The 56,314-nt window shown below is 55.6% G+C and carries 58 protein-coding genes and 6 pseudogenes (2 of these 64 cut by a window edge); 36 read left to right on the top strand and 28 right to left on the bottom strand.

Going from position 1 to position 56,314, the window contains the following annotated elements; translation table 11 throughout:
• The 8 genes from Har1131_RS18580 to Har1131_RS18550 form a co-directional block, all read left to right on the top strand.
• Window positions 1-536, top strand: partial view of a hypothetical protein gene (locus Har1131_RS18580; RefSeq protein ID WP_151148079.1) — the 3' portion only. 1,174 nt of this gene lie to the left of the window's left edge; the window shows 536 of its 1,710 coding nt (coding positions 1,175-1,710); its start codon lies off the left edge, out of view; its stop codon occupies window positions 534-536.
• Window positions 537-669: 133 nt separating this feature from the next.
• Entirely contained in the window at window positions 670-1,476 is an 807-nt protein-coding gene (locus tag Har1131_RS22300; protein WP_225308181.1) for a hypothetical protein, read from the top strand.
• Window positions 1,473-3,788: a VirB4 family type IV secretion system protein gene (locus tag Har1131_RS18575; RefSeq protein ID WP_225308180.1), complete on the top strand. Its 2,316-nt coding sequence runs from the start codon at window positions 1,473-1,475 to the stop codon at window positions 3,786-3,788. The genes Har1131_RS22300 and Har1131_RS18575 overlap by 4 nt, the downstream gene beginning before the upstream one ends.
• A 5-nt stretch (window positions 3,789-3,793) precedes the next feature.
• Complete coding sequence (locus Har1131_RS18570; protein ID WP_151147886.1) at window positions 3,794-4,165, top strand: hypothetical protein; 372 nt, start codon at window positions 3,794-3,796, stop codon at window positions 4,163-4,165.
• The gene (locus Har1131_RS18565; protein WP_151147884.1) at window positions 4,165-4,644 is read left to right on the top strand and encodes a hypothetical protein; all 480 of its coding nucleotides are present in this window, start codon (window positions 4,165-4,167) and stop codon (window positions 4,642-4,644) included. Before Har1131_RS18570 ends, Har1131_RS18565 begins: the two co-directional genes overlap by 1 nt.
• Window positions 4,641-5,393 (top strand): relaxase/mobilization nuclease domain-containing protein, encoded by a 753-nt coding sequence (locus tag Har1131_RS18560; protein WP_151147882.1) that lies wholly within the window; start codon window positions 4,641-4,643, stop codon window positions 5,391-5,393. Before Har1131_RS18565 ends, Har1131_RS18560 begins: the two co-directional genes overlap by 4 nt.
• Window positions 5,390-7,594 (top strand): type IV secretory system conjugative DNA transfer family protein, encoded by a 2,205-nt coding sequence (locus tag Har1131_RS18555; RefSeq protein WP_151147880.1) that lies wholly within the window; start codon window positions 5,390-5,392, stop codon window positions 7,592-7,594. Before Har1131_RS18560 ends, Har1131_RS18555 begins: the two co-directional genes overlap by 4 nt.
• A gap of 1,156 nt (window positions 7,595-8,750) precedes the next feature.
• The gene (locus tag Har1131_RS18550; protein ID WP_064287844.1) at window positions 8,751-9,056 is read left to right on the top strand and encodes a hypothetical protein; all 306 of its coding nucleotides are present in this window, start codon (window positions 8,751-8,753) and stop codon (window positions 9,054-9,056) included.
• A gap of 9 nt (window positions 9,057-9,065) precedes the next feature.
• Here Har1131_RS18550 and Har1131_RS21960 read toward each other — a convergent pair whose 3' ends face one another.
• The 8 genes from Har1131_RS21960 to Har1131_RS21950 all read right to left on the bottom strand — a co-directional run bounded on the left by Har1131_RS21960 (window position 9,066) and on the right by Har1131_RS21950 (window position 14,046).
• Window positions 9,066-9,218, bottom strand: coding sequence for a hypothetical protein (locus Har1131_RS21960; protein ID WP_023842963.1), 153 nt, complete (start codon window positions 9,216-9,218; stop codon window positions 9,066-9,068).
• An 847-nt stretch (window positions 9,219-10,065) separates the two neighbouring features.
• Window positions 10,066-11,292: an SOSS complex subunit B family protein gene (locus Har1131_RS18535; protein ID WP_151147876.1), complete on the bottom strand. Its 1,227-nt coding sequence runs from the start codon at window positions 11,290-11,292 to the stop codon at window positions 10,066-10,068.
• A 599-nt stretch (window positions 11,293-11,891) separates the two neighbouring features.
• On the bottom strand, window positions 11,892-12,164 hold the full coding sequence (locus Har1131_RS18530) for a hypothetical protein (RefSeq protein ID WP_151147874.1): 273 nt from the start codon (window positions 12,162-12,164) through the stop codon (window positions 11,892-11,894).
• Complete coding sequence (locus tag Har1131_RS22795) at window positions 12,121-12,228, bottom strand: hypothetical protein (RefSeq protein WP_370455101.1); 108 nt, start codon at window positions 12,226-12,228, stop codon at window positions 12,121-12,123. The genes Har1131_RS18530 and Har1131_RS22795 overlap by 44 nt, the downstream gene beginning before the upstream one ends.
• A 473-nt stretch (window positions 12,229-12,701) precedes the next feature.
• Window positions 12,702-13,190, bottom strand: coding sequence for a hypothetical protein (locus tag Har1131_RS18525; RefSeq protein ID WP_151147872.1), 489 nt, complete (start codon window positions 13,188-13,190; stop codon window positions 12,702-12,704).
• Between the two features lie 132 nt (window positions 13,191-13,322).
• Entirely contained in the window at window positions 13,323-13,688 is a 366-nt protein-coding gene (locus Har1131_RS18520) for a hypothetical protein (protein WP_151147870.1), read from the bottom strand.
• The gene (locus tag Har1131_RS21955; protein ID WP_004966779.1) at window positions 13,689-13,826 is read right to left on the bottom strand and encodes a hypothetical protein; all 138 of its coding nucleotides are present in this window, start codon (window positions 13,824-13,826) and stop codon (window positions 13,689-13,691) included.
• A gap of 64 nt (window positions 13,827-13,890) precedes the next feature.
• The gene (locus tag Har1131_RS21950; RefSeq protein WP_191907508.1) at window positions 13,891-14,046 is read right to left on the bottom strand and encodes a hypothetical protein; all 156 of its coding nucleotides are present in this window, start codon (window positions 14,044-14,046) and stop codon (window positions 13,891-13,893) included.
• Window positions 14,047-14,562: 516 nt separating this feature from the next.
• On the opposite strand from Har1131_RS21950, the gene Har1131_RS18515 reads away from it, so the two are divergent.
• Window positions 14,563-14,952, top strand: coding sequence for a response regulator (locus tag Har1131_RS18515; protein WP_004966322.1), 390 nt, complete (start codon window positions 14,563-14,565; stop codon window positions 14,950-14,952).
• Between the two features lie 108 nt (window positions 14,953-15,060).
• Here the strand turns inward: Har1131_RS18515 and Har1131_RS18510 are convergent, their stop codons facing one another.
• Window positions 15,061-15,318, bottom strand: coding sequence for a hypothetical protein (locus Har1131_RS18510; protein ID WP_225308170.1), 258 nt, complete (start codon window positions 15,316-15,318; stop codon window positions 15,061-15,063).
• Window positions 15,319-15,513: 195 nt separating this feature from the next.
• Between Har1131_RS18510 and Har1131_RS18505 the strand changes: the two are divergent.
• From Har1131_RS18505 to Har1131_RS22290, 4 genes and pseudogenes are all read left to right on the top strand, one after another.
• Window positions 15,514-16,504, top strand: a pseudogene (locus tag Har1131_RS18505) (transposase).
• An 85-nt stretch (window positions 16,505-16,589) separates the two neighbouring features.
• Window positions 16,590-17,012: pseudogene (locus Har1131_RS22295) on the top strand (HEAT repeat domain-containing protein); the annotation flags it as partial.
• A gap of 101 nt (window positions 17,013-17,113) precedes the next feature.
• Window positions 17,114-17,188: pseudogene (locus Har1131_RS22915) on the top strand (HEAT repeat domain-containing protein); the annotation flags it as partial.
• A complete protein-coding gene (locus tag Har1131_RS22290) occupies window positions 17,186-17,842 on the top strand; it encodes a HEAT repeat domain-containing protein (RefSeq protein ID WP_394349423.1) in 657 nt (218 codons plus the stop codon). The pseudogene Har1131_RS22915 and the gene Har1131_RS22290, both read left to right, overlap by 3 nt.
• Before the next feature lie 9 nt (window positions 17,843-17,851).
• Here Har1131_RS22290 and Har1131_RS18495 read toward each other — a convergent pair whose 3' ends face one another.
• On the bottom strand, window positions 17,852-18,673 hold the full coding sequence (locus Har1131_RS18495) for a hypothetical protein (RefSeq protein WP_151147862.1): 822 nt from the start codon (window positions 18,671-18,673) through the stop codon (window positions 17,852-17,854).
• A 246-nt stretch (window positions 18,674-18,919) separates the two neighbouring features.
• Here Har1131_RS18495 and Har1131_RS18490 point away from each other — a divergent pair, with 246 nt between their 5' ends.
• Both Har1131_RS18490 and Har1131_RS18485 read left to right on the top strand, forming a co-directional pair.
• Window positions 18,920-19,210 (top strand): hypothetical protein, encoded by a 291-nt coding sequence (locus Har1131_RS18490; protein ID WP_151147859.1) that lies wholly within the window; start codon window positions 18,920-18,922, stop codon window positions 19,208-19,210.
• Complete coding sequence (locus Har1131_RS18485; RefSeq protein WP_151147855.1) at window positions 19,210-19,920, top strand: hypothetical protein; 711 nt, start codon at window positions 19,210-19,212, stop codon at window positions 19,918-19,920. The genes Har1131_RS18490 and Har1131_RS18485 overlap by 1 nt, the downstream gene beginning before the upstream one ends.
• Before the next feature lie 182 nt (window positions 19,921-20,102).
• Here the strand turns inward: Har1131_RS18485 and Har1131_RS18480 are convergent, their stop codons facing one another.
• Window positions 20,103-20,519, bottom strand: a complete 417-nt coding sequence (locus tag Har1131_RS18480) for a hypothetical protein (protein ID WP_151147852.1) — start codon at window positions 20,517-20,519, stop codon at window positions 20,103-20,105.
• A complete protein-coding gene (locus tag Har1131_RS18475; protein ID WP_151147849.1) occupies window positions 20,516-21,370 on the bottom strand; it encodes a ParA family protein in 855 nt (284 codons plus the stop codon). Before Har1131_RS18475 ends, Har1131_RS18480 begins: the two co-directional genes overlap by 4 nt.
• Window positions 21,371-21,515: 145 nt before the next feature.
• Here Har1131_RS18475 and Har1131_RS22790 point away from each other — a divergent pair, with 145 nt between their 5' ends.
• The 3 genes from Har1131_RS22790 to Har1131_RS18460 are packed head-to-tail and all read left to right on the top strand — an operon-like array spanning window position 21,516 to window position 24,101.
• Window positions 21,516-23,021 carry a hypothetical protein gene (locus tag Har1131_RS22790; protein WP_191907507.1) on the top strand — a complete coding sequence of 502 codons (1,506 nt, stop codon included), beginning with the start codon at window positions 21,516-21,518 and terminating at the stop codon, window positions 23,019-23,021.
• Window positions 23,008-23,292 carry a hypothetical protein gene (locus tag Har1131_RS18465; RefSeq protein ID WP_151147845.1) on the top strand — a complete coding sequence of 95 codons (285 nt, stop codon included), beginning with the start codon at window positions 23,008-23,010 and terminating at the stop codon, window positions 23,290-23,292. Before Har1131_RS22790 ends, Har1131_RS18465 begins: the two co-directional genes overlap by 14 nt.
• 11 nt (window positions 23,293-23,303) lie before the next feature.
• Window positions 23,304-24,101, top strand: a complete 798-nt coding sequence (locus Har1131_RS18460; RefSeq protein ID WP_151148077.1) for a hypothetical protein — start codon at window positions 23,304-23,306, stop codon at window positions 24,099-24,101.
• Between the two features lie 311 nt (window positions 24,102-24,412).
• Here Har1131_RS18460 and Har1131_RS18455 read toward each other — a convergent pair.
• Together Har1131_RS18455 and Har1131_RS18450 are read right to left on the bottom strand one after the other, a co-directional pair.
• Window positions 24,413-24,923: pseudogene (locus Har1131_RS18455) on the bottom strand (radical SAM domain-containing protein).
• Window positions 24,924-25,129: 206 nt separating this feature from the next.
• Entirely contained in the window at window positions 25,130-26,404 is a 1,275-nt protein-coding gene (locus Har1131_RS18450; protein ID WP_151147453.1) for an IS4 family transposase, read from the bottom strand.
• Between the two features lie 812 nt (window positions 26,405-27,216).
• Between Har1131_RS18450 and Har1131_RS18445 the strand changes: the two are divergent.
• From Har1131_RS18445 to Har1131_RS18435, 3 genes and pseudogenes are all read left to right on the top strand, one after another.
• Window positions 27,217-28,511 (top strand): annotated as a pseudogene (locus Har1131_RS18445) (orc1/cdc6 family replication initiation protein).
• A gap of 695 nt (window positions 28,512-29,206) precedes the next feature.
• Window positions 29,207-30,034: a ParA family protein gene (locus Har1131_RS18440; protein ID WP_079990707.1), complete on the top strand. Its 828-nt coding sequence runs from the start codon at window positions 29,207-29,209 to the stop codon at window positions 30,032-30,034.
• A complete protein-coding gene (locus tag Har1131_RS18435) occupies window positions 30,027-30,395 on the top strand; it encodes a hypothetical protein (protein WP_050007901.1) in 369 nt (122 codons plus the stop codon). The genes Har1131_RS18440 and Har1131_RS18435 overlap by 8 nt, the downstream gene beginning before the upstream one ends.
• Window positions 30,396-30,424: 29 nt before the next feature.
• On the opposite strand, the gene Har1131_RS18430 is transcribed toward Har1131_RS18435, so the two are convergent.
• Window positions 30,425-30,751, bottom strand: a complete 327-nt coding sequence (locus Har1131_RS18430; RefSeq protein WP_151148072.1) for a PadR family transcriptional regulator — start codon at window positions 30,749-30,751, stop codon at window positions 30,425-30,427.
• Between the two features lie 120 nt (window positions 30,752-30,871).
• Between Har1131_RS18430 and Har1131_RS18425 the strand changes: the two genes are divergently transcribed.
• The 3 genes from Har1131_RS18425 (at window position 30,872) to Har1131_RS18415 (ending at window position 33,153) form a co-directional block, all read left to right on the top strand.
• Window positions 30,872-31,150, top strand: coding sequence for a hypothetical protein (locus Har1131_RS18425; protein ID WP_151148069.1), 279 nt, complete (start codon window positions 30,872-30,874; stop codon window positions 31,148-31,150).
• 57 nt (window positions 31,151-31,207) lie between these two features.
• A complete protein-coding gene (locus Har1131_RS18420; protein ID WP_151148066.1) occupies window positions 31,208-32,032 on the top strand; it encodes a hypothetical protein in 825 nt (274 codons plus the stop codon).
• Between the two features lie 539 nt (window positions 32,033-32,571).
• Window positions 32,572-33,153 (top strand): hypothetical protein, encoded by a 582-nt coding sequence (locus Har1131_RS18415; RefSeq protein WP_151148062.1) that lies wholly within the window; start codon window positions 32,572-32,574, stop codon window positions 33,151-33,153.
• Window positions 33,154-33,273: 120 nt separating this feature from the next.
• On the opposite strand, the gene Har1131_RS22280 is transcribed toward Har1131_RS18415, so the two are convergent.
• Entirely contained in the window at window positions 33,274-33,966 is a 693-nt protein-coding gene (locus tag Har1131_RS22280; protein ID WP_008313723.1) for a CAP domain-containing protein, read from the bottom strand.
• A 435-nt stretch (window positions 33,967-34,401) separates the two neighbouring features.
• Window positions 34,402-34,503 (bottom strand): annotated as a pseudogene (locus Har1131_RS22275) (AN1-type zinc finger domain-containing protein); the annotation flags it as partial.
• Window positions 34,504-34,791: 288 nt separating this feature from the next.
• On the opposite strand from Har1131_RS22275, the gene Har1131_RS18405 reads away from it, so the two are divergent.
• The 4 genes from Har1131_RS18405 (at window position 34,792) to Har1131_RS18390 (ending at window position 39,998) form a co-directional block, all read left to right on the top strand.
• On the top strand, window positions 34,792-35,814 hold the full coding sequence (locus tag Har1131_RS18405; RefSeq protein WP_151148059.1) for a hypothetical protein: 1,023 nt from the start codon (window positions 34,792-34,794) through the stop codon (window positions 35,812-35,814).
• Between the two features lie 757 nt (window positions 35,815-36,571).
• On the top strand, window positions 36,572-37,846 hold the full coding sequence (locus Har1131_RS18400) for an IS4-like element ISHma1 family transposase (protein WP_151148056.1): 1,275 nt from the start codon (window positions 36,572-36,574) through the stop codon (window positions 37,844-37,846).
• A gap of 327 nt (window positions 37,847-38,173) precedes the next feature.
• Window positions 38,174-38,419, top strand: a complete 246-nt coding sequence (locus Har1131_RS18395; protein WP_151148053.1) for a hypothetical protein — start codon at window positions 38,174-38,176, stop codon at window positions 38,417-38,419.
• Between the two features lie 304 nt (window positions 38,420-38,723).
• The gene (locus tag Har1131_RS18390; RefSeq protein WP_151147453.1) at window positions 38,724-39,998 is read left to right on the top strand and encodes an IS4 family transposase; all 1,275 of its coding nucleotides are present in this window, start codon (window positions 38,724-38,726) and stop codon (window positions 39,996-39,998) included.
• A 394-nt stretch (window positions 39,999-40,392) separates the two neighbouring features.
• Here the strand turns inward: Har1131_RS18390 and Har1131_RS22785 are convergent, their stop codons facing one another.
• The 4 genes from Har1131_RS22785 to Har1131_RS18370 all read right to left on the bottom strand — a co-directional run bounded on the left by Har1131_RS22785 (window position 40,393) and on the right by Har1131_RS18370 (window position 42,719).
• On the bottom strand, window positions 40,393-40,536 hold the full coding sequence (locus tag Har1131_RS22785) for a DUF1272 domain-containing protein (protein ID WP_151148049.1): 144 nt from the start codon (window positions 40,534-40,536) through the stop codon (window positions 40,393-40,395).
• A gap of 264 nt (window positions 40,537-40,800) precedes the next feature.
• Window positions 40,801-41,484, bottom strand: coding sequence for a cyclase family protein (locus Har1131_RS18380; protein WP_151148046.1), 684 nt, complete (start codon window positions 41,482-41,484; stop codon window positions 40,801-40,803).
• 105 nt (window positions 41,485-41,589) lie between these two features.
• Complete coding sequence (locus Har1131_RS18375) at window positions 41,590-42,069, bottom strand: hypothetical protein (RefSeq protein ID WP_151148043.1); 480 nt, start codon at window positions 42,067-42,069, stop codon at window positions 41,590-41,592.
• Window positions 42,066-42,719 carry an HXXEE domain-containing protein gene (locus tag Har1131_RS18370; protein WP_151148040.1) on the bottom strand — a complete coding sequence of 218 codons (654 nt, stop codon included), beginning with the start codon at window positions 42,717-42,719 and terminating at the stop codon, window positions 42,066-42,068. The genes Har1131_RS18375 and Har1131_RS18370 overlap by 4 nt, the downstream gene beginning before the upstream one ends.
• Window positions 42,720-42,914: 195 nt before the next feature.
• On the opposite strand from Har1131_RS18370, the gene Har1131_RS18365 reads away from it, so the two are divergent.
• Window positions 42,915-43,556: a helix-turn-helix domain-containing protein gene (locus tag Har1131_RS18365; protein WP_151148037.1), complete on the top strand. Its 642-nt coding sequence runs from the start codon at window positions 42,915-42,917 to the stop codon at window positions 43,554-43,556.
• Window positions 43,557-43,678: 122 nt separating this feature from the next.
• On the opposite strand, the gene Har1131_RS18360 is transcribed toward Har1131_RS18365, so the two are convergent.
• From Har1131_RS18360 to Har1131_RS18340, 5 genes are all read right to left on the bottom strand, one after another.
• Complete coding sequence (locus Har1131_RS18360) at window positions 43,679-44,344, bottom strand: DUF2306 domain-containing protein (RefSeq protein ID WP_151148034.1); 666 nt, start codon at window positions 44,342-44,344, stop codon at window positions 43,679-43,681.
• A 7-nt stretch (window positions 44,345-44,351) separates the two neighbouring features.
• Window positions 44,352-44,621: a hypothetical protein gene (locus Har1131_RS22270; RefSeq protein WP_225308178.1), complete on the bottom strand. Its 270-nt coding sequence runs from the start codon at window positions 44,619-44,621 to the stop codon at window positions 44,352-44,354.
• 92 nt (window positions 44,622-44,713) lie between these two features.
• Complete coding sequence (locus Har1131_RS22265; protein ID WP_225308177.1) at window positions 44,714-44,884, bottom strand: DUF2852 domain-containing protein; 171 nt, start codon at window positions 44,882-44,884, stop codon at window positions 44,714-44,716.
• A 50-nt stretch (window positions 44,885-44,934) separates the two neighbouring features.
• The gene (locus Har1131_RS18350) at window positions 44,935-46,038 is read right to left on the bottom strand and encodes an IS630 family transposase (RefSeq protein ID WP_151148031.1); all 1,104 of its coding nucleotides are present in this window, start codon (window positions 46,036-46,038) and stop codon (window positions 44,935-44,937) included.
• A gap of 628 nt (window positions 46,039-46,666) precedes the next feature.
• Window positions 46,667-47,254: a TetR/AcrR family transcriptional regulator gene (locus Har1131_RS18340; RefSeq protein WP_225308176.1), complete on the bottom strand. Its 588-nt coding sequence runs from the start codon at window positions 47,252-47,254 to the stop codon at window positions 46,667-46,669.
• Between the two features lie 533 nt (window positions 47,255-47,787).
• On the opposite strand from Har1131_RS18340, the gene Har1131_RS18335 reads away from it, so the two are divergent.
• On the top strand, window positions 47,788-49,098 hold the full coding sequence (locus Har1131_RS18335; RefSeq protein WP_151148025.1) for a site-specific integrase: 1,311 nt from the start codon (window positions 47,788-47,790) through the stop codon (window positions 49,096-49,098).
• Window positions 49,099-49,588: 490 nt separating this feature from the next.
• On the top strand, window positions 49,589-50,980 hold the full coding sequence (locus tag Har1131_RS18330) for an ATP-binding protein (protein ID WP_151148022.1): 1,392 nt from the start codon (window positions 49,589-49,591) through the stop codon (window positions 50,978-50,980).
• A gap of 222 nt (window positions 50,981-51,202) precedes the next feature.
• Here Har1131_RS18330 and Har1131_RS18325 read toward each other — a convergent pair whose 3' ends face one another.
• The gene (locus tag Har1131_RS18325) at window positions 51,203-51,766 is read right to left on the bottom strand and encodes an HTH domain-containing protein (protein WP_151148019.1); all 564 of its coding nucleotides are present in this window, start codon (window positions 51,764-51,766) and stop codon (window positions 51,203-51,205) included.
• Between the two features lie 148 nt (window positions 51,767-51,914).
• Between Har1131_RS18325 and Har1131_RS18320 the strand changes: the two genes are divergently transcribed.
• From Har1131_RS18320 to Har1131_RS21940, 3 genes are all read left to right on the top strand, one after another.
• Entirely contained in the window at window positions 51,915-52,181 is a 267-nt protein-coding gene (locus Har1131_RS18320; RefSeq protein ID WP_151148017.1) for a hypothetical protein, read from the top strand.
• 291 nt (window positions 52,182-52,472) lie between these two features.
• The gene (locus Har1131_RS18315; RefSeq protein WP_127015133.1) at window positions 52,473-53,201 is read left to right on the top strand and encodes a rhomboid family intramembrane serine protease; all 729 of its coding nucleotides are present in this window, start codon (window positions 52,473-52,475) and stop codon (window positions 53,199-53,201) included.
• A 234-nt stretch (window positions 53,202-53,435) separates the two neighbouring features.
• Window positions 53,436-53,582 (top strand): hypothetical protein, encoded by a 147-nt coding sequence (locus Har1131_RS21940; protein WP_191907512.1) that lies wholly within the window; start codon window positions 53,436-53,438, stop codon window positions 53,580-53,582.
• A 26-nt stretch (window positions 53,583-53,608) separates the two neighbouring features.
• Here Har1131_RS21940 and Har1131_RS18310 read toward each other — a convergent pair whose 3' ends face one another.
• Window positions 53,609-54,601: a hypothetical protein gene (locus Har1131_RS18310; RefSeq protein ID WP_151148014.1), complete on the bottom strand. Its 993-nt coding sequence runs from the start codon at window positions 54,599-54,601 to the stop codon at window positions 53,609-53,611.
• 494 nt (window positions 54,602-55,095) lie between these two features.
• Here Har1131_RS18310 and Har1131_RS18305 point away from each other — a divergent pair, with 494 nt between their 5' ends.
• Window positions 55,096-55,962, top strand: coding sequence for a hypothetical protein (locus Har1131_RS18305; RefSeq protein ID WP_151148011.1), 867 nt, complete (start codon window positions 55,096-55,098; stop codon window positions 55,960-55,962).
• A 264-nt stretch (window positions 55,963-56,226) separates the two neighbouring features.
• A protein-coding gene (locus tag Har1131_RS18300; protein ID WP_151148008.1) for a hypothetical protein crosses the window boundary here: on the top strand, window positions 56,227-56,314 show its beginning. Its footprint extends 2,018 nt past the window's final position; 88 of the gene's 2,106 nt are visible here — the first part of the coding sequence; its start codon is at window positions 56,227-56,229; the stop codon falls past the right edge of the window.

Genomic DNA, 56,314 nt, shown 5'->3' with positions numbered 1-56,314 from the left:
CTGGGAGCGGTGGAAACAGTACTAACGGTTCCGGTGGTGGCGGAAGTAGTATCAACGGCTCCGGAGGTGGCGGCAGCAGTGGTTCCGGTGGCTCAGGTGGTTCCGCCCCACCCTCTGGCGGCAGTGGTAGTAGTGGATCCGGTGGCTCTGGTAGCTCCACACCGCCTGCCAGTGGTACTGGCGGGTCCAGCGGCTCATCTGCCGGAAGTGCTCTCAACAGTAAGTTCACTAATTCCAGCAACGGGAGTTCTGCGTCCGGTGAGTCCGCTGGAACCAGTCCATCTGACGGCGACTCAAACAGTGAGCGCCAGACACAGAAAAACTCCGGCGATACCAGAATCTACGAGTCTGACGTCGACCCGCCGTTCTCCGACGAGCACTTCGACGAAAACGACAGTTCGGAGACCGAGACCGATACCGAGGAGTCCGAGTCGTATGACACGCTCAAGGACGTGTTTGCAACTGATGACGATGTATTAGGACCAGACGTGTACCGAGACGGCCTGCCAGATACATACTCGGAGGACGATAACTAATGGCTGACTCACAAGAAGACTACAACACGAACATCATCCACGAATCTCTTGGAGATACAACCAACTTCTGGGGGACTACACACTCGGGGAACTCATTCTGTTCCTCCTCCCGCCGTTTGGCTTCCTCGTCGCCATGGGAATGCCATTCGTGCCAGCAGCGTTGTTCTTCCCAGCGTTGGGTCTAGCAGCGCTTGCCGAAGTCTTCCTCTACATCCTCCACAAAGTCCGCCCGGACCACTACCGGCTGACTGAGTGGCTGCGAGTCAGACTGTTCTGGCTCGTCAAAAAGCACCACTACACCCACGACCAGGGCAATCAGGACACTCGCCAAGTCACGCGACTTGAGCGGATCATGCCCCACGGCATTGAGCGCGTCGACGGAGCGTACGTCGGCGCGGTCGAGGTCGAGCCCGCCAACATGGCCCTCCAAGACGACGAGAAATGGGACAAAGCCGTCACATCGCTCACACGCCTGTCAGAGTCGCTGACTGGGCGAGCGAAGCTTCACGTCACAACGGCCGAAGTCGACAACAAGTCCCATATCGAGTCCCACATCAACCGACTCGAAGATCCCGACGCAAAGAGCCATCCCATCTTCCGAGGGGTGTTGACAGAGTTCGTCAACCGCTACACCGACGACAGCGGCACCGTCGAGACCGAGACTGAGATCCAGCGCAAGTACTACATCATCGTCTGGGTCACCGACGATGATATTCACGACCTCCAGATGAACAGTGACTCCATCGCGGATTACCTTGCCGGGATGCCGGCTATTGGCCGACTGTTCGCTCGGTTCGACAGCGACACGCTCACTGAGGCCGAGCGAGAGGAGTTCAAAGCGAAGAAACTCCACGACCGACTCGGGACCGTCGATAGGGCAGTCAGCAACCTGTATCGGTGTCGTAGCCGCTCGGTCAGCCCCACGAACTGGCACACTTGACCGAGGATTACTGGGCCTGCGAAACACGGTCGGAACGCGAGTACGAAGAGGCGGCCTCCGTCTCCCCGGTGACGTACTCTGCTCGGGAACTTATCAAGCACGGCGAGGGTGCTGCAGCCCACGACGCTGCGGAGGGCATGGATACCGATGACGTTGGCGGGACCGACTACGAGGTCAATGAGACTGACTTCGTCTCCCAACTCCACCGACCGGGAGAGAACCATCGGTCGCTGGTCGCGCCAACAGATATCGAGTGGGAAGCCGACCACGCCCTCATCGATCAGGAGACGTACACGCGTTGCTTCTGGATCGAGACGTATCCCGAGCATCCGACCAATGGGATGCTTGAGCAACTACTGCTGGATACGGAGCTTGCCGTCGACGTCTCAATCCACATTGACCCATACGATTCTGATGCAGCAGTGTCGGTGATGAAAGAGTGGATCTCATCACTGAAGATGTTGCAAAACGACAAAGGCGAACTTGAAGCGGAAGATATCGAACAGGAAGTCAACCAGGCGAAGTACATCCGGCAGATGGTCCGACGGAACCACACGTCGCTGTTCCGTGTCGGAGCGTTCATCCGACTCACTGCGGAGACCGAAGAAGACCTCCGGAAGCAAACGAACCGGCTCGAAACGCTCCTACGAGACTCACCGTCGAACTGTGGAGTCAAACGAACGACCCGCCGGCAGGAAGAAGGACTGGTGACAGTCTCGCCGATTGGAGCCAATGAACTCGGGCAGAACCGGCTCTCCTCAATGACCGGGGACGCCCTCGGATCGCTGTTCCCGTTCTCGTCGAACTACCTCCGGATGGACAACGGCATCGAGTACGGACTGCACGGCCACAACGACTCCTCGCTGTTGATCGATCCATGGGAACTGGAAACCGGTCACTCGGAGCTGGTGACTGGAATGCCCGGCGGCGGGAAGACGCACGGCACGCAGGCTCGGGCGATGCGGATGCTGAAAAAGCGGTCGGACGTCAAGCAGATCTACATCGACCCGGTCGGCGATATGCACGGCAGCGCGAAGATGCTGGACGCAAAGACGATCACGATCAGCGGCGAGACGCCGCTGAACCCGTGCGAGATGCATCCGACGCCGCCTCATGTCCTTGAACAGTCCCCGGATATGCAGCCCGTCTCCGCCAAGAAAGACGAAGTGTACGGGGTCATCGAGAACTTCCTGCAATCCCGGGATGTCGATCTGGAGATGCACAGCGGCCTCATCACGTTCCTGATCGACAAGATATTCACTGAATCGGATATCGACCCAGCGGACCCGTCGACACATACGCCGGAGAACTCGCCGGACCTGAGTGACTTCCTCGAAGTCGTCGACCGCCTCCAGGAAGAGCCAGAAATGTTCCCGGGAGCGACGACAGAGTCCTCCCAGCAGAAAATCCAGCAGTACGCAAATGAACTCTCGATTGCGCTGCATCCGTTCCGGCCGGGGAGTACCTTCGGCAACCTCTCGAAAGAGTCGGACCTGCGGCTGATCGACGACAGCAGCAAGGCCGTCTATCTGGACCTCCAGCAGGTCGAAGGCTCGGGCAGCGGCCTCGGTAAGCAGTCGTTCATCATGCAGTTGCTGCTGAGCACGCTGTACCAGCAGGCGAAAAATATGCAGCAGAAGGTCGAGATCATCATCGACGAAGCTCACTACCTGTTCAACGACGACGCGAACTTGGAGTCGCTGAACCAGATTGCTCGGCACCAGCGCCACGCCGGACTGCGACTGGTGATGCTGTCTCAGACGCTCTCTGAGTTCGAGGACAAGGGAGCCGCTGAGGAAATCGCAGGAATGTGCCCGATCAAGGTGCATCACCGCGAGCCGGAACTGGGCGACGAAACCGCAACGAGCGCTGGGCTAACGAGCGAACAGCAGTCCTACATCCAGCACGCCGAAGCCGGCAAGGAGTCGCTGGGTGACGGACAGGGCTACTCACAAGCGCTGGTTCGCGTCGACGAACATGGCGATTACCCGCTGACGATCAAGACGTCGTGGGAGGAAAAGCAGATCATTGACCTCGACGCTGACGCGGAAGATGCGCTCGACGTTGTTGCTCACGAGGCTGACTCCCGCGCTGCTGATTTCGAAGAGTTCGTCCATTCCAAAGCAGTCGAGCAGGAGCTAGCGAATCGTGGATTGTCCCCGGAGAAGGCTGAACACGTCCTCAACGGACTCAGCGAAGACGAGTTGGTGGACGTGGTGTCTGTAGCACTTGACCAGACACAGCCAGAAGCAGTTGTCGCTGACGGTGGTATCGAGACAGAGACTGATGCGGAGTTCGGCACTACGGAGTGATTCACATGGATGAAAGTATCACATTCTCGATGAGCGCAGAGAAAAAGAAACAGATTGTAACGCAAGCTGAGAAGAACGACGAAACGGTAACTCAGTTCCTGCTTAAAGCGGCAGAACAGCGTATATCTCGTGAACTGCAGGAGCAACGTGCTAACGAACTAGGGGTTGCAGATGAACTGCAAGACCTTGCTGATAGCGTCACTGGCGAAGTGAGCGCTGCAACGGATATCGACACAGATCAAGAACTGTGTCACACTGTGGCATTGTGGGAGTTGATTTCGAGTAAGTATGATGCTGATACTCGGGCTGCCGCAATGGAGGAAGCCCCAGAGAAACTGCAGGAGCAAGTAGAGAAAGTTGGCGGAGGTGATGACTGATGACAGAGCGAGATGAAGTTCTTCAGATATACACGACCAGCGAAAACAAGGAATGGATCAAAGAGCGGGCTGAAATAGAGGGCAAGACGATCTCGGATATCGGCCACAGTCTCGTTGAAGAGTATATTGACCGCGAAACTGGTGAAACCCAGTTTGAGAGGTACGGGACTGATACGCAACTCGAACTCGTCATGGAGAATATTCGGAGTGATATCACGGCTGAGCTAGACGAGTTCAAAGCCGAGACGCTGGAGGAACTGAAGACGGTCCAGAAGGTCCGGACAGCATACACCATCGCTATCTGGAAACTACTGCAGGAGGACCACGATGATGCACATCTCAGATTAGCGATGAAGTTTGCGACCGACCGCATTGGACGGGAGCCAGCTACAGAGGCAACAAGCGAGGGTGACACAGACTCAGGAGAACAGGGTCGTGAGTCCTCGGTGGCGACTAATGCTGGGGGTGACGGTGCATGATACTGCCAACGGATTATCAGCGGAATGGAGCAGGGAATCTCGTTGATTACATCCGGCGCGACCGGGACCAGGACGCCGGCGCGACAGTTGACCTACGGAATCCGGCCGGGCGAGAACTGTCCGACCCAGAGGTGAATCGGTTCGTCGACAAGAGTCGAGAATTCGGATTTCAGCGGCATCTGATCGTCTCTCCTGACCCCACTGGAGAATACTCACCAGAAGAGGTGAATGCCAACACTCGGGAACTTATGAACCGCGAGTTCGCCCGGCAGCCGACAACTGACTACGTATACGGTGTCCACCAGAATACGGAGTTCCCACACGCACACGTCGCGGCAACTGGGGAACCAGCAGAGCTGGAGATGGATCGCGAAGATATCCGACAGATGCGCGAACAAGCAGCGGTCGTATTTGAAGAACCCGCTCGAACACGCGACCCAACGGCTGCCCCTCGCGATGCTCCGGAGGACATTGGCCGGGTCGTGGATGAAGAAGCTCGGGAGCAGTACCACGAGGCAGAACTGTCGCTGAACCCCGAAGCACAAAAAGCCCTCAAGCGGGCGACTGAGAAGAGCCAGCAGAAAGACGTCGGACACACGGCTGAGAAAGCGAGCGATGAGCGCCAAACTGAGCCACTCTCAGAACGTGCTGCGGAGAGAGCCGAAGAACAGGCGGCAACTGAACGCGAACCCGAAGTTGATATTGAACGCGAGCAGGAACCCGAACGCGAAGTCGGGTGGTGGCAGTGAGTTCTAGTTCCTCTGCACCACCGGGACAACGCTCTGGCGAAGTCCCGAATAGCCTCAAGTACGACAACGTCGTCGGGTTCGTCTGGGCCGGGTTCATGCTGCTTTTCCCACCGATGATCGTCGATAGTGACAAGGTCCTTCCGAAGCGGTTCTGGGCGTGGCGCTACATCTACCTCGGGTTCGGACTCATCAGCACGGCGTTCTTCTATGACGTGCTTGTCCAGACACCCAGCGCAGCGCTGTTGTTCCCGTTCGCACACGTTCTGGCTGCTATCTCAGTGGGGACACTGTTCGCTGACTTCACCGTGCCCGGCCTGTCACTGCCGATGGTCTCGTACTCGACCACGGTGATCCTGTATGCCATCTCAATCGGTATCGTGTTCTCAGGGGAACTACTCCGCCGGACCTCGCCGGAAATGCTCGCGATGAACCAGTGGGACCACGACGACGGAGAGTCCGTTGTCCCGCTCGAAGAAGTCTCTCACGAACACGAAGAGGCCGAAATGCCGTTCACGCTCGATCAAGATGTCTCTACAGCCGTCGTGGGCGAGACTGGGTCGGGCAAGACGTCGATGATGAAACTACTGGCCTACCAGTTCCCGTACTACAGTAACACGGCAGTCATCGCTCACGATACTGGCGAGGACTTCCAAGAGTTCTATTCGGAGCTGGGCTTTGAGGTTCAGCGCATCCGCCACGAAGATAGCGATGTGGTCTGGAATCTGTTCAAGGACGCCGATTCGGAGTCGGACTTCCGCGAGGTCGCCGGCGCGATCTTCGGCGAAGCCGACGGCCACGACCCGTTCCATCGGCCCGCAAAACAGACTTTCGCGGAGATGCTGATGTACCTGCATCTCAGCGCACAAAAGAACAATCGCCGTCACGCGCTCTGTCATGCCGATATCGTCTCACTACTCAACGAGGGCCATATCGCGCTCAAGAAAGCCCTTGACGAGTTCGACCGGCTGGACTCAGGTCATATCGACCCTGACAAGGGCAAAGGCGCACAGAACGTCTACCAGACTATCAAGGAGAACGTCGATCCCGTCTTCACCGGTGACTTCGGGGACTACGGGGAGTTCTCCCTGCAAGAGTACATCGAGAACCCGGAAGGCCGGGTCCTCATCATTGACTCGAACCCAACGGAACTGGAAACGCTCGGGCCGATGTACCAACTGCTCGTAGACTGGTCGATCCGCTACGCGATGAATGCCTCGAACCCGACAGTCCATATCCTCGACGAGATTGATGCGCTGCCGGCGCTCACTCAGGTAACGAATCTTACGGCGCGAGGCCGGAAACACAAGGCTCGGGCACTGGTCGGCGTCCAGACAATCGGCCAGCTCAAGGACACGTACAGTACAATCTCTGGGATTGTCGGCAACTGCCCGCAAGGCGTTTACTTCGGTCCGGGTGACAGCGAGTCGACGGACTTCATCCTCGACGAACTCGGCGAGAGTCGGCAGTATGACCGCTCCGAAATGGTGTCGATGAGCCACCAGGGGCGCGGCGAAAACCCGCGAACGCAGGCTCGGGACACGTACAAAGAGAAGGACAAAACACCGGTCACGTCTGGCTTGCTTCGAGACTTCCAGCCCGGCGAGTGCGTTGCCGTCTCTCGGACGACGTGGGTCCACGGGCAGTCTTATGAACTGGCTGATGTTCGCGATAGCCTCCCGGCGCAGGGTGCGGAGTCGCCGGGCAGTTCAGAACCGGAACCCTCTGAGGATGACACCGACATAGAGAGTGACAGCTGGTTCTCGTTCACTCGGGCCCGACTTGATGATGTGCTCTATGGGTCACTTGGTGAGGACGACGACGATGAGTCCAAAGAGAGTGGCCCGGATCGTGACGCCGAAGTCGAGCCGACCGTCGACGCGACAGACGGGTTGGGCGACGACGAGTCGACCGACCCACTTGACCAGACAACAGCAAACACTGCCGTCACGTCCCCGGACACAGACCACCCGAACCTATCAGATGAAGAATGTGAGTACGACGGTGGCGATCACGACCAGCAGTCCGACGACAACAGCGGTGACTTCTCCTCTGACGAGTCACCGAACCCCACCACTGATGAGACGGAAGCCGCTGAGAAAGGAGATGCTGAATCGGCCTCAGAATCAGACGCTACTGAGACTGATGAGCAAGACAAAACAGAGTCAGAAGAGAAGGGGCACGACCCGGCTGGGTTCATGTGACTGCCTCTCTACAGAGTAACGATACCATCTAAGAAATTCTATACTTTTGCGGATAATCTCTTGATCTCCCTTTGGTTGTTGACTGATAGAGTCCTTTGGCTGTAGCCCCTCAATAGAGCCATTATCAGATATCCAGTAAAGTCTCTCCAGCTAACTGATTCTGGGTGAAATCGCCAGACGGAATCGGTTTTGCTCCTATCTGAATCTATTAGCTAAGTGACTGATTCGTACAAAATCGCAATACGTGGCGGGTGTGATTCACCGAATAATTGGTCCTTTAACTTGCCGTGCTTTGCGGGGCGTTCTGAGAGCGATTTTTGCGAGAAATGCATAGGCAATCTAACAGTGGGAGAGCGGGTCGATAGACCCGACACAAACAGGGGTACGAATCCGCTCAGGCCACCTGTACTCAAACCTATTGGGGAACAGATATGTCTCACCTCACTCCCCAGAGTCCGACCGGGACTGCACACGGCAGGCCAGTCCCACCGAGCGCCATGTGAGTCCACTGCCCCAAGCACGTCGTCGGCCACCGACGTCCAGGGCCACGCCGATCACGACCACACTCGAGTTGAGCCAGTGCTGGCAGACCCACGCTCGACCCTCGCTCGCTTCGGCCCCTCGTGGCGCACACCTTGTCGCTCACCGGTCGGCGACCACACCATCATGTCCGGTGGTTTGTATCTGAAACCCAACAAGTACAACACGCCTTGTTTTCGCACTCTCCAAATACCGTAATTCAGTGTGGCATTCAGCTGGGGGACTGTCCGATTCCCGGCGGGGATCGCGCCCGCTACTGCAGGCACGATTGGACCGGCGTGAGGCGCGCGACCGCGCCGAGCGCAGCGCCCCGTCGTCCGAGTGAGTGAGAGTGAACGAGGACAGGACAGACGAGCATCGCGAGTCTGTCAGTGGCGTCGCGCGCTGGGACACTCCACCAGCCATCCAGCCCAGTTGCGCCCCGGCCGGCAGACCCACGCCTGCGCTACATCCGACACTCCGTGGAATCGGTATCTCGACGTGTGCCAGCTGGGGGAGCCAGCCCAACCCGGAGCTTTTTGAGCGATGACGGGCAAGTCTGAATCGCATCGTTCTCATGTCACAGCCACACTTTTCTCCAGAGCAACAGCCATCCGACCAGCGTCAGATTCCGAGCATGGAAACGATCGGGCCGGTCGTCGACGAAGTGATCGACATCGCCCGCCGAGAACTCGATGCACCGCTGTCAGTGAAAATCAAAACATGGGAGGATCGCGAGTTTCTGGTGCGTGTCAAGCACGGCTCAGCACCAGGCGTAAACACCCGGTATGGATACGAGACAGCAATCCAGTATCACAGTGATCGGGAAACCGTCGAAGCCTTCCTGATCGAAGAGGATACCCACACTGATGAAGCAGAACGCCTCCTGAAGATGGAACTCGGAACGATACCCGATCCAGTACCAGAAAAAATTGGGGAGTAGACGACTGATTTACTTGTCTGTCAGTTCTCGATGGCAGTCCTCACAGACCTGCTCGTACTCTTCATCGCGCTCTGGGTCGTAGAAGGACCCGGCGCGAAACCGCACGGGGTTGTACCGGGTATTGAAGACTTCCTCACAGCGTGGACACTGGACGTCACCCATTTGAGATATCACCTCCCAGCGGCCCTGTCTGGCCGCCACCCGCCTGCAGCCACACAAAATCGAGATGTTCCGCCCGGGATACCGGGACCAGAAACTGAGTCGCCCGTGCTCACCGAAGGAGTTGCTTGAGGCGGAATTTGAGCCGCCGTGACAGTGAGGCAGTGACCTTCGGATGCGTCGGGGGCAGTGCAATGTCGAATACGACCTCGGCGTCGTCTTCTGTGAAGGTCTGGTGACCGTGACTGTCTGCTTCTCTGTACGTCTCAAACTCTCTCTCGCAGTCTGGACACTCCCAGTTCATGGTTCTGACCGACGGCCCCAATTGGCCGCCACCCGCCTGCGGCCACACAAAATCGAGGTGTTTCCGCCCGAGACGCCGGGCCCAGAAAGCAACTAACCAACAGCTCCCCAGAGTGCGCCGACTTTGTTGGTTAAGACGAAGATTCCCCCACTCACCGGCAAGAGCGGTTCCCGTCCACTTCCCGGCGGCGGGCCGGGATCGCGCCCGCTACCGCAGGCACGATGGACCGCCGCGAGGCGCGCGAGAGCGCCGAGCGGAGCGTCCCGTCGGCGTCGCGCGCTGTCGCGACCCATCAACCACCCAGCCCCAGTTGCTCCTGGGCCGGCTGGCCCACGTCCACGCACACACCAGAACATCGGCTCTCTCACAGCCCCCACCAGACTGACCCACGTTGACGCGCTGGTGCGGTGGCGTACCAGTCCGTGCGCGCGGTTGTCTCGCCGCCGCCCGCTGTGCCGGAGGCGGCGGCGAGGCCGCGTGCGCGAGCACCGTCGCACCGCCCGAGGAAGCCCCCCGCTCGGTGGGGGACGCCCCCGGTGTCGGGCGTCAGTCGGCCGTCTGTCCGTTCTTCACATCCCGGTAGGTCGAGGTGAAGACCGTCACCGGCCCATCACCTTCGTTCTCAGCCTCGTCGTCTGAGTGGACCATGCCCTGATGAGTGGCGGCCCCATGCTCAGTGTCGAACAGGTCCGAACATCCGGGTTCAGGACAGCGGGCCTTGCCGAGCGTCACGGCGACCGCGCGGTCAGAATCCCGCTCGTTGGCCCACTGATGGGTGTCTGACTCGGCCTCCCACGACGCCGCCGTTCGACTATCGCCGGACGAACCGAACGAGCCGCCCCCGTGTCCGGTGGGCGCGGGACCGTCGCCGCGCTCGATGATGCACATGAGCGTGTCGCTCGTGACGGCCACCGTCTTGATACCGTTGTAGTCGTCGGGCTTGCCTCCGGAAATCCGAACTCTGTCGCCCTCGCGGAGCGTGCGCACCATCTCGCCGCCATGCATGGACTTGCCCCAGACCGTGACCTTCGCGCTCGTGCCCTCGTCGTCCTCGATATAGAGGACTTGGTACTGGTTCCGTGCGTCTGGCTCCGCGATGATGTGGGTCACTTCGCCCTCGACCGTACACTCGTAGCCGTAGGGCGAGACATCCGCGATAGGCGTGGGAGTTGCCAGTTCGTTCTGGGCCTCGTCCAAGACCGTAAAGGAAGCCTCATACAGGCTGTTACAGTCGCCCATCTGCCCGGACACAAGGGCCGCGAGTCGGCGGCCTGCTGCCGCTCGTGACAGACTGGTTTTGTCTGCCAGCGTCGCGGCCTGCTGGTTGACTCGCGCCAGCGTGTCGCGGTCCATCCACTGCCGGGGGTCAGCCGGGGAACGGAACCCGTCAGCCCGTCCGGTTTCCGCGTCGGTGAGCTGGCGAGCCGAGGCTTCGCGGTCGGCACCGTCGACGTGGGCGCGTGCGACCTCGGAGTGTCGGGCTTGCTCGGCTTCGCGTCCGTGGCGTTCTTCCTGCTGTTCCAGCGTTTCGCCAAAGCGCCGGTCCGGACCAACCTCGGTCGAGCGGGTCCAATCATATGCCTCCTCCTGCCGGGCGTAGAAGTTACCACGGCTATCGCTACCCCGATTCATCCTGAAATCGAGTTCGTCGCCGTGTTCGGTCTCTGCAACCGCCTCTAGAAGCTGTTCGGGGCCACCCTCGACGTGGGCCGAAAGGGAAACCGTCTGGTTGCTTGCCGATGCTTTCTTACCGCTGGAATTGCTAGCGTACATTGTCTTTCTGACACCACGGAAAGACACTTGTCGGGTGCTGCTACACCCGATTTCTGCGGCGTGAACTGCCCTGCCAGCGCCGCGTGCGTCGTGTCTTTCCGTACTTAATGGCATGGGTGCCGGCTAGTTAAAGGTAACGGACCATTTGGGTTGTTTCAAGTGCAATATTCGGGTGTCTGAGTGGTTTCTAAGCGGCGTCTTGTGTTTCGCGTTTCGAGGGAGAATAGTATATAAAGACTGTCGGTGGTTGACACCCCGGCGGGCGGTCCCATCGTGTGCGGTTGCGGTGAGCCAGCATCCCGCGCGGCCAAGCGAGTGCCGGATGGGTGAAAGCCCGGCAGCGCAACGAAGTGAGCAGCCCGGAACACAGCGACTGCAAGGAGCGTCCTCGTTCCGGCGAGGGAGCGCCGGCCGCGCGGGTTCCTCAGCCGGATCGCGCGCGACTCCGACGCGTGCGTTCGATTCTGCTGTGTTGTGCCGTAGCAGTCGGGTGGGACTGAAAGGGGCACGCCGCTGGCGCTTGTTGTAGTCGGGTCAGCGACCCCTATCCGAACGGAGTGAGGATATGTCGCTGAGCGACCGCCAGCGGCGTGGGGCTTTCAAGGTGTGCTGGTCCGACACCGAGTCCGTCGTCGCGATACCGTTTGGAGTGGTGCCGCCAGTCCCAGAAGTCCCGTCGAAGTCAGTCGTGCCGCCGACGTCAGCGTACCGAGTCCCGCCACCAGCAGTCCCTCAAGTCCCGCCATCCGAAGTGCTGCCTCCCCCGACACCGTCACGAGTGCCACACGACTCGCCTCCAGGCCAAGCAGTTCCAGAATCCCCTGCTCGCTACACACGAGACACATGCCACTCGCACCCTCTCCGCCGGCCATCGGTCCACGCACCGGCTCCGGCAAGAGCGAGCGTGCCGCCCAGCGGCGGCTGCCCGGTGGTCAGACGACACCCCAGCCAACCACCCGTCTCTGGCCGTCAGTCCCACGCCGACGCACACTCGTCTCTCGCTCTCTCAGCCCGCCTGCCAGCCCCACGCTGCTATCCACCAGTCATACCTCTGTTTCGCCCGGCCGTCTGCCCCACGCTGAGAGGGACCGACTGCCAGCGCCAGTGCAGTCGTGTCCCTCTCGCTCTCCAACCGCGCGCGACCCCGACGTGCGCGTCGTCACTCCCCGGAAACGCAGACCAGCGATTCTACATAACTCGCTGGTGGCCCTCCGCGCAGGTGACGACAGGCTCGGTACGCGGGTCACGAGCGCGTGGGTCTGCCTCGACGTCGACAGTCTCGGTCTTGACGATGTTTGCGTCACAATCCTTTCTCGGGCATGAATCAGGAGTCTCCGACATTCGTGTTCTTCACCAGCCAGGAACACACAAAATCGGGTTCGACGAAAACTGACTGCCGCAGCTCTCCCTCAGAAGTGGACGTCGGCGGGGACGATCCAGAGGTTATCACTCTCGTCCAGAAGCCGGTCAAGCTGCGTCCGATCGCGAATCCCGCATCCGTGTTCCTCGTACAGTGCAATCTCTGGACCCTTGGCGGCTCCGACTCTCTGGAACGCACATCGAGCGAGGTCTTTGTCGCGCATAATCTCCTCGTCTGAAAGCTCGTCGAGGGCATCTTTGACCGTCTGGAGATTACGCTCGAACGCTGACTTCGTTGTCTCCCAGCCATCCCCAAGGAGTTCTTGGCCGGCCTCGGAGTCGACCGGGGCTGCGGTCGGACGCTCGCCCCACCGGGATTGGCCTGCGACAGTGGAACTCTCGTCGAACGTGACGTAGTAGTCGAACACTGCGTTTGAGTGCCTGTCGACGCCGACCAAGTTGTCGAAAACGCCTTTGCCAGCGGCGAGTGCTGCGTCTGCTGTCGATGCCTCAACGAGCGCGTAGATGAGCATATGCATTGGTATATCGTGACCTGCCGGCGCTCCACGCACTGCAGTCAGTGCGACGCCGGCACCCTCGTCGGCGCACACAAAAGTACGCCACACGAAGCCGGTCTGACATCGAGCCCGCTCTAGAAGCTGGCGTCTTGCTTATAGGAGGCGAGCGAGGGACTGCTTGAGACGACCCTTCACGCCGGATGTTGTGAAGACTTCAATCTCGACGACACAAGAGCACAGTAGCAACAGCTCGCCACACGCGGGGCACTCCTCGTAGTCGCACAACCGATGATGTATCTCGCCGTGCTCGACGCCACACGCAGGACACGACTGGTCGCGCCACCGTTCGAGGTCGACGGTAACGGCCCGTTCGTTGCTCTGGAGGACTTGCAGCTTGTACGTGAGATACTGGCTCCCCTCGCCCCACGGGATCGGGTCATGGGCTTGCCCGTTGACGTAGTAACGCTTGTCGACACACGCCGACGCCGACCGTGGCCGGCGGCAGTCGGGACAACACATCTATCTCTCACCTCGGGGACGCCCCTGAAACACCTCGCCACTCGTCTGTGCCTGTCGGTGTTGGGCACGAATGTCTGGTCGGTCGTCGGCTTCGGTGCTTGGAGACTGTTCGTCGACGGACTGCTGTTCGGTGCTCATGTTCGGGAAACCCCTCACCCCATCGGGGGACACAAAATACGGGTGAGTACGCGACCGACAGCACTCAGGCCTCAGCGACGTCCCAGACAGAGAGATGACCACTGGAACAGACGCCGGCGTGACGCCCGACAGCCATGCAGGGCCCGTACGCTCCGTCGACAGACGCGATGCGCTCGGCGTAGACGATCGGCGCGTCGCACTCGTCGGTTCTGCAGGTCATATGGTTGGATGAGTCAACTGGACATCACGCATCGCCCTCCATCGCTTGGTGACGGAGCTCACTTTCGTCTGGTAGATCCCAGCCGTGGTACTCGCGAGCGATGTGGTGCACTCGCCTGACGTTGCCCACGACGCCGGCTTCTGGAGACTACTGTGCCTCAACACGCTCTTTCAAAAACTCAGTTACGATTAATTAACTCTCCGCTACTAACTGGGTGTCTGCCGGTGCTACACACCATATTCCATATGAAAATCTGGAGTGTTTTGTTATGGCTTATATAACAAGTCGTTACTCATTATCTTAGGCGTGTCTTTGAGATATGGCCGCTCGGTATGTTTACGTACTGAATAGGCGGTTCTTTTTGACAGTTCTGAAAATAATCACCTTGCGAACTGTTCTGTGACACCTTACTGGCAGTGACATCCGTGGGCCGCGCACGGCGCAAAGTCCGCGCTAGCTATCAAATATGATAATTGTGCCCATGTCGTTTTTGCAAATGTCATAAAATAGCTAAATATGTCGAGTAGTGTTCAAGAGGCAATCCAAGTCCTCCATGTTGATGATGAACCGGACTTTCAGGACCTCACTGTGGAATTTCTTGAACGCGAAGACGAGCAGTTCAGTGTCGTCGTAGCTTCTGGTGCCACCGAGGCTCTAGAAATAATCGACAACGACAAGCCAGACTGTGTCATTTCAGACTTCGATATGCCCAGAGTAGATGGACTTGAATTTCTACAAATGATTCGGATAAAGTATCCACAACTCCCGGTTGTTTTCTTCACTTCGCAGGACCGTGAGACGATTATTGGTAGTGCTATCGCCGTCGGTCCCACAGGCTATGTAAAAAAGGAGGCAACTGCTGAACAGTACGAATTTCTAGCCGAACAGATTCGCAGTACGATGTAGTGACCAAACCGCGACTTATCGGACAAGTCGTAATTACGCTAACGTCGGGATTTGGAATTAACCACGACGTTCGTTGGACGCCGTAACACGCCTCGAAAAGTGAATAAGTTACGCGCGCTCTCTATCTACCTCAACCAAATATTCAATAACAAAATCCCACTCGTCGAGATCATAGTGAATCGTTGCGACGTGAGTCTTTGGCTCATATTCGCCTGGATTGATATTTGCTCGCACTGCGTCCCAGGCTGGTGTCTTGAGGTCCATTTTCTGACCGTGGTCGCTCTCATCGCGGATGTCCGGCGGTTCCGAATCAGTGGTTGAACCGAGGCCGCCAGCTTCCCTCACAACAATCTTTTCGTACCTCATACTGTCTTTACTCATCACCTTCCTTCCAGAGATAAATCTGCTCGTTTGACTCTGTTTCGACGGCGTCAATCATCGGGAGGTTGTCGGATAGTGACGCTGGATCGACCAGCGGTCATGCCGGACCAGTATTGCGACAATATGAGGGTGTCATAGAACAGTTACCACACCAAAGAGCAGGGTGAATGCTGAGGTGGTATGGACTCAGCGACCCTGCAAAATGATCCTTCGGTAGAGTCGTTCTTTAATGTCGTGGAGACAGAGACGCTTGCGTTGTTTGAGCACCTTTCCTTCGAGTTTCTCGAAGAGTTCGACGTGTTCGCCCGACGGAGACGGGGCGAACACGAGAGCACGAACCCCCAGAGCTGATGCGTGGCTTCCTCCACTGCTATTACAAAGACATCTACGGGATTCGTCCTGTTGCAAGAGAGCTGCACAACACGGTTGTCTGGCTTGGCTGTGGCTTTGATTCACCGCCGTCCAGAGATGCGGTTGATCGCTTTCTCACCGATCTTGAACACGTCGTCGACGACGTATTCGACCGGTTCGTTGAGCAGGCCGCCCGCCGCGGCCTGCTCGACTTGACCTACTGTATCGATTCAACTGACGTGAGGGCGATGCCCGCCGATCAAGACGCGTCGAAATGCTATGATCCAACCGACGACGAGTACTACTACGGCTACGGCTGCACGATCGTCTCGACCGGACAAAAGATCCCGATTGCGGCGGAGTTCACAGAGAGTAAGCAAGCGCCAGAAGAGACGGCGATGCGCGTCACATGTGACGCGCTCGCCGTCGCCACACGATCTGGATGATCGGTGACAGCGCCTACGACACACTCGACTGGCACGACCACCTGCTGGCTGCAGGGGTCGTGCCAGTCGCCCCGTACAACGCGCGAAACACCGACGATCCGAAAGACATCGAGTACAGGGTCGAAGACCGTATTGAGGAACACAGCGAGGACGTTCAGCTGAAGCAATCAACCTTGGACGAGACGTACAACCGCCGAACTGGAGTCGAGCGAACCAACGAATCAGTGAAGGACTGCGGCCTCGGGCGTGCGTTCGCCCGAGGCCGCGTCCACGCACGAGCACAGGTATTTATCGCCCTGTGTCTTCGTCTCGTCGTCGCAATCACCAACTACGAACGCGGAGACAATCCGGGAAGCACAATCATCACGGTGTGAGAAGAGTTCTATGACACCCTCACAATATGTTTAACACTAAACAGAACCATGACGAAGTTACTAATATCAACCGGAGGCTGCATGGGTGTTCAACGACGAACCGGGTGATAACGAGACGTTCCTGTATAAACTTGAACGGGAATCAGAAGTTCAGAAGCTCATCGCACACCTAAAACGGAGCAAGAAGACCTACGTCCGACGACGAGCGGCCACAATGCTGGGGAACATTGCAGAAATCTCGGATCCCAACGAGCGACGCCAGGCTGTCAAAGCACTGGTCAGCGCTATTAAAACGGATGAAGACGACAGCGTTCGAGCGGCTGCGATCGACGCGTTGTATCAGCGTGGCGAGGACGCGTTCGACTATCTGGTCGCAGAAATCGCTGAGATGGGAGGCTCAGAGGCAACTGAGCGAACCGCGACAACACTGCTAACCGAGTGGCTCTCAGCTGACCACCTTGAGTTCCGGATGGTCGCGGCGACGGCACTTGGCGAACGTGGTGCGACGGCGGCTGTCCCGGACCTGGTTAGGGCGTTAACTGACCCGGCCCTCGCGTTCGAACCCGGGCTGCGCAGGCGTGTGGGCGACTGTCAGATCCGCGAGTCGTCCCACCACTAAGTGAGCGCCTTTCAGATGGTCGACAGCAAGTGCGGGAAGCTGCCGCTAACGCACTGGGGGCCATCGGCACGGACCGCGCGCTTGCAGAGTTGGTTCCCGTAACCCAGGCAGACGAGGAGGGGCTTCGGCTCATTGCGGTCGATGAACTCGGACAGTTTGGGTCGGTAAAACCTGTCGTGGTCCTTGTTGATGCCCTTGATGACGACTCAACGACGGTCCAGCGGGCAGCGATGCTCTCCCTGCTGGAGTTACTCACGACGGCCTCCACAGAGGAACTCGAACTCATTTGCGGGACCGTTGTCGACGAACTGGCTCGAGCAGATATCCAGGCAACAGTGCCGGCGCTACTTGATATCGCTGCAGACGGGACACGGCGGCGGTACCGGCAGACAGCGATTTGGTTGTTGAGCCGCATTACTGGTGACCGATATCGATCCGAAGTGATTGACTGCCTGCTCCCGGCTATAGACAAGCCCGACGAGGAAACCGCACAGCTAGCCGAAGCAGTGCTCCCAGAGCTACGGAGTCCCGAGTTAGAGAAGCGCCTTCGGGTGTATCTTAGCCGTGAACGTGGATCCGAAGAGGCACGGAGCCGCGCTCAAGCAGTTCTTGATGAGATATGCGACGGCTCCTCGGGAGAACTTGTGACAACGGGTGTCGACTATACATATGTCGACAGTCCGGCCGACTACACGAACCAGCACAGTTCGCGTGACTGACTGCACCTCTTATACGGTCCTAAATCGTGAACCCTTTGCCCGAATCTGCAGGTCGAACAGTTCCTTGAGTACGTTGATTTCTGATTCGGGCTGTGCGTTCGGATTCAGGTAATAGTGGGTGAGCGCATCCATGTTTGCCAGCCGAGAGTTTAAGACGTGAACGAACTTGAATGCCGTCTCAGTGTCGAATAAACGAAGTAGTTCGCTGAGAATATCAAATCCAACGGTTAGTCGCGAGTTGCTTGTTTGTTGTTCGTCCAAGACACGAACGAGCGTCTCACCAAGTTCGGTCATGCTTACTCCCTTATCCAAGATAGCGATGTCAAGTGGAGCCGCCTCCAGATCAATATCCGTAACATCGGCAAACGGCTGTGCTTTGGTCGTGAGGATCGTCGTCCAGGCTGGCCAGGATTGAAGCGCGTTGTCAAGAAATCGAACGCGCTCTGCTGGGTTATTAGTGACAAAAACTGCGACGTCTGCCGGCGATGTGAAATGCACGCGGGCGTTGTCGGCGCCTGCAGTTTCTAGTGGTGAGAGAATCAGGATATTACCGACCCGATCAATCCGGTCGGCCACATGAACACCAGAGTCGATGAGTGCGGAGACGTGTTTGAACAGGTGATTTTTGAATTTGGCAAGCCCCTCGTCGGCGTCGTAGCTCTGACTGGTCTGGTTGCAGTACGGGCAGTCCCACCTGAGGCTGAACTCGTCCGATTCAACGGTGTATTTGTAATGGGAGAGTAAGTGGGATTTTACTGCATCTACGAGTTCTGACTGCTTCGACGACCAGACTGTGAACTTACACTCCCGACACTGCCACTGATGGACCATTCGGGTAGGGTATAATTCACTTCGAGTCAGAAATAAACTTATCTATACGTTCTCTGCTGTGATCTAACCAAACGTAATGAGGGCGATACAGTCGATTAACTCGCCGACTGCTACTCAGCGCAAAGCGGTGGGCAAATATGGTGGTGTGGAAATCTATAGCTTATTGAATAGACTGCTCTATTGATCGCTCAGCTTTTCGCCGAAACACTCTAGGAAATCCGGCTAGTCATCTTGACATATACGGCTATGACTGACCCCGATTCACGGACCACGATGCAGGACTACCAGGCCGACATCGTCGCCGCACTCGACCTGGATGAGTTCTCGGCGGACGCCTATACGTCGGCACCGTATCTCGAAGCGGCCCTTGAGGCCGGCTTCACCGTTGTCGACCTCGCCACCGCACACGATGTCTCGAAGCGCTCCATCTATCGAGTGCTGGACCGCCACGACATCGACTACGAAACGCCACCCAAAAACGGCCCTGCCCGCCGGCTCTGGAACGCCCATCCCGACACGGTGCCCGGTGATGACTGATGGAAGCGACCGACGCAGCTGCGACCGTCGACGCTGGCGTGGACCCGGCGCTTGTGGACACAATCCAGCGCATCGAGGACGGTGATGTCCTCGTCGTCAATGGTGACTCTCGAACCTGGGATGTCACCGATGTCGTCGACCGGTCCATTGAGGACCCGAGCGACGCTCGCGAGTCCAAGCGCGTGTGCCGACTGTCCTGTGGGGCGTCGGTGTTCGGCCTGGAACTCGTCGCGTATCCGGACCGCTACACGGCGTCGATCCATGTGCTTGCGACCGAAGACTGGACTGAGGACGGCCAGGTGTTCGAGGTTCACGATGTCGAGATACTCACCCAGGATGTTCCGTGGGTGGTCGTCACCGGCGGCGCAGACCGCTACCATTTCCCGGACCCACAGGCAGCTGCGTTCGGTGAAGCACGGCCGGCCTGTGGCGGCGGCAACCCTGGGGCTTCGTATCGCGTTGTCCGTTCCAACACCGTCCGGCCCACATACTCGGGCTGTAAGGACTGTCTGCGCCACGAGAAACCCGTCGCGCTCGAGTCGGTCACGTGCCCCTCGTGTTCAAAAGCAATCTGCCATGGGATTGTTCAGGGTGGTGCAGTGGGGGCCGTCAACGGGCTGTCGATCACGTGTCCACACTGTGACTTCGACGGCGTGGTCGACGTCGACGTGGCCAGCGGCTTCGTCGGCGTGGACGATTCGACGGCATGACCCACGGTGACTGCTGACTCACAGCCGTTGAGCCGGTAAACTCTATGTTGCTATATCGAATATCTGTAGACTAGAGACAGATTGCATATCTGGATACAAAATCTAGATACAATATACAGATACACGATATGTGGGCCTGCACGCACATACAGATGACTGATCCGTGATGTAGAAACGGCGACTCAGAACTGTGTCTCTTGCCGTTCGGTGAAGGTCTTGTAGCCGTCTTCGCCGGCCTCGATGAGATCAGGCCGGACCTCCGCAAGTCCTGCCCGGACGAGCAGTCCCAGGACTGACCCGCGACTCTCCGAGTCGGTGGCATCTCTGTCGAGGTACTCGCGAACATCGGCCCCGACAGCATCGAGTTGCCCAGCCTCGTCGAGGCCACGGATCAACGCTGCGAGGTTCTGATCTCGCATGGTGAGGTTCGTCGGTACTTCGCCAGCATCGAGTTCTTCGTAGACGTCGGCGATGTACTCCTCTAACGACGACGCGTCGGGCTCAGTGTCTTGCTGCTGTGCCTCGCTTCGATGGCGTTTCTGTTCTTTCGACTGTTCGAGTAGTTCCTCTGGGTCGCGGTCGTCTGTAGTGTCGCTCATCGGTCTGTGAGTCTGCTCAGCAACTGTTCGGTGTTCGCACTGTACGCCTCACGGGCTCGCTTCCCGGTCGCATAGAGTTCGTCGTCAGGGACGGCGAAGAGCGTCCGGCCCGCGTTCTGGTTATTCCCTATGTCGGCGGTCTTCGTGACTGGTTCGCCGACGATTTCCGGATACTCCTCTGTCACATACTCGACGAACGACTCTGAGAGGGTCTCCTGACTACTGATTATCGTCGGGATGATCAACGCCAGGCCGAGGTCGACGTTGAGGTCCGCACTGATTTCCTCCAGCGTCGCATCCAGTTTCTGGAGTTGGTCACGCTCGAAGGCACCAGGCTTCAGCGGAGCGACGACGTTCCGAGCAGCGAAGAGGCCGTTGAGTGCGATGTTGTCCTCTTTGCCTGGGAGGTCGAAGATGACGAGGTCGTATTGTTCGGCGACGAGGTCCTCGACGAACCCATCGAGTTTCTGGTAGCGCTCTTCGAGGGGGACGTTCGCGAGATTGTTGTCCGCGCCACCCAGGCCTGGGTCAGCTGGGATGAGGTCCGGGCCCTCGTCGGTCGGGAACGTCATCCGGTCCAGAAGGTCATCGATGTTGTCTCGGAGGAACGCCCAGTCGTCACCGAAGACAGCCGAGATCGGGGCGTCGATCGAGACGCCGTCGTCGGCCGTCTCTTCGTCGACGATGGAGAGCCCGAAGTGTGTCGCGAGGTCGTTCTGTGTTCCGGCGAGGTCGACCAGAAGCACCTCGTGGCCCATGTTGTGTGCGGCAACGGCGATGTGGGCGGCGCTGGTTGTCTTCCCAACGCCTCCCTTTTCGACGTATGTTGCCGCCCGTTGTACTGATGCCATATACAGATACTGTATACATATCGGTGATACAAATATGTGCGTCAGACAGGCGTCCGCCCTGATATACTACTTGATACTTAATTTTAATCAACTCGACTGAACTTAACAGGAATTGTTATAACAGAATGACTATTGTTAATTGTGTATGCGTAAATGTTGGATTTTTGCACTTTTTGTTCTCTTACTTGCGGCGCTTACCGTTATCCCGGGTGCCTCTAGCCAGACATTGCCTTCCGACGCAGACATCCACGCTGGGAAAGATTCCACGTTCAAGACCACAGCTTCGCCGAGGGGGGGCCCAAACGGGCCGGTTGATTCCCGAGTGGAACGCGAGACAAAGGTGCCATATCGGATTACATCCGGTACAGCCGTCTGGCAGGGAGTGAGAGGCTATACGAACATCTCACCTGACTCCGAACTCGAAATCGAGATGGAGTCTGAGAGCGAAATGAACCGGTCCGTCCTTCGCCCGGAAGCTGATGTCAGACTTGTCGACACACACACTGCCATAGCGGACTTCAGCGAGTACTCCGCCGAGACGAACTTCAACGCCCAGACGCCCGATATTGACAGTGACAAGAACTTCAGTGACGAGAAAGGCAGTCGTATCGTTGAAGATAGGACGGCCACTGTGACCATCAGCGATCAGGAATCTGACGGTAGCGAAGTCGTCGTCGATAGCGCACAGCTGCCCGAGGGTGGCTTCATCGTCATCCACGACAGCACTCTCCTTGATGGTGGGATTCTAAGTAGCGTCATCGGGAACTCCGAGTATCTTGAGGCAGGCAGCCACGAGGACATCACGATCACACTCGACGAGCCGCAGGACGAGGACTTCGCGGCTATCGCGATGCCACACCTCGACACCAACGGCAACGAAGCGTACGACTTTCCGGACGCTGACGGTCCCTACACCGCCAACGGTTCCGCAGTTTTTGAGCGGGCAAATGTATCGGTGGGCACACCTACTGCCACACCAACTCCGACACCGACGCCCTCATCGCCCTCGGGCAGCATTTCGATCAGTGAGCAACAGTCGAACGGAGACACGGTTGTCGTTGACAGTGCTCGACTATCTGAAGGCGGGTTCATCGCTATTCACGACAGTACAATGCTGGACGGTGAGGTTGGAGAGAGTGTCATTGGGCATTCGGAATATCTAGACGATGGGTACCACCAAAGTATCGAAATACCTATCCAACGGCAGACTACCGAGTTCACGGCCATCGCGATGCTGCACCTCGACACCAACGACAACGAAGCGTATGACTTCCCGGACGCTGATGGTCCGTACACCGCCGACGGTGCCGCAGTTTCTGAGCGGGCAGATGTCTCGGTGGTCATGCCTACTGCCACACCAACGGCCACGTCAACGCCTGAACCAACGGAGATAGCTCCAGAGGGGACAACGGATGGTAGAGAGTCTGAGATACCTACCACAGCGACCGACTCGCGAACCGCGGTAGTCACAACCTCCCCCCAGATCACAACGGAACAGCAGACCGAACCACCACCTCCAGACTCGCTTCGTGAATTCTTCATGAAAATATTTCAAGCCATAGTCGGCCCAGAGATGCTTGTCGTCGTCGGGATCTCGTTAGTGACTGTTCTTATTGTCATGACGTGGCCCGAGGAAGATGACAATAACTGACACTATGACCCCGCTTGAACTTGCATCCCTGATCTGGCCTGTGATGCTCATCCTTGCAGCTACCATTCTGTTTTTATTATTGACTGCTGCCGCCGACCTCGGGGCGGGCGTACGCCGCCTCGGCACTGTAGCACTCCTCGTTTTGCTGGTCGGTTTCTATACACTTCCAGTACTCACGCTGCCAGTACGGTGGTTGCTGACGCTCTTTGGATTTGCAGCCCCAGTCGGGCTCAGCCTCGTAAGTATACGGATGGTTATAAAATCGACATGATCAGACCAGTTGTGCTGCAGGTTACCGCGTTTCTGGAGGTTCTCCCATCATGGCTTCCGACTGTCGCAATCTGTACGGGGGTGTATATGATGTTGGTTGGGATGAGCAACCACTATCTTGAGTCATACGTAGGACACGTCCCCCAATACACGTCCGTTCTAGGCAGCATAATCGTAATTTCCCTATCGACGAGTATCGCTGGAGCGACCTACGTATCCGTCATCAAGCAGGAGATGGTGTTGTTATTCGTCTTCTTTGCTTTCGTCTCAGGGCGGATGATCCAAGGGGCGATTACCGCCCGTATCATCCAGAAAGTCTACGGCTTCTTTTTCGGTCTCTCTGGTGAAGACAGCAGTGATAGCTTGGGTGGGACACTCAAAGACTCCGCTTCCAAAGTTTGGTGGTTCGTGTGGAGCAAAATTAAGGACCGGATTCTGATTATCACTGTATCTATGATAATTGTCTCCCAGACGACGCTGAGCATCTTCGCTGTCTACGCATTCGGTGACGGCCAGCTTATTCGAGCCATCAGGCGATTCTGGATCGGATTCTTTTTTCTCACTGTTGCTGGCATCACGTTCGACTTTCGGTATTTCGCCCACCGGATTTCTTGGACTGCAGCGCTCGGATTAGTAATTGCGACGGCTGGCTCATTTTTGTACAGTCCCGCCGGGTTCTCAAACCTGACATCCGTTTTGGGCCCCTATCTGGAAAACCCTGTCCCGGACTGGATGCGACTTCCGCTGGGCGCGTTTGGCTTTCTCGCCGGTTTCGTCTTCTGGGCGATTTTCTACAGGAAGCATGGGTAGTTGAACGGTTCCGTATTGTCGGTGTCGTACTTTTTTCTTGGATTCGTTGCCTGTATGCTGGTGATCAGTCGCTGCCAGCCGCCGTTGGTAATGGGTTACCTCGTCAAAACCACAGTTTGAGGCGGAAAATTCGTGGGAAAATAAAGGATCGACTCACTTTTTCAAATCGATTACCGTCCCGTAATTTGGTGTAAGTCCCATTAGAACATGGTGAGTCACGTGGAAATTACACTGTCGCTGCCACGTGCACATACCCTGCCCGTAACGGCGTCATCTGTGACGCAACCCAGTATGTACCGTACATAGGCGCGTTAGATGAGATGTCCGAGAGAGTCAGTTTCGTGAGCCAATTTTGACTGCTCCGGTGACGTGCCTGAGTGCTTTCCAGAAAACGACTCCGGTGAGACGGCCTGTTGCATTGCGTTGAGCTTTGACCGAAGTTGGCCGCTCGTCGAGCGCACCAGCTCATCGTCTGGCCAGGAATACACTTCGAGCCCGTCGAAGCGCGTTGCGACTTGCTGGACCGTGTTCAGTTGTTCGAGGGCGTACTCGACCCAGTACTGGTGGCTGTCCTGCATCTGCTGGAGTTCTTCGACCACGTCGTCGTAGCCGGCTTGCTCGGCGGCAGTGAGACACTGCTGGAAATTCGCGCCACGGGGATTGATTGGTTCGTGGAAGACCACAACCTCACCAAGCGCTCTGAAGTAGCTGAGTAGCTCGTGAAAGTCGTCTTCGTCCATCGTGGGGTAATGTGGGTGACATCGAGACGAACACCGACACACCGGCCTGCTGGAGTTCGTCTACCGCTTGCAAGCGAGCCATCGTCGACGAAGATATCGACAAAGCAGGGCTAACAATATTTGTGGGATATCGGACCGCTGTTGGTTAGCCATCGACACCTGTCCGACAGCATCGACTTTTCAGCGTCGCTTCCATCGTTTGATTGTCAGTTATTGCCGGAGGGCGGCCTATTGGTTTCCCCTAGGTTCTTTAGCATACCTGCTACCGTCTAGAGCATTCGTCTTTAGCTAAGACTCACACCTCGGTTGTGTAGCGGTAGCGAGCGTCTCTTGTAAGATCGGTCGTTGTTGATGGATCTTCTGAGCATCCTCGATGAGCCGCTCCAGCAACGGTGGTGGTGAGTAGCCGAGGTACTCACCGAGTTCGTGGAGAACAAGCTGGGCGTGCGACCGGAAGGTCGCCGCCCAGCGTTCCGGTGGAAACACAATCTCGTCGTCAGCCTGCTCGGTGACCAGATCCAACAACTCACGGCTCACTAGCAGCGACAGCAACGCCGCATACAGCAAAATCTCCACCACAACAGGGTTGCTCGTGTCGAACTCATCTAGTTCGTATTGCGTCTTCAACTCACGAAACAGCGTTTCTACCTCCCATCGACACCGATACAGCGTCCCTAGATCTGCTGGGAGAAACTCTTCTCTCGGTAGATTTGTGATATACAGATGGTAGTCGTCGGCGTCCTCGTCCCGGACGCCGACGACGCGGAACCGCTTCGTGTCTAGCGACCGTGTTCCCTCGTACTGACCCCGCTTGAACTCCGCTTCGACCTCTACGTCAATGTACTCCCGCGAGAGATCACCGACCACGTCGTGGATCTTCTCTCCTTCCAAGGGAATGGCGCGCCCGCGCCATTCCCGTAGTTCCTCTGTTATCACCGGATTCGCGTTCTGCTTCAACCGGCTCACGAAGTAGCCGTCGTTCTCGTCGATCAGCGCAAAGCGGCGGTACTTGAAGTACGCTAGGTCGAACAAAACCAGCCGTCCATGCAGCCACGATCCCGTCTTGAACAGCGTGCTGTCGTGCGCTTTTTCATCGGTCACATCGATCCGTTCAATCGTCTGGTCGGTGGCATTGTGGAGCAGGTGGAGCTTCGCTCCAGCCTGCTCCTCGTGGCGAGCTTGGAACTCGTCGGAAAGGAACTCGTGCAACCGCAACACCGTTCCATCAGCGATCATCACGTCCCTGAATCGGTTGATATCACCGTCAACAGCGTCGGGAACAGCGACCTCGTCGAGACCACGCTCGACGAGGTCGCGGAGATACTCTGCAAGTGACGGTGTCAACCGGTGATAGAAGCCACCGGGAGAGATCGTCTCATCGGCTGTAGAGTTGTAGCTACGTCTAAATCCAGCGAGTGTTCGGCTCTCGCCTGCGGCGAAGCCGAACACAAGCGCCCACACGAGGACGGGAATCTGAAGCTTCCCCTCCCGTTCGACCACGCCGAGTTCCTCGGCGTGCTCTTCAAGGAACTCAGAGGGAAACAGTGTAGTGAGACGACGCAAGATTCTCGATGAGGAGGTCTCGTTGTACACACTCGACACCTCCTCATTCCTTCCGAAAAGTAGCCTCGATAAGCCGCTGCTGTCACGCGGTTCTTCGCTTAGCTAAAGACGGATGGTCCGAACAATTGGAACCTGGAGAGGCTATCAATATGAATATCGATCTCATCCGAATCCCCGGGTGAAAGGGTCAAAATATCCGCTCTGACATTCGGAGACCAGCTATTTCCATTGGAACAGGCTGGCTCTTCGGACCCACTTCCACCTAAGCAGCCTGCTGTTATCCCTGTTGAGACAGTTGATAAGATTCCAAGATAGTGACGGCGCTTCATAGGCTCTTATTCATGCTCCCAATATGAACCCATGCCGAAAAGACAAAACCTCACTTGGGTAATACGCATCCAGATTGATCAGTTAATGCAGACAAGATTCCCATGAATCTCATTTCGTATGCATTGAGACTGCCAGTCTCAACTATTGCGCTCAAATTCTGTCCTTTAACGAACAACATAATCTCATCCAAGTAATGGTATGAGCTTTTCATTCGCTCTTGTTGTGTACATGACGATAATACTTCGAAGACGGTGTGTTTGGATATCCAATGATACTCCGAAGACGGTGCGTGAATTCTATTTTAGTAGATAACGATATTCCGGGTATAAGAGACTGCAGTTGCCAAGAATAGTGAGATGTTACTTCGAACGTGGTGTAGTATATTTATGTGGATGGGAGATACATCGGGATATATGACTGACAGCGACCACTCATCAGGGAATAATGTGGGAGATACTGACGATTCACTCACCGTGCGGGAGATGATTGAACAGGCAGGCGAGGAGTCAGTGTTCAGAAATCGGAATCTAGTGGAGCCCGACACGATTATCGACAGAGACCGTATTGTTGGCCGCGACGATCAACTGAGAACTGTCGTCTCTAATCTTCGGAAGGTTCTGAATGAAAACCGCCCACCGAACTTACTACTCTACGGTCCTGCAGGAACAGGGAAATCGCTGATATTTGACGCTGTTGCCCGGCAAATCCGAGACATATCTAAGAATCGGGGTTATGAGTTCGGTACACTCCGAATTAATTGCCAAAATCTCAGGAGTCTTGACGAAGCCGTGTACGCACTTGTCCGTGAAGCTGCTCATGACCTCAACGAAGAAATCGGAGTCGCGCGGCATGGCGTCTCTACGAGTACGAAGTATGACCGTCTCTACGATCTGCTAGATGAAGGATACGACTCTGTCGTGTTTGTCTTAGACGAAATTGACTTGCTACTCGGTCGGCGGTCATCTTCAAGCGAACCCGCATATTCGGATTTAATCTACCAACTCAGCCGCGCCAGCATTGAGAGCATAGATATTCAGGTATCAGTAGCTGCACTAACCAACGACCCTGAGTTCATGAATAACCTGGACGCACGAGCGGAAAGTTCGTTCAACCCACGGGACATTCCCTTTTCCGACTACGATGCTAACCAACTACAGGAGATTCTCCGGAACCGGGAAGACGCATTTATTCAGGACGCATTATCCGAGGACGTTATCCCGTTGACTTCTGCCTTCGCTGCTCAAAGTCATGGAGACGCTCGGAAAGCTATTGATCTTCTTCGGAAGGCAGGCGACGTCGCGAATGAGAACGGTGATCTGACTGTGACCGAGAATCACGTTCGGGAAGCTCAAGAGGATGTTGAGACTGACCGTTCTCTCAAGCTTGTGGAAGGACTGACGACACAGAAGAAAATCTCGTTATATGCGACAGCCGCGGTGGCGGAGTTCGGGAAGAGTGGGTCAACGACGGCGTCATCGCGGGTGGCGTTCCCGGTGTACCAGTTTCTGACGGATGTGCTTGATGCAGATGGACGGACACGGGAGACGTTCAACAACTATGTCCGTGAGGTCGGGACGTATGGGCAGCTCGATCACGAGAGGAAAAGCCTTGGCGGAAAACAAGGTGGGGGATGTACTTGATGTATGAGTTCAAGCGTGACCCCGGAGAAATCAAGAAGCGGTTAGAGCAAGACGAACGTATTGCTGATTTGAGTCACCACGAAGATGGCCTTAAGCGAGTGATTCAGGCACAGAAGCGCAATTTTGCGGAGGATTAGCATATCTACATAGGGGGAGCCACACACCGTCTTCGAAGTATCTTTGTGGCAGGTTCCACGGATAAGTTGTTCTGAAGTATAATCAGAATGGATAGAGACACACCGTCTTCGAAGTATCTTTGTTTAAAATAAGCGAGTAGTAGAGTTATGGGCATACTTTGCGATGCTCTTGATGATTCTTAGTCTGTTGATACTATTTCTCAAGTAGTGGTACGGATTTGGTTTTTCTCCCTTCTTATTAAATCTATCTCATACAATAGTCAATTTAATATCTTATCTTCCACCATTTCAATTATCCATTATTCCTCAAACTGCTCTGCATGAGTTGGTTATCGACTATTCTCCACAAACACCAATCCAGGAGGATACTTCGAAGACGGTGTGTGGGTGTCCGAAAACTGGTTGACAACTGCTTGAGACGCTAAATCTAGTACCCGGACTCGACTCCAATGGGGGTAGGGTAAGTATCAGTTAGCTACCCTTGATTCGACAGTGACAGCCGTACTATTCGAAATAGCTGGAAATTACGAACACTACGTATATTACGGATATTTCGCAACTTCCAAGTCTTACGGAAGTTGCGTAATATATGTCTTATATCTGTCGCACTGGAATTTATGTACATGGCGTAATATACGACATATACGAATGGCCCGCAAACTTCGCAAACTTCGAAAATTTCGAGAGGTGCGTACATGAGAGTCACAATTGGTATGCAGAAAGGGGGAGTCGGAAAGACAACGACAACGATCAACACGGCAGGCGCACTCGCTGAACGTGGCCATGACGTGCTCGCAATAGATGCTGATCCGCAGGGAGCTTTAACGCTCAAACTCGGGCATAAAGAGCAATATAGACAGTTCTCTGACAACCCAAATGAAGACGCGGAGGCACTGATTGATGTCCTAACCCAAGATGGAGATATGGAATTCGACCAGTTAGATGATCTCATCATCTCCGGTGGGGAGTACGACATTATTCCTGCGCATATGCGGAATTTCCTTGCCGAGAAGTCTTTGTACACTGATCGGCGAGGCTTTGAGTCTCTAAAAATCGCTCTCAACCGCTCTGACATCGACTATGACTATGTCCTGATCGACTCGCCTCCAAATCTTGGGCCGCTCGCCGATGCTGCACTTCTCGCTGCAGAGAACGTCTTATTCCCAAGCGAGCCGAATGTTATCGCTCAGGAGTCGCTTAAGATCTTGTTTGATGAAGTAGAGACTCTAGAAGACCAGTTCGAGGTCAAGATTAGGGCTATTGGAGCCATCCTAAATCAAGTCCCAGCTCAAGGCTCCATCGCAGAAGATATGCAGGACTGGTTCACTGAGACGTTCGGGGAAGATCGAGTTCTCTCAGTTCCAGACAGAGACGCAATTGAACACGCTATCGAATACGAAACATCAATTTATGCCTATGATCCAGACGACGCGGGTTATCCGTGGGATAGTGACCCAATCAATGAGCTTCGCGACTGTTATCTCAGCATCGCAGAGCTACTGGAGGAAATAAACAATGAGTGAAGACCTGAAAGAGCGGTTCAGCGATCATCAAGATCAAAGTAGCGACAAGGACGCTGAATATACTGAAATCGCAGAAGAAGAAACCGGACAGGCTGAGGCAGAAGCAGCAAACTCTCGACCCAAAGCAGAGATTCCAGTCAGAGATCGGAATCAGGTTACGATGTATCTCGGTGACGACCGAGAAGATGACATCTCCAAGCTGTTTCAAGAGGCCAACGCACAGTCTGTCCTTGCTGATGATGGAGAAATATCGAAAAATGACGAGTTCTACCCTGCACTGGTTGATTTCGTGACTGATCACAAACGGACAGAATTCTTGAAATTTTTGGGTTTAGAGGCAGATGCCGACGAAACCGAGTGACTGCCCATGCCAAATCACGTCACTGCTTGCTATGTGGATAGCTCGTCAATCGGAGCCAGATACTGATTTTCCCACTCTCGGTGACCTTGGAGGTCTCGCACGCCACGCCTTGTCAGTCGATACTTGTTTCCTCGTCCGTTCTTATCCATTTTCTTGATAAGCCCTTTCTCAGCCATTTCGTCCAGTTGCGGATACACACGTCCGACTGTGATCTCCTCGGCATAGTATTCCTGCAGTTCGGCGGTGAGTTCTGTCCCCATCGGATCGTCCATGCCTGCGATCACGACTAGCATATCACGTTTGAAACTATTCACATCGTACATCCTGTCAAACCAAACGCCACGTCCGAGAGTCATAATCTTATTTATTCGCACTCATCTGAACCCGCCTTGGTAGCCTCCTGAAGCGCTGTATCGACCCTTTACCTTACACACAATGTTGTTTTATGCAGCCCTCGCAGCCGGAGGCATCACACAATGTCCAATCCATCAGACGACGCATTGCTGACAGAACTCGCAACCTACCAGAACCGGAAGCTCCTACTCTGGCAGCTCGCAGCAGACGGACGCACAATCTGTGGTATCCAGTTTGTCGCTCGGGAGCACGACCTGCAGAACGCTTCTATCGACGAACAAGTACAAGCCTTCGTCGATGATATGCTCTCGGATGGAGAGGTTCGACCAGAATACGACGCAATGGCTGACTGGGAAGCCCTGGAAGCGAACCACGGCGACACCGCCGACCAGTACCTCTAGGTCAGGCTCACTCCAGTAGCGATTTTGTGTCGCCTCCATGGCTGGAGGCTTTCCAGTATGTTGCCGACAGACGAACCACCGTTTGACCCGATCTTCGTCGATGAACCGCTGCTTATCCCAAACTACAAAGAGACGATCATCAGCAAAGTCGGCTTACCGTTCTACGCCGACGTTGACCGCCCCGATGAAGCGCCCGCTGACGAGCGCGAGCGAACCATCGACCTTGCAGAACGTATCCTGCGCGCCGGCGGCGTCCGAACTGGCTTCGGACACCACGAAGAAGTCCGAACCTCGATGGAGTCGTGGGCTCCCGATGCTGGCGAGGATCGCGACGCTGACCCCGGTTACTGGCGGTCGTCAGTTCTCTTGATGTCTCCCCAAGAGATGAACTTCGGACAGCTGGACGGCGAACCCGAGCAGAAGCACAAAAAGGCCAAGACCGTGCTTGCGTGGGCCGCCGACTGTATCGACAGCGACGTCCTTCAGGAGATCGAGCGGTCCCAAGCCGAGGATATCAAACAAGCGTGGCGCGACGCCGCAGAAGCCGAACTGACTCAGAGCAAGATCGAACAGTTCGCTGAGGAGCCACCGGAAGAACTCGATGGCTGGCAGAGATTTGACGCCGGCCACGACGCCGTTGAAGTGGCCTACGTCGCTGACAACCATGGGACGCCGTCGGTTGCAGCCGTGTTTGAAGCCGCTGACGGCGATCTAGAGGCCCACGAGTTCACGCTGGAAGCGTGGGACGAGAACGATGGGAATCCTCGCGAGGCCCGGCTGAACCGGTACTGCGTCACCACTGACGGCGACGGGGCCTACGCCCGTCTTCGATCACATCTGCTGACCTTCGAGGTCGAACCGATAGAGCGACTTGAAGTGTGAGTTGATCTCGCTCTGAGTGCATAGAATACCGACAGTACAGCTGGTTGTATTCTGCTCTGCTGAATTGCTTAGAACATTGTAGGAGCCAGTCATCAGGTGCGGACCAGAACGTGATTGTATCTTAGTCGCTTTTAAGCGCTTCCTCAGGGAGCAGTATCTCGGGCCGTTGGCGGCAATCTGCAGCCCGCGCGAACGCTCTAATTCGATCCCACTCGTCGGGTGTGAGGTTGCTATCCATAATTGACAACTACCTGTTTAGCGTTTTAATATCTTCTGTATTCATATAAAATAAAAGGAGGTTAGGGAAAGCAATGAGGACAAACTAACCTCAGGAGAGTCCCTACGACACCCTCTTGAGACCGGCTTTAGTCCCAGACTTAACACACCGTATTTCGAGTGAAAATACCACCGCTGTCTGGTGGTTTTCTCCGGAGACAGTGATGTATGCCAATTCTTCAGCGATTAGTCGCCCAGACTGTGAGTTTTTGCACCCCCAGTCGGGTGCGGGGCGGTCCAGTGAGAGCGTCCCGACAGTACCCATGGCATCGAAGACCACCAACAGCGATCAGACCGGAGAACAGCAATCAGCATCCAGCGAAGCGCAGTTCCCAGACCTCACAGTCCACGCCGAGGGGACCGCAGATCGACTTCGGCGCGTCAATGAAACTGCGAAAGCCGATTGTCTCGAAACAGTCGAGGTCGAGCTAGCTGTCGAGTACGATATCGCCTCCTACGACGAGTGGCGCAATCTCGTCGACCCAGACTACGCCATACACGGACGGACCGTTGAGAAGGGCACAATTATCGACGACTTGCTCGACAGACTTGAAGGCCACTACCGCCGGCAGTCGTCCTCTAGATATGAAGCCCCGGACTGGAATCTCACGGTGACCGGCTCGGCGACTGCTTGGCGACGACTCTTGATGGAATTTACCCAGATACGAGGTTCAGATTCCGACCGTGCCCACAAAGGCACCCTTCGTCTCAAACGGTTGCTCGCCGCAGACCTCGTAGACACAGGCGCAGCGCTGGCTGCCCTCGAACTCATCAACCAGTACGATCTGGACAGGGCCACGGACACGTTCATCGCAGAAGTGACGGACAGCACGGGCGACGAGTAGCCAACTCGTCCTGTCTTGGCCTCTGTCGGTTTGTGCTTCCCTCGGGGCTGGAGTTTAACCGTGAAATGTCGAGCAGCATTTGAGGCAACCTTACATCAACTCTCACCGATTGTCTGTGTTTTAGCAGAAATTCTGCGTTGCATAGACCTTGCCCGATTGTTTGACCTCTACACCGATGCCCTCAGACACCCACGACTCCGTTAGCATGTTTTCTCTGTGGCCAGGGGAATTCAGCCATTGGTCGACAATTCCGCGTGCCAGTTCGTCCGCAGAGTCGTAGTATTCCGATCCATCAGTCGTACTAACAGTTTCGTACACCCATGTCTGTGCCAGATTCTCGCCGCCAGTGACGTACGTGTTTTCAGATGTTTGAACACGACATTGGTATCCTGCATTAGCATATCTATCCTTCATACCATCACCAGACGGACTTTCGTGCGAGAAATACGACCGCGTCGCCATGTCTTCGCTGTGATTACGGGCAATACCGGCGAGTTCATCGTCATATCCAACCGCCGATAACCCACGCTCTTGCCGTTCTTGGTTCACGTATTGGTGCACCAGCATTTCGACACGGCGTTCGTCTATCCCTCTAGTGGTATCCGATTCTGAAGCATCGGTAGATGAAGACGATTGCGTGCTATTAGCGAGATCGGCAGCGACTGCGCTGACGCGATCAATGTCGTCGCTGAGGCCGGCTCTCTCAGCTATGCTGTCGGCAGTGTTGTCAATTGGTGAGATGCCAGTCCCAAAAACAGCTACAAGACTGAAAGCAGCCAACAATAGCAGCGATAACTTTGCCGATCTACCCATACGCCGTTTCCAGTTATGCCAATTGAACCGGTGTGTTAGACGGCGTAATACGGGGTATCCGGGGATCCAACCGCAAGATTTGCAACAAGGAAGACCTGCACTAGTGGAGCGTACGTGTTCTGAGACATACTGTCCACAATTCGGACACTGTCCACGGTACTGCGGGGAGACAAACCCACCGACAACGGCCCGCTTCACCCTACTTCTTATACTTATTCCATCATGTTGTCTGCTCGCATCATCCTTTGATTCGCTTTGATTGTCTGCGACACTACCATCAACAGCCACGTCAGGGCTTGATTTGTAATCTGGGGAATTGTCTACTACGCGCGGATTGTCTTTTGATCCTAGTTCTGTTACGTCATCAGGTTCTTCGCTATCAGTAGAGTCAGACTTCCCGACCCCAACAGCGTCAGTTCGAAACCCTGGACACTGGTGATTCTCTGGAAGTGTGTGAGCTGGGCAGAACGTCCCGCCACAGTGGTTACAGCTATGGGTTAGATCATCAACTGCTCCACAGAGATCGCAAGCGGGCATTAGTTGACTATTTTTCTATTAGTGCTAAAATACTATTTGTAAGTAAATGAGAACCAGTGGCTGTATAAGACATCTCAGGTACTTGTCGCTCTATTATCAGTAATTTCAGCAAGACCCAGTTGGAAGAGGCTGTTTAGATTGGCGGACAAGGTGGAGAAACCGCGGCAGTGATCGGTCTAATGATGAACTGGGAACACATGAATGACCAGAATAGCCCACCGGAGAAGACGACCACACACCTGTATCGGTCTGTTTTGTCCCACCTCCATGGGTGGAGGCTTAAATACGATGACGACCGCAACCAAGCGTGTGACTGACCGGAATCCTGAGTACGATCCCGCTGATATCCGCGGTGCAGCAAGTTTTGACCCTGAAACAAGGGGGAACGGACGGAAACGTGTCCTCGAATCCACCAGATATCCCAATCATGCAGAGGATGATACTCGCACCTGTAGAACCTGCGGACAGGACATTCCACGGGACGAGCGCCAGTGTCCGTTCTGCGCTCAAACCGGCGTCTCCGAGACTTCGTCCGACGATCAGGATAGCAGCCCACTTGGGGAGTGGACGTTCGGGCGGGTTGTTCTGGCGCTCGTTGAAGCGAACACTGACTTCCATGCACGAGCCCTCGGCGCTGCGGCCTTCTCCGTGTCTGATAGCATCGCGAGCGGCGAGGATGTCTCCCATGGAACCGTGAAGTGTCGAGCAGCATTTGGAACCGAGCCAGCCGCCACTCTCACGCAAGGCTGGCCCGACCTGCCAACCGAAACCACGATCGACGAGGAACCCGGACAGGCGCTTCTAGAAACAGCCGACGAACAGACCAAATGGGACGGGGATGGAGACGACGTCCAGCCACGGATCTATCTCGAGGACGGGTCGCCAGTCACCGACCGCTCGGAGTTCCAGCGCCTCACGGATGAGTTCCGGGAGGACGACGGCACGTACTGGCTTGTTCCCGGCGTTGTGCAGCGCCATCAGGCAAGAGCCGAACCGGAGATAGTCGGAATCGGGTTCTACTGTCGCCAGTGTGGCGCCGTGACGGGACACGAATCGCACGGACTGGATGGCTTCGAGTGCCACTCACACCTTGACCGGCTGATCTGGACCTGCAGGGAGTGTGGGCAGCACCGACACGAATCCGAACAGGAGGATGACACGGCGGACGTCACGGACTACGAGCATCTTCCCGACGGCGTCTCTCCCGAAGACATCCACGGCGACGAGCCAGACTTCCAGGAACAAGAGTTTCAGGACCAGATCAGTGCCTATCGCGAGCGCCATGGCTTCTTTCCGTGGGAGCGACTATGAGAGAGAATAAACTGAGTGGTGGATTCAGCGACTAATAGACGTAGCACCGCAGACAGCAGAGGTAGTCAGAGTTTGAATTAGTCGAGAGGCCGATTAGTTCATACTTCCAAATGTTAACTAAGCTCGACAAGAGTGCTCACAAAGCGGTCACAAATGAATTTGATTGGTATAAAAACTCAATTCTAACTCCGGTCAGCCCCTCTGATGGCGTGAGGTAGTTTTGAGAGTTCAGCAGCACTTCCTCTGAAGCGGTACTTTGACGAATTAGTTTTAATTACTAGTGTGGCCTTCCGCATCAACAGTCCAACGAGTATTGAGACGATCCCGAAGATAAGTCCGAGTGCCAACACTATGAAAGAGACGAACTGTGAGTTCGGCCGTATAGCTGATAACAGAAGCCAGATAATTCCAGTAAAAACAATTCCCAATATACCAACGACCGTTGCTCTATTCAGGTATGATGGTGGAGAGTAATCAATCTCAGAAATGCTATCCATTCGAATATCCGTGATTGATTTAGCTGTGTCAAAAACTAACCGAGAGTCTGTGCAAATGAGCTTCCCAGCTCCTGTCACTGGTGGAGTCGGGGTTGTTTGGTCAACATCTGCAGTTGCTAGATGTGTTTCTTTACTTTTCACATAGCATCTGTCTTTAGCTAAGAGACGAACCACGTGACAGCAGCGGCTTATCGAGGCTACTTTTCGAGAGGAATGAGGAGGAGTCCGCTGTGCACACTGACACCTCCTCGTCGAGAATCATGCGTCGGCTCACTACACTGTTTCCCTCCGAGTTCCTCGAAGAGCACGCCGAGGAACTCGGCGTGGTCGAGCGAGAGGGCAAGCTTCAGATTCCTGTCCTCGTGTGGGCGCTCGTGTTCGGCTTCGCCGTAGGCGAGAGCCGAACACTCGCTGGGTTTAGACGCTGCTACAACGCTACAGCTGACGAACCGATCTCTTCTGGCGGTTTCTATCACCGGTTGACGCCTACTCTTGCAGAGTATCTCCGCGACCTCGTCGAGGCCGCGCTCGACGAGGTCGCTGTCCCTGATGCTGTTGACGCTGATATCGACCGATTCAGGGACGTGATGATCGCTGATGGAACCGTGTTGCGGTTGCACGAGTTCCTCTCTGATGAGTTTCAAGCCCGCCACGAGGAGCAGGCTGGAGCGAAGCTCCACCTGCTCCACAACGCCACCGACCAGACGATTGAACGGATCGATGTGACTGATGAGAAAACGCACGACAGCGCGCTGTTCAAGACGGGATCGTGGCTGCAAGGACGACTGGTTCTGTTTGATCGGGCGTACTTCAAATACCGCCGCTTTGCGTTGATCGACGAGAACGACGGCTACTTTGTGAGTCGGCTGAAGCAGAACGCAAATCCGGTGATAACGGCGGAATTACGGGAATGGCGCGGCCGCGCCATTCCCTTGGAGGGCAAGCAGATCCACGACGTGGTCAATGATCTCTCGCGGAAGTACATCGACGTAGAGGTGGAAGCAGAATTCAAGCGCGGCCAGTACGAGGGAACTCGGTCGCTGGACACGAAGCGGTTTCGCGTCGTCGGCGTCCGCAACGAGGACGCCGACGACTACCACCTGTACATCACGAATCTGCCGAGAGAGGAGTTTCTCCCGGCGGATCTAGCGACGCTGTATCGGTGTCGATGGGAGGTAGAAACGTTGTTCCGTGAGTTGAAAACGCAGTACGAACTGGACGAATTCGACACGAACAACCCTGATGTCGTGAAAATTCTACTATACGCTGCGTTGCTGTCACTGCTGGTGAGCCGAGAGTTGTTGGATCTGGTCACCGAGCAGGCCGACGATGAGATCGTGTTTCCGCCGGAACGCTGGGCGGCGACCTTCCGGTCGCACGCCCAGCTCATCCTCCACGAACTCGGTGAGTACCTCGGCTACTCGCCACCGCCGTTGCTGGAGCGGCTGATCGAGGATGCTCAGAAGATCCACCAACAACGACCGATCTTACAAGAGACGCTCGCTACCGCTACACAACCGAGGTGTGAGTCTTAGCTAAAGACGAATGCTTTTCACATAGTCATCTGCATTCATATTACGATATCAGATACGTTCATTAGGACTTACTTCAATCTATATGTTGATTCTATTCTGATTCCGTCGACCTTCCGCTTGTCCAACTAACTCATCTCGGTATTTGAGTCGATGACTGACTTAGCATCTGCCTCGGGGAGCTATACACAGTAGTAACCGAATAGCGGAGCCTATAGTGAAGTCAGAATATGCGAATCACACCCTCTGAAGTGAAGTGGTGCAATATTCGCCGATTTAGCTATTGATTGAGGCAGCCATTTTGTGTCTCCCTCGGAGCCGGAGGAGACCATGAGTACGACAGCACCTTCCTTCGAGGAGTATGACTTCGACCGCGGCGACCACGTTCGAGCCGACTGGACCGAGGGAGACGGCCCACTCGATGTAGTCGTCGGAACCGTTACAGAGATTTCGCGCTCCGGCGGCAACGTGATCGTCGCTGTCGAGGCTGCCGACGACCAGACTAGATTTTCTAACAGTTCAGGGAAATGTACTGATTGTGATGAAAGATCGAGCGCGCATTCAGCACTTCCTTAAATTCCTCTGTGTAATAAATGAGCCATATGGAAGATAATTCGAACATGGACAGAGGGGGAGCAACCGCCGGCGAGTCAAGAAGTGTTTACGAAGCGATCTTCCGTGAAATGAGTGATGCAGCCTTTTTGATCGACGTTGAACAATCAGACGAAGACTACACGTTTACCTACCGGCGAAATAACGCCTCACCATCCGTCTTTAGCTAAGCGAAGAACCGCGTGACAGCAGCGGCTTATCGAGGCTACTTTTCGGAAGGAATGAGGAGGTGTCGAGTGTGTACAACGAGACCTCCTCATCGAGAATCTTGCGTCGTCTCACTACACTGTTTCCCTCTGAGTTCCTTGAAGAGCACGCCGAGGAACTCGGCGTGGTCGAACGGGAGGGGAAGCTTCAGATTCCCGTCCTCGTGTGGGCGCTTGTGTTCGGCTTCGCCGCAGGCGAGAGCCGAACACTCGCTGGATTTAGACGTAGCTACAACTCTACAGCCGATGAGACGATCTCTCCCGGTGGCTTCTATCACCGGTTGACACCGTCACTTGCAGAGTATCTCCGCGACCTCGTCGAGCGTGGTCTCGACGAGGTCGCTGTTCCCGACGCTGTTGACGGTGATATCAACCGATTCAGGGACGTGATGATCGCTGATGGAACGGTGTTGCGGTTGCACGAGTTCCTTTCCGACGAGTTCCAAGCTCGCCACGAGGAGCAGGCTGGAGCGAAGCTCCACCTGCTCCACAATGCCACCGACCAGACGATTGAACGGATCGATGTGACCGATGAAAAAGCGCACGACAGCACGCTGTTCAAGACGGGATCGTGGCTGCATGGACGGCTGGTTTTGTTCGACCTAGCGTACTTCAAGTACCGCCGCTTTGCGCTGATCGACGAGAACGACGGCTACTTCGTGAGCCGGTTGAAGCAGAACGCGAATCCGGTGATAACAGAGGAACTACGGGAATGGCGCGGGCGCGCCATTCCCTTGGAAGGAGAGAAGATCCACGACGTGGTCGGTGATCTCTCGCGGGAGTACATTGACGTAGAGGTCGAAGCGGAGTTCAAGCGGGGTCAGTACGAGGGAACACGGTCGCTAGACACGAAGCGGTTCCGCGTCGTCGGCGTCCGGGACGAGGACGCCGACGACTACCATCTGTATATCACAAATCTACCGAGAGAAGAGTTTCTCCCAGCAGATCTAGGGACGCTGTATCGGTGTCGATGGGAGGTAGAAACGCTGTTTCGTGAGTTGAAGACGCAATACGAACTAGATGAGTTCGACACGAGCAACCCTGTTGTGGTGGAGATTTTGCTGTATGCGGCGTTGCTGTCGCTGCTAGTGAGCCGTGAGTTGTTGGATCTGGTCACCGAGCAGGCTGACGACGAGATTGTGTTTCCACCGGAACGCTGGGCGGCGACCTTCCGGTCGCACGCCCAGCTTGTTCTCCACGAACTCGGTGAGTACCTCGGCTACTCACCACCACCGTTGCTGGAGCGGCTCATCGAGGATGCTCAGAAGATCCATCAACAACGACCGATCTTACAAGAGACGCTCGCTACCGCTACACAACCGAGGTGTGAGTCTTAGCTAAAGACGAATGAGCGGTTGGGTTACCTCTTGTGAAATCCTCAGCCACAAATGGAATTGTCCCAGCTGACGGTTCAGGGTGGGAAGCACACCAAACGTACTCCCCACCGTCTCATGGCTCATGAGCCATGAGGAAGTCTATATTTTTAAGTAGTTTATCACTATACCAACTTCTTCTTATAACTCTAAATCTAGCCAAATGGAATCGAGAGAATATTCGAAGGGCTTTATTAAAACATTCAATAGCCAACAATTCTTACTTCTCGACCGCTAAGTACAGAGGGTGTAATCAGTACAACAACTTCGTTTCTTTCAGCTAATCCTTTTTATATCGACTGTCGAGTGACGATGCGAAGGTATCTGTCTTCGACGAAACGAACGAGTACGGAAATAATCACGCTGGAGGGACCGGGCGAGGGACGAGTTTGTCACTACAGTTTGGACATGTCGCGTCCATGGATCTAGTACATTCCGGACAGAACGTACACTCATACGCGCAGATGTAACTCTCGTCGGCGTCAGTGAGTGACTCCCGCAATGTTCGTTTTCGTCTTTCATCTTCAGGGCCATGCTCAATTCTTCAGAGACGATGATGTGGTCTGAGTCGCGCTCATCAATTAGTTACCCTCTGCGCGATCGCGCCAACTCTCGCTTTGATGCAATTGCATTCGTGGTCATGTTGAAGTCGATGGTTCGCATATGGACAGCAAGCTACTGTTCCCTTGGATGGTGAGGAAAATTCATATAATGGAGGAATCACTCTCCCTCTTAGAGTAATATTGTGAATGCTGTGTTTCCTGCGTCACTGATTAAGTTCGGCAAACGCACGAACGGGCATCGCAGCAGTGTCTTTGGCTTTGATCGGCACAGCATAGAATCGAAATGACGTACCAACGAGCGAATCGAGGTTGCAGAGATTCTCGACGATGAAGATCTCCTTGTCGAGGAGTAGAGTGTGAGCTGGACGAGTGGGATTCTCGTGGTCGTCGGCGTTTAACGTGTCTACCCCGACCAGGGAAACGTCTGCATCGATTAGTCTCTCAATGACGGCCTCAGAGATGTATGGGTAGGATCGGTACTTCTCTGAGCCCCAGTGTTTGTCCCATCCAAAATTGAACAGGACGGCAGAACCTGCGAGGTCATCCTCTCGGGGAAGTGCGTCGGTGGTCAATTCCTCGTCACCACCAAGTCCTCGGGCATCGACGACTTTCCCAGGGAGTATCAGTTCGCCGATTTCAAGTTCACTGATGTCCCGCCCCTCCGGATGCCGATGGTACGGTGAATCGAGGTACGTCCCCATGGACGTCTGGAACCGCATTTCGGTGACCTCGAACGCGGCCTTGTCGTCGTACTTCTCCCGTGAATCCTCGTGGGAGAAGAACGGAGACACCTCCGCAGTGTACTCCGTGTGTGTCCCGTCATCGTTCTCGTGACGGAAACCGGGCATCCCATCCTCGAATGTATGACTCAGATCGGCGAACTTCATACCATCTACCTTATTCGACATCTGATGTTAATCCTACTTGATATTTCATCGTATCACGTTTCGTTGTCGCGACCATATCTCGGTCGCTGAAAGACATCAGGTGAGTCAATATTCTCCCCTCGAATAGCCAAACCAGTCATAGAGTGTGCTGATAAGCACACCCTCAACGCTAACTACGATGACCCAGAAGAACAGTTCCAGTCCCAGAAGTGGGAGCGGTTCACCGAACATGTTGAAAGGTGCGTGAAACTCGAAGTACAGGGCCATCAGCACCCAGAGGATTCCGCCATATGCCAATCCACTCTTAATGGTGTTTTCCGGAAGCGAATCGCGAATGTACGAAAAAACCCCGCCATGGAGTGCACCGATGAATAACGAGATCGTCATGTATACCCCTGGGTCTGTTTCCATCACTGGCAGCGGTTCCATATGAGTCATGACAGCGATCAGTTTGTCGCTTTGCTGGTCCGAGTGGAATAAGATCTCCTCTCCTAGCTGGAAGAACAGAACCTGACTGACGAGATTTGCAACGAAGATACCGATACTTCCAGCAATGCCAGCCGTCGCCCATCTGCGATACCTCATTGACTGCTCCCCGCATTGCTGTTCGTCTCAACGTCACGGTTCACACCACTGCCACTATCGCTTCGGACTTCCCACAGACGATGAAACAGGATCGGCCCTAGAATCAGATAGATCACGGACGTATAGAGTCCGGGGAAGTAGCCGAACTCACCGGTCGCGAGAATCGGATAAACGGGATGAAGAATTCCGTTTCCGATAACCCCCATGAGCGTGAAAAACCAGACGATGAGCATCGGACCCTTGATACCACGGTAGATGGCGACTGCGCCGAGAGCGAACGCAGCATACGAGACCATATTGATCTGAACGAACGTCGTGAGCTCAAACGGAGCTGCGTTGAAAACCTCGACCGGCCAGCGGGTGTAGAACTCAGTCGTAAACTCCTCGGCAAAGTGTAAAAACTGGACACCAAAGGCCACCAAGTAAACTGGGAGCACACGACTTGGATCGGGCATTTGCTGAAAACTTGTTAGCAAATAACACACATATGCGAGAATAATCGCGGGAACAAATGTAACAATCAGTGACAGCCCCGGAGAGAGATACGTGAAGATTGCAACCAAAGTCAGCGTCATCACCCCAGGGAAAATCGCGTCTCGGGTACTCAACGCCGTCATCAAACTCTCAGACTCGTTGATTCGAACGTCCATATCAAATCCCTCCACTCGTTTTGTCACTTACAGAACGAGCGACCACTGCTTTCAGCAACCGTTCGATGCCTAACTTGGGCCGAACGAGGGTTTGTCTTATCATGAGGCAAATTACCGTTAGACTGGAATTTGCATACCGGCGTTGCCTCACCCAGACAGGCTTGTTTATATGATCCGGGGAATAGGAGTATCATCATGAAGTCGATTACGTTGGAAATCACAGTTGAAGGCGGGTTCCACCCGGCAAATCGGTTACTCGCAGCGGACCCATCGATAATCCGCGAGTCACTTCACTACGTTACCATTCTCGAAGATGGGACGATTGTTCTTCTATATCATCTTCGAGGCGACCTCAATCAAGTAAGAACGTACCTCACAGACCACGAAGAGGTCATCTCCTGTGATGTGCCAGAGAGCGAGGAGGGACTTGTGTACATCCACGGTCGCCCAATTGAGCCGATTCGTGAATATTTCTCTCTTGCCCGGACGCACGGAATCGTGTTCGAGACACCTATAACACATACCGATAACGGACTCAGAATCACGATGAGCGGAGACGAACAAACGCTTCATCGTGTCATCTCAGAAATTCCGTCGGATATCGAGCTAACTCTCCTCAGAAAGGGAGAGCGTAAGCCAGGGGAGAGTGAGATTATATCGCTATTGACCGAGCGGCAAATGGAGGTACTCACGGTGGCAGTTGAGGAGGGATACTACGAGACACCGAGAGGAACGACTCACGAGCAGATCGCGACTCAGATCGGTGTCGCAACCACAACCGTGAGCGAGCACCTCCAAAAAATCGAACATCGTGTGTTCTCTGTACTTGTCAGATAAGATTGTTGTCAAAAGGCCACTGGCCAAGTCAGGCACTCAATACTGTACTGTGGTCAAGGAACTAACTAGGTGCTCTGATGTCTATCCATATATAAGAGGGTGACTTCCGGACAAACAGCTACTCAGGTACTGGCAGTTCGATGATCAAACTGAGTCCGATACCGGCGCACGAGCAAGAAGATGAGCGGCGTCCCGATAACGGTGGGCCACAGCCAACTGACCACCGACGGCAGGAACGTGAAGTTGACTGACGAGAATGCAGTCACCGTCGCGATGTACCCGCCCGCCATCCGCGAGAGGTGGCCGTAGAACCAAGCCCGAGGATTAGACACCCCTCGTCTGAACTGCTGGATGTCGTTACCGCCGAACCCGAGAGCGATCCCCCCGAACACGAGCATCACCGTCCCGAACTCCACTCCGGACAAGAGCCGAGTAGCCCCGAACACAGTCAGTCCGACACCAGCCCCGACAAGCATCACCGTCGCGGCCCAGTCGACAGCCGCAGGACTATCGCTCGGTCGCTTGCGAGAGAGAACTCGGTACCCGGAGAAGACGAAGTAGAAACTGAATACCGCGACGAGCGCGAGGAACTGCCGAGACGAGTTCGGATCGAACACGAACAACGCGAGCGCCGAGGCCGAAACGAACGCCATCGACCCGACGTAGACGCGACCGAGGCGTCGATGGCGGTACCCGCCCTTCTTTGTCACGAACGCGCCAGCACCGGCGAACAGCGCCGCAAATCCCGCGAGGATGTGGAGTCCAAGAGTGACGTTTTCGGCGATCACAGCGGCCTCACCGCCTCGCAACGAGCGCGTATCCGAGCGTCGCCGGGAGCGCGTATACGACGTGACCGAGGACACTCCAGAGCTTCTCGGGCATCGCAAGATCGGGGAACGCCGGCGTGAACGGGTAGCCGACAGCGCCGAGCCAGAGCGGCATCAGGAGAACTGAGAGTAGTGCCGTCGAGACGACGCCGACAAGAACGGCGAGGGCCGTGGCACCAAGGAGTGTCTTCGCGTACTCGGTGAGTGGTTGCCATTGGACAGCCGCGACGTACATCATTGCGAGCACCACCCCGTGAAACTGGTGAATTACCCACCCAGCTAGCAAGTCTGGCCCAGAGAGCCCGTACATCATTGGTAGGGCGAGCTCGATCAAGGGTTCGGGTTCCCGTACTGCATCATCAGACCGAGCGGGATGCTTCCGATGAAGCCACCAACAGCCGCAGCAATCCATGCGAGAGTGGGGATGGCTTTGAATCGAGTGGCGACCGACTGGGTGTGGACTTGGCCAATGTCAGATGTCGACTCTTTCGTATTGGTCATCACCTGATGATAGAGAAAGGGAGTAATAAATCTACTTAGTGAACTAGTACTTAGGAGAAGAACTGCAAGCGAGAGCCGAGGAATTCGTCGATCCATGATTTGGCGAAGCTCAGCCGAGACGTGAGTTGGTCGAACAGTTCTGAGACGAGAGCGCGGAACTCGTTCGCGCTCTCGACAATCAGCGGAGAGGCTTCCCATTTCAGACTCTTCCAGACCTGCTCGATTGGGTTGAGGTCGGGTGATCCAACCGGTAAGAAAACGAGATCAATCCCGAGTTGGTGGGCACGTTTGCGCGTGAATTCACACGTGTGCGCGAAGTGATTGTCCAAGACGAGCAGAATCCCCGTCGCAGGATTCTGCTCGCGGACCTTCTCCAAGCACTCACAAATGCGTTCTTTCGTTTGGTCTTCTGGAAAACTGACCACACTCTTACCGTTGAGTGCGTAGAAACCGACCGCTGGTTCGAAAATCTTCACCAGCGGTCGTTCATGATGCGGATCATCGACATACCACAATCGGCGCGAGTTATCGTACGGCTGTGGATGCGACGCATCGAAAAAGCCGACAACAGTGCCCCCATCCGTACAGACATCATCGTCGACGACCCAGCCTTCCTCGTCGTCGTCTTCGCGTTTGTTGTGTGGTTCCCCAGTATCCTCGGCGAGCGCGTCATCGACGCGCTCGTCGAGAATCTCTTCTGCATTATCTGGCCGTGACGGACGCTTTGTTCGTGGAATTGCGTATGACAATCCGAGATCCTTGAGAAACTCACCCAAGTAGACTGGATGGTACTCAACGCCGAACTCGTCGTTGATGAGATGCTGGATTTCTTGTGGCTGCCACGGTTGGCCGTCACGAAGCATCTCAAAGAGTTGTTCCTGCTCGTCTTCGCCGAGCTTCGGGGGACGTCCGTCCCCGAAGTTCGGCGTTAACTGTCCAAGACCACCTTCGTTCCAGCGACGTGCCCACCGACTGCCCGTCGATTCAGACTTGCCAACGCGGTCAGCTGCCTCCTCAAGGCTATCGCCCTTGTAGAGATTTTTCACGAACGTGAGGCGGCGGACGACCTTCGGATCGTCCGCCTCCGATAGCAATCGATTGAGATCGTCTTCACTCAGATGGCGGACGATCTCTTTTCGACGGTCTCCGCTCATTGCAACATCTTCTCACGCTATCCCCATAACTTCACTTGGGTACTAGCTCACTAAGTAGTTCGTTGGCTCGCCACGGCTCATTCAGTGCAAGTTCGTCGGCAGTCCGCTTCAGGGACGGTCGAAACCCGTCTGCGAGATTGATTCAATCTGTCGAGATATTCTGATCTGTGATTTCTTCGAGGACACTAGACCCCGGACCTTGCTTAGAATCCTACTCCACTCTTCGTGTAAACGGAGACGGCCATCATCGAGGCGTCTAATGAGGTCGACAGAATGGCCAGTCGCCATATCCCCAGCAACGATCACGTGCCTATAGCGAAAATCGAGGGTCTCACCGAGATGGTGGCCGACAAGGTGTCCGAGTCTGACCGACTCACCGTGATACAGTACTGAATCAGGTCATCGGTCTGATCGAACCAGAAATATATCTCCGCCGACATCACCGTCAGCGGTTCGAGATGGATCTGAACACACAGCCATCGACGGATGGTATAGGGTAAGTCTCGTATTCCCCCATCGGCCAGATTTCGACCTCGGTTGGAGGTAAACCATCCGTGTGACAGGGTCACCTGATTCGCGAGGCTGCGCTATCGAATCGTTTGCATTCGTCTAGATCGGGGTCCCCCGATTACACTAACAGTGAGTCGATATACGAGTCCACCTGTGCGTGGAGAGGGGAACCGATGTCTTCCATCTCAAGTGCGAGGTAAAATCCGGTTGAGCCGCTCGCGGCAGCAAGGAGAAACGCCGCGACCCCGCGAGCGTCAGTCTCGCGAAAGACCTCCTGTTCGATGCCGTCTTCGACAATACCTTGCAAGACTGCAAGATTACTGGTCTCAAGTTCGAGAAGGGGTGCTTGGAGGGTCTCGTTGTGCGGGGCGTGGGCGAGCAGTTCCATCACGGCAATGTTAGTTCGTCGTCGCGGTTCGTCGTCGAACTTCACGAATAGCCTGTCACAGGCTTCTCGAAGTCGGGCTTCGGGGCAAGTCGCATCAAGTTCCTCTAGCTGCCGTCTCAGGAATCCTGTAGCACTTTCGAGGAACGCAGCGACCATCGCGTCTTTGGAGTCGTAGTGGTAGTATAGACCGGCCTCAGTCTTCGGACTCTCGGCGGCGATCTTCGCGGTCGTGAGGCGCGCGTACCCGTGCTTGGCGAGTGCTTTGCGCACTGCATCGGCTATTTCTGCCTGCGTCTCGGTAGGGGCGGCTTCGGTCACTATTTTACTTAGTGAACACTTACTCGTTTGAGCCTTGCGTTCGCTCGTACAACGCGACGATCCTCCGGACTTCTCCTATGACCAATTCCCTCGCGCGTAGTCTCAACCCTCAGGGAATAACAGAGGACAGCAGTCATTCGGTTAATCAGCGACCCCGCAATGACTGAACCGCTCCACGGTTCATGAATGCTGAAACGGTTCAGAAAGAACACTGTATTGTATTCCCGATTACTCTTGAGTCCGGTAAACCGAGTCTCACTCACCGTCGCCGCGCCGTCCGGCGATGTTACTCTTGAGTCTGGGTGAGCACCACCTCTGGCTACGCATTGGAGTAGCTCGAAATGTGAGCTAAGTGTTGATTAAATGGTGGTTTGTAGAAGTCTAAACGCAGAATCTGTGACTACTGGATATGGACATTCCATACAGCGATATGCAGTTTAAAGCAATATTTGCTAAACCACCGTAGAGCCATAAGTCTGGCACGCGTCTGCTGTCCCAACAGAACTATCAGGTTTTAGTGTGTTTAGCTGTGTATGCCGAAATCGGCTGATTCAGATTCAGAACCGGGAAAGCACGACGCTTCACCCGGGATTGAGCGGACGAAGCCGTGGCACTCCGCCGACGACGTGCCCTGGACGCTGCTGACCGAGGCCCAACTCGCCGACGCCTATGACGCCGTGGTCGTGCCGGCGCTGCGGCGGGACGGCTTCGACCCCGAAACCGACAGGCCATCCTACGAGTGGCTCTCGAACAACGGCTTCCGTGGGCTCACGTACGCGCTGAAAGAGTACCACGACACGACGTTCGCCACCTTCTGGTCGGACACACTCGGGTACGACACCGAAACCAGCGGCTACGACTGGGATATCGAGCACGACGAGACCCGCGAGTCCTTTCAAGAGTATCTCGACGCCAAGCAAGCGGCCGCAGATGACTGGACCGATAGCACCCGCGAGACCATCCGGTATCGGCTTGCCCGCTACGCTCGGTCCTACCGAGAACGCCACGGAACCGACGATCTCCTCTCGCCCGTCGACGCCGACAGCGACATCACCGAGACCGAAGCCGTCGACCGCTGCCGGGAGACCTTCGCCTACATGTCCGGAGAGTTCGCTGAGTCGACCATCGCGCGCGTCCACGATGCAATCCGAACGTGGTACGGCTGGCTTGTTGAGCGCCGTGTGGCGACAGTCAATCCCACCAACGGTGCGGAAGGCTGGTTCTCGTGGACGCGCTCGTCGGACACAGATCCAGTCGCTCTCGAGCCCGAGCACGTCCGGACGATGTTCGACGTGGCAATCACCAGCCGCGACCGGATGTTCGTCGTCGCACTCGCCGGGTGGGGCCTGCGGGCCGGCGAGGTAGCGGCGCTGCACCAGGACCAGCTCCATCTCGACGCCGAGGACCCCTACATCCAGTTCGACGAGCGAAAGAACGGGCCGGGGACCGTCGCTATTGTCTTCGGCGAAGACATCGCTCGCCGGCACCTCTCCCGCGTCGATGGCTATCTGTTCCCCTCGGAGCGCTCGAAAACCGGCCACGTCGACGGCACGACCATCGCGGGTTGGTTCCACGACCTCGCCGACAGGGCCGGCGTGCCCGAGGAGATCGACGGCGTCGCCCGGAAGCCACACATGGGTCGGCGGTTCTGGTACGACGCCTACTCACGAACCACTGAGGACCTGCTGGGCCACGTCCAAGATATCGCGGACGAACAGGGGAGTGCAAGCGCGAAGGTGGTCTTCGAGGACTATCTGACCGACGAGCGAAAACGAGAACTCCGCCGGGAGTTCATGTGCGACAAACTAAGTGCGGCCTTCGACACGAGTAATCAGAGGGTGTAGCGGAGCATTCCATAACTTTCCCAGCGTGTCATAGAATACGTCTCATACTCCCTACCTGGCGATTATACAGCTCTCAATTCGCACAGAAGCCCGTAGTTTCGTAGGCTGTTAGTTTTATTCGAGATTGGGTCTGTGAACGATATGTGCTGAGAACTATTGTATGACACGCTCTAACTTTCCAGTAAACCCACTCAAAAATTCCCAGAACGCTCTTCGGAAGCAGGTCATTGGTCACGTAGAACTGTTGTTCTAGAGTAGCGGGCAAAGTGACGCGAGAATCGTCCTCGCCTGGCCTCTCGAAACCGTGGTCGCAGAAGCTATGCCGAGGACAAGCTACCGGTGTTTACACTCGTGGTCGTAGTAGTGATGGACAATATGTTGCGCCGGCGAAATCTGCTGCCGAATCGACTGTGTGACTCTTTAGGGGCATACAATTGAAGGGTCGCGCCAAAACGCATAAGTCATTATCGTAATAATCATTATCCAAAGTATGACCTTCTATGACCGGAGAAAGGAGCTTGATGCGCTTTCAACTGCGTTTGAGTCGCCTGGCCCGGACGTATTCGTCGTCTACGGGCGTCGACGTGTCGGCAAGACAGAGTTGCTGAAGGAGTTCTGTACTGATCGGCCGCATATTTACTTTCTCGCGGCGCAGGAAGCCGAGCATCGGCAGCGCGAGAAGTTCATCGACCAGGTTGCAGCGTTCTTCGACGATCGGACTCCACGGATCGACGGGTGGGACGAGGCCTTCGACTACCTCGGGGAGAAACTTCGTTCTGAGGAGCTAGTGGTTGTGATCGACGAGTTCCCGTATCTTGTCTCGGAGAACGACTCAGTCCCATCTTACGTACAGGGATTTGTCGACGAACAACTCCAAGAGACCGATTCGATGCTGGTTCTCTGTGGGTCTAGTGTGAGTACGATGGAATCTGAGGTACTCGGCCACGAGAGCCCATTGTATGGTCGTCGTACGGGGCAACTCGACGTGCAGCCGTTCTCATTTCAGCAGGCTCGTGAGATCATCGACTACGAGATCGCAGACGCGATTCGATCGTACGCGATTACCGGTGGGACGCCGATGTATCTCACGCTGTTCGATTACGGGCGGTCGCTCGCGGAAAACGTCCGGTCACAGGTGCTATCGCCGTCAGCAGTACTGTACAACGAGCCGGAGTTTTTGCTTCGGACGGAGCTCCGGAATCCCGCGCGGTACATGAGTATTCTCGAAGCGGTGGCGCTGGGGCACACGACGCCGAACGAGATCTCAGGAGCGACGGGAATCGATGCCGGTCCGTTATCGAAGTATCTACAGACGTTGCGGCAACTCCGACTGATCGATCGGGAAGTCCCTGTGACAGCGTCCGGAAAGAAGTCGAAGCGGTCACGGTACCGCGTCGCTGACGAGTTCCTTCGGTTCTGGTTTCGGTACGTTGAGCCGAACCGCTCCAGTATCGAAGAAGCACCGGATATCGTCTACGACGGTACGATCGCCCCTGATCTTCCAATGCACGTCGCCACTGCATTCGAGGACGTGTGTCAGGAAGCCGTGTGGGAGGGGATTCGACGCGGTGAATTCGAACCGTACTCAGAGGTCGGGCGGTGGTGGTACGGGGAAGACGAAGTCGATATTGTGGGGCTCGCACCGAACGATAACCGAATCCTGTTCGCCGAGTGCAAGTGGACATCGGAGCCAGTCGGGACGGAGCTCGTCAATGACCTGCAGGCAAAAGCAGGGACCGTTAGATGGGGGCCAGATGATCGGGAGGAGTGCTTCGCACTGTTCTCAAAGAGTGGGTTCGTTGAAGGACTTGAAGACCAACTCGACGAGCACTGGTCGCTATGGAATCTCGCAAAGATGGATGATCTCCTCACACCGTCCTAAAGGGTAGTCTGCGTTGAACCAACGTATATACGACGGGAAAGAGACTAGTTGAGTATATCGTTGTCAGTCTTGGATAATCTCTCTGAACTCGACGACGTAATAGAGGATGTCACTGAGGTATTATATACTGCTTTCCATTCGTATGAGAGTCTGATACCGACGAGCCCGGCCAGGACTAATCAAGCTGAGTGACTGGGTTTTGACAGTCCGTAATGACCATCATCATTTGTCCTTCCCAAACGGGCCCTCAGGCAGCCGTGGCCACAGGAATCCGCTTACCCAGGCCATATACGGTGAGCAGAGTGTCACAATGATGCCGGTGAGTACACACCCGATGGCAATACCCAGATAGGCCCTTTCCGGGAGCGCTGACTCTGAAAGGAGACCGACTGTGAACGCTCCATACACGGAGAATACGACGCTACCGGTGAGAAGCATTATGAACCCAAAAAGGGCGAACGCCCCTGGGCCAGTCCGAGAGTGTTTTTTCAGGAGACTCCAGAGGTCGGCATAGAACCGTTGGACAGCCATAGTGGTCTCCGTGTGGCCTGGATCGTGGACGTCGACGTCCCAGGCGTAGGTGGTCTGGCTGTCGCGACGGTCGAGCCACTCACTCATCTCACCGGTGTGATTACTGATCGTCGTCGTTGAGCAGTCGAATCGCTCGGCGAGTTCCTGCTGGGTGTATTGCCGGTCGGGGTTGGCGTACAACAGCTCGGCAATCGCGAAAAACCGTTCTCCTTTGGCGTCGAATTCATCAGCGAACGCCGACGGGACTCGCTCCATACGCTTCGGTTAGACAACCTGGGTAATAAAGGCAAGAAGTATGGGTTGACGCTGATACAGGGCCCTCTTGATGACGATAAACCCCAGGTAGAAGCCCTGAAACGGTCTTCCCGGTTTTTGTCCCCTGCCATCGTCGGCGAAGGTGTCGATGGAAGCTACCGAAGATAGTGCAGACCGCTGCACACCGATTGCGAGGGTATCGTATACTGACCAGAACCGGCAGCGCGGGCAGATTGATGGGCAGTACGTACTCGGGGCGTTCATTGCAGTCATCCTTGCCAGCCCACTGGCGACAGCGGTAGTTGAGATGCAGTATCATCTATCCGCAGTAACCGGCTTCTCGTGGCTGTCAGCTACGTTTCTCGCAGGGCTGATTATCGCTGTGATGGTGGCCGCGGCACTGGAGGGAGTGTAGCCATGACTGGACACAATCCTTGGGACACACTCTGTGAGTGTCTCAAAGCGAAACCTCGCCGCCGGGTCTTGACGGGCTTAGCTGCCAAGGAACCGACGGAGACAGTCCACTTCACAGAAGTCCGAACCGATGAGTCAAACACTGGGACGCCGATCCACGCCGAATATATCCATCTCCACCTCCCAAAATTGGCCGACGCTGGCTACATCGTGTTGGATGAGCAGACCTATGAGATTAGTCAAGGGCCCCGGTTCGCTGAGATCGAACCGTTCCTCGAGTTAGTCCAGAGCCATGGAGAGCGACTGCCGGATGGCTGGGTGTAACGTCTCGATGAAGCATCTTGGGGCGCTACCGAAGCTGCCGCTCGCTGACGAGCTCTACCGCCGACTCACGTTCAGGAAGCGGCGTGCCACGCAGTCACTGATACTGACTATCCTGCTGTGGTACGGCCTCCAGATCGGGACACTCTATCTCGGCTGGACAGTCGAGCAGTGGCAGTGGCTGTTCACGACGGCCTCGTTCCCAGCGCTATCGCCGGGGCTCGTTTTGGCAATTATATCACATGATCTCCCACCCAATGTGACGCATCTACTTGGAAACGTTGCCTTCCTCTGGCTGTTCGCCGGCGAGAGCGAGCAGCATATGAGTTGCATCGAGGTGCTGTGGTTCTTCGTCGCGGCGGCGCTGGTGGCAGTGACGGTCAGTTCAGCCGTGACCGGACAGAGTACGTTGGGTGCTAGTGGCGGCGCACTCGCGTTCGTGGGCTTCTACGGGGCACACCTGTCTCTCGCACATCGAGAGGGACTGGAACTGGATACGAGCGAATATGGGCCTGTTCAGTACGAGGCACTGCGCGCGTATTGGCAGGGTGCGGCACTCCTGTTCCCGCTCGGCTTTGGTATGTACCTGCTCGGTCAGTCTGTTGGATTCTTTCCCACTGGAAACGCAGATGTCATCGGACACCTCGTTGGTCTCGCGTTGGGTGCTGGGTATGCGGTAGGCCGAAAGTGGGTGCGGTAAGGACACTCGCGAAACTCCAGTGTATTGCACTGGTCTGCACTCTGTCTGGCAGTAGGGGCGCGGACATTAGCTCTCAGCTTCGACAGCCGACAGGCTGGGTCCTCTCAGTCACGAACCGCTCGCGCTCTGTGTCACTGAATGGGCTGGCTCTCGTGTCCGGGCACGTCACGCAAAGCAAATTTCAAACGAAAGGGACCCCAGAGATTTTTGTGATCGATGGTTGATTGATAATGCGTGGAAGTGACAGGTAGAGTGAAAGAAGCGATCAAACAGACCCGACTTGCCAAGCAGGAAGTGGACGACGCCGACGTTTCCGAGGAGTTGGAGGACGCGATAGAAGCGCTAGAGGACGCGTCGGAGACACTCGCAGACGACGATTGAGACACCCGTTGTAGGCGGTAGTTACGTTAGCCACCGGCCGACGACTCGTGGAATGACCGACCCGATCGGAACTCGGTTAATTCAGCGATCCGGTCTTCGAGCGCTTCGATTTCGTTACGGAGTTCGTCAGCTTCGTCGCCCTCGGTTGCCTCAAGTTGGTCTTTCAGTCCTTGCAGGCGCGTTTCTTTCTCTTGCTCGTCCACATCGGCCTTGCGAACGTACTCGCTCGGTTCGATATCGTAGACATCGGTCTCGGAAAGGTCGGTCACCGCAAGTGCGTCGTCGACTTTGCTGGAGTCGACCGTCGTCAACCGCTCGCGTTCGATGCCGGCGGCCTCGAACGCGTTCAACACTAGCTCGTCGTCTTTGAGCGACCGGTTCCGACGCGTAGTCCGCTGGACGGAGCCAAACTGTCCAGAAACCGGCTGGTCGTGATGTAGTCGGTCAAGCAAGACGCTCCGAACGTCTTTCCGGAGGTCGTTTGCATTGCGCTGGACGTCCGAGAGCAGGGTGTAGATGTTCACGAGTGCGGGCGTGTCGACAGCTTCGAGCGTCGTCAGGTCGTGACGTTCGAGGGCGTCAATCAGCAGTAATGCGTCTGCATACACGTCCAGATCCGGCTCTTCGCGCTCGGTCTCATCGAGTTCCTCACTCCCACCTTGGGCTTCTACTAGCGGCGACCCCGTCGACTGATCGCTTTCAGTCAATGTCCCAGCTCGGTCGTCAACCTCGAAGCGTGGATGGAGAGACAAGACAGTCGCGTACGGTTCCGCGTCCGGCGGCAGGCGGTCAACATCGAATTCGCCACGAGCATCACTCACGCGCTCGTAGAGCGTCTCAAATTGGTCTTTCTGGAGTGGAATTGTCTCGTCGTCATCCCGGTACTGAATCAGGACGCGATGTTCCTGCACATCCTCGATGCTGAAGGCTTTGCGTGACAGCGGGGTAACGAGGATTGCATCAGACTGCAATGCTTCAACATTGTCACGGAGATTGTTCCACGTTGGTCCGAAAGTCATGTCCAAAGGTAGGTGGTGACCGGAGAAAACGATAGGGAACGTGACTGACCCAGATACCGTCCGTTTGGCTGCAGCGAATGGACAAATTCTAGCCGGCTAAAGGCTCTCTGTGTTGGGTTGCGTCGAATTGTATTCGTGCATCCGAGCAAGACCGAGGAGAGTCAGCAGTGAGCACGCCGGCGTCGGTCCCGAGTACAATGCTTGCTGGTGCCAGCTCTTCTCACACACAGTATGACACGAACTAAATCACCACCAGTAGATCGCCCCGAACAGAACCTAAACACCGTTCTTGTCCTTTCGTTTGAGCAGGATGCCAACGACCAGCCGCGGCGTATTCGATATCTCGCTTGTCGTGGGAAGGAGACAATGTGGCGGGTCGAAGAGCGTCGCTGCGGCGTTGGCTGGCAGACCATCGACACTGAGCCTATCGAGAATCTGCAACTGAGCCAGCCAGATCAGACACCGAAGACAGAGCGACATGCAGATGTCGGCGTATGACCCAGACCACACCGACAGCTGCTCTGGACGGCCTCGTCGACGGGACCACCCTTACGCGTTCGACTGAGCAACCGTATGGCGACCGTGCCCGGGTGTTGTCACAAGCCGACGAACAGTCCCCACTGCTGGATGTGCCCGTCGCAATCTGTTGTCCGAACTGTAGTGAGGCAGTCACGCTGTATGAACGAGGCCTCCCAGGTGTCGTCCCGTACTTCGATGCGGCATGCACACAGTGTGACGTCGACCTACGGACCTGGTGTGCTGTTGCCGTTGATGCAGCCTATCTCCAGATCGTCGAACCCGCGACACTCACGACGATGGTCCAGCGATTCTGGGATGACTGGCTCTGGAGTGGCATCACCAACAGCAAGGGCGAACCACGCACCGACGAGTATACCGACCGGTTCGCGACGAAAACTGCAGCCTTCGGGTGGGACTGGGAAGTTACCTGTCCGCTGTGTCGACGTACGCGGACTGATCTTGAACGTAACTCAGCACTTGTCGGCGGGAATCTAGACTATCACCACTGGTCACACGACCCTGATCAGGGGGTCTGTCTCTGTCGGGAGTGTCACAATATCATCGGCTTCGACACATACGATACCGAACTCGAAGAGCGAGCTGCGGCCTGGGGCTTTGACTCGCGTCATGATCTGCAGGTCATTCGCCTCGCACTTCGCGATGCGGCAGTTACGGGCCGGCCAGTTGGAACCCGATCTGCAACTGCCCTCGTCAACCGATATAATCTCTTGCAGTCACCCGACCGCGTTCGACAACTCCTCGGAAGTATCAGCAACGACAGGACACTCCGAGAACGGTTCCTTGACAATCGGCTAGTGGCTGGCATTGAAGCGAACGGCTGACGAATAACAGAGAATAGTAAGTCAATCAGGCTCACAACCTCTGAAAGTGTCGTAAACAAGCGTTTGAGAATGCAATCGTACCAGCGGCTCTGCGTAGCGAGGTGACTACTGGATGAGTAAGCGTGCATCCCAAAAGAGATGGCGTGGAGCGCCAGTGTTGTGTGCATTCAATAGTAGCCGGCTTGCTGATAAAAAGGTGTGTACTCACACCAGTTTCTATACCATGCGCGCTTGTACTGAGTTACGTTCACAAAACTAGAGAGTATGAGTAGCCACCTCCATTCAAAGTCGCCCGTTGACGTAGAAAATATCCATATTTGTGCAGAAGAGGAGTTGATAAACCGCGCTCACC

The sequence above is a fragment of the Haloarcula sp. CBA1131 genome (assembly GCF_008728975.1).
In the GTDB taxonomy this organism is placed as follows: Archaea; Halobacteriota; Halobacteria; order Halobacteriales; family Haloarculaceae; genus Haloarcula; species Haloarcula hispanica.
The sequence above is the reverse complement of the archived record's forward strand: the minus strand, read 5'-3'. Positions and strand labels throughout refer to the sequence as shown.

What these genes read in the sequence shown, in the direction of transcription:
- Har1131_RS22300 (WP_225308181.1), top strand. Translation starts at nt 670, where the DNA reads ATGGGAATGCCATTCGTGCCAGCAGCGTTGTTCTTCCCAGCGTTGGGT.
- Har1131_RS18570 (WP_151147886.1), top strand. Translation starts at nt 3,794, where the DNA reads ATGGATGAAAGTATCACATTCTCGATGAGCGCAGAGAAAAAGAAACAG.
- Har1131_RS18565 (WP_151147884.1), top strand. Translation starts at nt 4,165, where the DNA reads ATGACAGAGCGAGATGAAGTTCTTCAGATATACACGACCAGCGAAAAC.
- Har1131_RS18560 (WP_151147882.1), top strand. Translation starts at nt 4,641, where the DNA reads ATGATACTGCCAACGGATTATCAGCGGAATGGAGCAGGGAATCTCGTT.
- Har1131_RS18550 (WP_064287844.1), top strand. Translation starts at nt 8,751, where the DNA reads ATGGAAACGATCGGGCCGGTCGTCGACGAAGTGATCGACATCGCCCGC.
- Har1131_RS21960 (WP_023842963.1), bottom strand. Translation starts at nt 9,218, where the DNA reads ATGGGTGACGTCCAGTGTCCACGCTGTGAGGAAGTCTTCAATACCCGG.
- Har1131_RS18535 (WP_151147876.1), bottom strand. Translation starts at nt 11,292, where the DNA reads ATGTACGCTAGCAATTCCAGCGGTAAGAAAGCATCGGCAAGCAACCAG.
- Har1131_RS18530 (WP_151147874.1), bottom strand. Translation starts at nt 12,164, where the DNA reads ATGGCCGGCGGAGAGGGTGCGAGTGGCATGTGTCTCGTGTGTAGCGAG.
- Har1131_RS18525 (WP_151147872.1), bottom strand. Translation starts at nt 13,190, where the DNA reads ATGCATATGCTCATCTACGCGCTCGTTGAGGCATCGACAGCAGACGCA.
- Har1131_RS18520 (WP_151147870.1), bottom strand. Translation starts at nt 13,688, where the DNA reads ATGTGTTGTCCCGACTGCCGCCGGCCACGGTCGGCGTCGGCGTGTGTC.
- Har1131_RS21955 (WP_004966779.1), bottom strand. Translation starts at nt 13,826, where the DNA reads ATGAGCACCGAACAGCAGTCCGTCGACGAACAGTCTCCAAGCACCGAA.
- Har1131_RS21950 (WP_191907508.1), bottom strand. Translation starts at nt 14,046, where the DNA reads ATGACCTGCAGAACCGACGAGTGCGACGCGCCGATCGTCTACGCCGAG.
- Har1131_RS18515 (WP_004966322.1), top strand. Translation starts at nt 14,563, where the DNA reads ATGTCGAGTAGTGTTCAAGAGGCAATCCAAGTCCTCCATGTTGATGAT.
- Har1131_RS18510 (WP_225308170.1), bottom strand. Translation starts at nt 15,318, where the DNA reads ATGAGGTACGAAAAGATTGTTGTGAGGGAAGCTGGCGGCCTCGGTTCA.
- Har1131_RS18495 (WP_151147862.1), bottom strand. Translation starts at nt 18,673, where the DNA reads ATGGTCCATCAGTGGCAGTGTCGGGAGTGTAAGTTCACAGTCTGGTCG.
- Har1131_RS18490 (WP_151147859.1), top strand. Translation starts at nt 18,920, where the DNA reads ATGACTGACCCCGATTCACGGACCACGATGCAGGACTACCAGGCCGAC.
- Har1131_RS18485 (WP_151147855.1), top strand. Translation starts at nt 19,210, where the DNA reads ATGGAAGCGACCGACGCAGCTGCGACCGTCGACGCTGGCGTGGACCCG.
- Har1131_RS18480 (WP_151147852.1), bottom strand. Translation starts at nt 20,519, where the DNA reads ATGAGCGACACTACAGACGACCGCGACCCAGAGGAACTACTCGAACAG.
- Har1131_RS18475 (WP_151147849.1), bottom strand. Translation starts at nt 21,370, where the DNA reads ATGGCATCAGTACAACGGGCGGCAACATACGTCGAAAAGGGAGGCGTT.
- Har1131_RS22790 (WP_191907507.1), top strand. Translation starts at nt 21,516, where the DNA reads ATGCGTAAATGTTGGATTTTTGCACTTTTTGTTCTCTTACTTGCGGCG.
- Har1131_RS18465 (WP_151147845.1), top strand. Translation starts at nt 23,008, where the DNA reads ATGACAATAACTGACACTATGACCCCGCTTGAACTTGCATCCCTGATC.
- Har1131_RS18440 (WP_079990707.1), top strand. Translation starts at nt 29,207, where the DNA reads ATGAGAGTCACAATTGGTATGCAGAAAGGGGGAGTCGGAAAGACAACG.
- Har1131_RS18435 (WP_050007901.1), top strand. Translation starts at nt 30,027, where the DNA reads ATGAGTGAAGACCTGAAAGAGCGGTTCAGCGATCATCAAGATCAAAGT.
- Har1131_RS18430 (WP_151148072.1), bottom strand. Translation starts at nt 30,751, where the DNA reads ATGACTCTCGGACGTGGCGTTTGGTTTGACAGGATGTACGATGTGAAT.
- Har1131_RS18425 (WP_151148069.1), top strand. Translation starts at nt 30,872, where the DNA reads ATGTCCAATCCATCAGACGACGCATTGCTGACAGAACTCGCAACCTAC.
- Har1131_RS18420 (WP_151148066.1), top strand. Translation starts at nt 31,208, where the DNA reads ATGTTGCCGACAGACGAACCACCGTTTGACCCGATCTTCGTCGATGAA.
- Har1131_RS18415 (WP_151148062.1), top strand. Translation starts at nt 32,572, where the DNA reads ATGGCATCGAAGACCACCAACAGCGATCAGACCGGAGAACAGCAATCA.
- Har1131_RS22280 (WP_008313723.1), bottom strand. Translation starts at nt 33,966, where the DNA reads ATGGGTAGATCGGCAAAGTTATCGCTGCTATTGTTGGCTGCTTTCAGT.
- Har1131_RS18405 (WP_151148059.1), top strand. Translation starts at nt 34,792, where the DNA reads ATGACGACCGCAACCAAGCGTGTGACTGACCGGAATCCTGAGTACGAT.
- Har1131_RS18400 (WP_151148056.1), top strand. Translation starts at nt 36,572, where the DNA reads ATGCGTCGGCTCACTACACTGTTTCCCTCCGAGTTCCTCGAAGAGCAC.
- Har1131_RS18395 (WP_151148053.1), top strand. Translation starts at nt 38,174, where the DNA reads ATGAGTACGACAGCACCTTCCTTCGAGGAGTATGACTTCGACCGCGGC.
- Har1131_RS18380 (WP_151148046.1), bottom strand. Translation starts at nt 41,484, where the DNA reads ATGAAGTTCGCCGATCTGAGTCATACATTCGAGGATGGGATGCCCGGT.
- Har1131_RS18375 (WP_151148043.1), bottom strand. Translation starts at nt 42,069, where the DNA reads ATGAGGTATCGCAGATGGGCGACGGCTGGCATTGCTGGAAGTATCGGT.
- Har1131_RS18370 (WP_151148040.1), bottom strand. Translation starts at nt 42,719, where the DNA reads ATGGACGTTCGAATCAACGAGTCTGAGAGTTTGATGACGGCGTTGAGT.
- Har1131_RS18365 (WP_151148037.1), top strand. Translation starts at nt 42,915, where the DNA reads ATGAAGTCGATTACGTTGGAAATCACAGTTGAAGGCGGGTTCCACCCG.
- Har1131_RS22270 (WP_225308178.1), bottom strand. Translation starts at nt 44,621, where the DNA reads ATGATGTACGTCGCGGCTGTCCAATGGCAACCACTCACCGAGTACGCG.
- Har1131_RS22265 (WP_225308177.1), bottom strand. Translation starts at nt 44,884, where the DNA reads ATGACCAATACGAAAGAGTCGACATCTGACATTGGCCAAGTCCACACC.
- Har1131_RS18350 (WP_151148031.1), bottom strand. Translation starts at nt 46,038, where the DNA reads ATGAGCGGAGACCGTCGAAAAGAGATCGTCCGCCATCTGAGTGAAGAC.
- Har1131_RS18335 (WP_151148025.1), top strand. Translation starts at nt 47,788, where the DNA reads ATGCCGAAATCGGCTGATTCAGATTCAGAACCGGGAAAGCACGACGCT.
- Har1131_RS18330 (WP_151148022.1), top strand. Translation starts at nt 49,589, where the DNA reads ATGACCTTCTATGACCGGAGAAAGGAGCTTGATGCGCTTTCAACTGCG.
- Har1131_RS18325 (WP_151148019.1), bottom strand. Translation starts at nt 51,766, where the DNA reads ATGGAGCGAGTCCCGTCGGCGTTCGCTGATGAATTCGACGCCAAAGGA.
- Har1131_RS18320 (WP_151148017.1), top strand. Translation starts at nt 51,915, where the DNA reads ATGGAAGCTACCGAAGATAGTGCAGACCGCTGCACACCGATTGCGAGG.
- Har1131_RS18315 (WP_127015133.1), top strand. Translation starts at nt 52,473, where the DNA reads ATGGAGAGCGACTGCCGGATGGCTGGGTGTAACGTCTCGATGAAGCAT.
- Har1131_RS18310 (WP_151148014.1), bottom strand. Translation starts at nt 54,601, where the DNA reads ATGACTTTCGGACCAACGTGGAACAATCTCCGTGACAATGTTGAAGCA.
- Har1131_RS18305 (WP_151148011.1), top strand. Translation starts at nt 55,096, where the DNA reads ATGACCCAGACCACACCGACAGCTGCTCTGGACGGCCTCGTCGACGGG.